Genomic DNA, 57,671 nt, shown 5'->3' with positions numbered 1-57,671 from the left:
CCGCCACGTCGCCGTAGTTGGCATCGCCGGTGTCGACGAGCCGGTCGATCTCCTTGGCGACGAAGGAGGCTTCGTCGTGCTCGTTGTCGGCGACGTAGCCGGTGATCAGTTCACCCTCGCCGGAATCGGTCCACAGTTTCTTCTCGCGCCTGCCCTCGTTGCGCGCGATCACCGCGTTGGCGGCGGACAGAATGTGCTGGGTGGAACGGTAGTTCTGTTCCAGCAGAATGGTTTCCGCATCCGGGAAGTCGCGTTCGAATTCCTCGATATTGCGGATCGTGGCGCCACGGAACGCATAGATCGACTGGTCGGCGTCGCCGACCACGCACAACTCGCTCGGCTCGACCGCCTGCTCGTCCGCCTCGCTGTGATGCCCGACCAGCTCACGCACCAGCACGTACTGGGCGTGGTTGGTGTCCTGGTACTCGTCGACCAGCACGTGCCGGAACCGGCGCCGGTAGTACTCGGCGACCTGCGGATGGTTCTGCAGCAGTGCCACCGTCTCGCCGATCAGATCGTCGAAGTCCATCGCGTTGGCCGAGCGCAACCGCCGTTGGTACTCGGCGTAGACCCTGGCGACCAGGGCGGGCAGTTCGGTGTCGTCGGCTTCCGCGTCGGCGGCGGCCTTTTCCGGACCGATCAGTTCGTTCTTCAGATTCGAAATGGCGGTCGACAGCAAACGCGCGGAATACTTCTTCGTGTCGATCTCGAAATCGCGGCTGATCATCGTGAGCAAACGCCGCGAATCATCGGCGTCGTAGATCGAGAAATTCGAATTCAAGCCGGGCAGCAGTGCCGCCTGCATCCGCAGTATGCGCACACAGCTGGAATGGAACGTCGATACCCACATGCTGGCCGCGCGCGGGCCGACCAGCCCGGCGACCCGTTCGCGCATCTCGGCGGCGGCCTTGTTGGTGAAGGTGATGGCCAAGATCTCACCGGTGCGCACGCCACGCGCCGCGAGCAGGTAGGCGATCCGGCGGGTGAGCACCGCGGTCTTGCCCGAGCCCGCGCCCGCCACGATCAGCAGCGGGGACCCCGCGTGCATCACCGCGGCACGCTGGGGTGGGTTGAGCCCGTCGAGCAGTCGCTCGATCTCCTCGGCGCGCTGTTGTTCGCGCTCCTGGCGCCGCTGCGACTGTTCGGCGCTGTTCCTGGCCGCCGCCTGAGCCAGCGCGGACGCGCCGGTGCCACCGCCGTCCCGAGGCGGTAGCGCGGCACCGCTGGGCGCGGGCGCTGGTTCGCTGGGATCGGTGGCTGAGGCGTGGGGAGCGACCGTGATATCCATCGTCTGTCCACGCTACCGGCGGGCACCGACAAGCCGCGAACCGCCGCCGCAGCGATGACCGGCCGACGACGTCCCGGCAAACCACCGGTGAACGCGGCCAGGTCGGCACGGGCCGCACCTGGTGAACGTTCTCAGCGAATTCCTAAACAGAACTGTTTTGCCTACCTAGCAGCCCGTGGCAGACTGGGCCTCATGTTCAGCGCTTCTCCGCATGCCCGGATCGGCTGCCGATCCGATATCGTGACGGTGCGTACGATTTATTGCGCGCTCCCGGGGGGATCAGGTACCGCCCATCGGGAAAGTTTCAGGGTGACGGAACAGATCGGGTAACAGGCCGTTCGGTTTGACCGATCCAAGTTCTGACACGAGGAGATGAATGATGAGCACCCCCGCTACGACCACGGGCTCCGATTCGGCCTTGCCGCAATCCGAAGCCGAGATCGACAAGCTCCGCCTCGAGATCGACCAGCTCGACGCCACGATCCTTGCCGCGATCAAACGCCGCAGCGAAATTTCCCGGATCATCGGCCGTACCCGCATGGCTTCCGGCGGTACGCGCTTGGTCCACAGCCGCGAGATGAAGGTGCTCGAGCGCTTCAGCGAGCTCGGCCAGGAGGGTCACACCCTCGCCATGCTCCTGCTCCGCCTCGGCCGCGGCCGCCTCGGCCGCTAGACAACCCCATAGACCACGCGGCGGACCAGCCAGTTCGCCGCTTCCAAAAAGCCGCCCCGGGTGCAACACCATCCCCGGGGCGGTTATTTTTGGCCCGGCTCAGGTCAGAGCGATGTATTTGGTGTTCAGATATTCCTCGATGCCCTCGGTGCCGCCCTCGCGACCGAAGCCTGATTCCTTGACACCACCGAACGGGGCCGCGGGATCGGAGATGACGCCACGGTTGACGCCGACCATGCCGCTCTCCAGTGACTCCGAGATGCGAAGCGCCCGATCGAGATCTCGGGTGAAGACGTAGCTGACCAGCCCGTATTCGGTGTCGTTGGCGGCGGCGACGCCCTCGTCCTCGGTATCGAAGGCGACGATCGGGGCCACCGGGCCGAACACCTCCTCGCGCAGGATCCGGGCGGTCGGCGGCACATCGGCCAGGATCGTGGCCGGGTAGTACCAGCCCGGACCGCCGGGGGCCTTGCCGCCGATCAGTACTCGCGCGCCGACGGAAACGGCATCGTCGACCAGGTCGCTCACGATCTCGCGCTGGTCCTCGCTCACCAGCGGGCCGAGGGTGGTCGCGGAGTCGGTGCCCGGGCCCATCACGACGGTGTCGGCCATCGCGGCGACGAACTTCTCGGTGAACTCGGCGACCACGCCGCGCTGCACGTAGAACCGGTTGGCCGCGGTGCACGCTTCGCCGCCGTTGCGCAACTTCGCCTGCATCGCACCGGCCACGGCGGCGTCGATATCGGCATCGTCGAACACCACGAACGGCGCGTTGCCGCCCAATTCCATGGACGTGCGCAGCAACCGGTTCGCGGACGCCGCAACGAGTTTCTTGCCGACTTCGGTGGAGCCGGTGAAGGTGAGCTTGCGCAGCCGCGGATCGTCGATCAGCGGACCCGTGACAGCCCCGGAACGCTGCGTGGTGACCACCGACAGCACCCCGTCGGGCAGGCCCGCTTCGCTACAGAGCTTGGCCAGCGCCAGCATGGTCAGCGGCGTCGCCGAGGCGGGTTTGACGATCATCGTGCAGCCTGCCGCCAGCGCGGGCCCGATCTTGCGGGTGCCCATGGCCAGCGGGAAATTCCACGGCGTGATCGCCAGGCACGGCCCCACCGGCTGCTTGGCGACCATGATCCGCCCCGCACCCGACGGCGCGTTCAGGTATCGCCCGTGAATCCGCACCGCCTCCTCACTGTTCCAGCGGAAGAACTCGGCGCCATAACGCACCTCGTTGCGGCTCTCGGACAGTGCCTTGCCCATTTCGAGCGTCATCAACAGCGCGAATTCCTCCGCCCGCGCGGTCAATTGCTCGAACACCGTTCGCAGGATTTCACCCCGCTCCCGTGACGGTGTCGCCGCCCACGCCTCCCCCGCCGCGACGGCCGTGTCCAAGGCCAGCATCGCGTCCTCGGGAGTAGCGTCCGCCACCTGCGCGATCACCGCCCCGTCGGCGGGATTGCGCACGTCGAAAGTCCCACCCCCGGTGGCCTCGACGGGTCCGGAGCCGATCCACAAACCCTTGGGTACGAATTCGAGTACGTCGCGTTCAGACACCATGCGCCCAGCCTAAGCCCGCCACCCCGGCCACCGCCTCGATCCCGCGAACACATGCGGCGCCCCTCGATGATCAACGCGGTACCCTCGGGTCGTGAGCAGCGACATCACCGAGTCTTCGGCCTGGCAGGCACTGCGCAGCAATCACGGCACTGTTGCACCGATGCATCTACGACAGCTGTTCGCCGATGACCCGGCACGCGGCCGCGAGCTGACGCTGCAGGTGGCCGACCTGCACATCGATTACAGCAAACATCGCGTGACCCGCGAAACCCTGCGCCTGCTCGCCGATCTCGCGCACACCGCGGGTGTGCCGCAACGCCGTGACGCGATGTATTCGGGTCAGCACATCAACACTTCCGAGGACCGCGCGGTCGGCCATATCGCGCTGCGCCTGCCGGTCGGCGACCAGCTCTGTATCGACGGCACCGACGCCGACGCCGAGGTGCACGACGTCCTGCGCCGGATGGGCGAGTTCGCCGATTCCGTGCGCTCGGGTAAGTGGCGCGGCGCGACCGGCGAACACATCGAGACCATCGTCAATATCGGCATCGGCGGCTCGGATCTGGGCCCCGACATGGTGTATCGCGCACTGCGCCACTATGTCGACGCGGGCATAGACGCCCGGTTCGTCTCGAATGCCGATCCCGCCGATCTGGTCGCCAAGCTCACCGGACTCGACCCGGCGACCACGCTGTTCATCGTCGCGTCCAAGACGTTCTCGACGCTGGAAACCCTTACCAACGCGACCGCCGCGCGCCGCTGGCTGGTCGACGCGCTGGGCGAGGACGCGGTCGCCAAGCATTTCGTCGCGGTGTCGACGAACGCGGAGCGGGTGGCCGACTTCGGCATCGACACCGCGAATATGTTCGGTTTCTGGGATTGGGTCGGCGGCCGCTACTCGGTGGATTCGGCGATCGGTCTTTCGGTGATGGTGACCATCGGCAAAGAACGGTTCGCGGAGTTTCTCAGCGGAATGCACGCCATGGACAAGCATTTCGCGACCGCGCCGCTGGAAGAGAACGCGCCGGTGCTGCTGGCGATGCTCGGCATCTGGTACTCGAATTTCTTCGGCGCGGAATCCCGTGCGGTACTGCCTTATTCGAACGATATGGCCCGATTCCCCGCCTATCTGCAGCAATTGACGATGGAGTCCAACGGCAAGTCGGTGCGCGCCGACGGCACCCCGGTGACCTCGTCGACCGGCGAGATCTTCTGGGGCGAGCCGGGTACCAACGGGCAGCACGCCTTCTACCAGCTCCTGCATCAGGGCACCCGCCTCGTCCCCGCCGACTTCATCGGCTTCGCCAGGTCCACCGACGACCTGCCGACCCTCGACGGCACCGGCAGCATGCACGACATCCTGATGAGCAACCTGTTCGCGCAGTCCAAGGTGCTGGCATTCGGCAAGACCGCGCAGGAGATCCGCGCCGAGGGAACCGACCCGGAACTGGTGCCGCACAAGGTGATGCCGGGCAATCGGCCGAGCACCACGATCCTGGCGGCGGAACTCACGCCGTCGGCGCTGGGTCAGCTGATCGCGCTCTACGAGCACCAGGTGTTCGTCGAGGGCATCATCTGGGGTGTCGACAGTTTCGATCAGTGGGGTGTCGAGCTGGGCAAACAGCAGGCGCTGGCTCTGATGCCGTTGCTGAGCGGGCCGGAAAAGCCGGTGTCAGTGGGTGATTCGTCGACCGACGAGCTCATCGATTGGTATCGGGCGCACCGCCGCTGACCTCCTTCGCGGCCCTGGTCGCGGCCTGGATCCGGCCGGTCACACTGGTGGTGACGATCGTGAGCAGGGTGCCGAGCACCACCAGGTCGAACAGGATCTGCACCATCGTCGCGATGCGCGCGACCTGGCCGACAGCGTGCACATCGCCGAAGCCGACGGTGCCGAGAGTGACCAGCGTGTAGTACAGCGCGTCGGTGCGGGTTTCGAGCCCGACGAATTGCTCCGGATGAAGTTGCTGCAAGCGGTAATAGAACAGCGCGAACACCACGCCGACGATGCATACGAGCAGCAGCAACCCGTCGACCTGCCCGCCCGGGGCGGTCGGATCCCGCAGGTAGTTCTCGATCCGCCGCCAGACCAGCCAGCCGAGTCCTGCAACGCCCGCGAAGAAGATGAACACCCCCGCCAGCCGCCCCGGCCACGCGGCGAGCTCGAACATCCACCCCACCGGCACGCTGTAGTACAGCAGCACCGCGAACAACGCCGCCGCACCGTTGCGCACCGCATGCTTGGGGAACCGCCGACCTCGCGTCATCACTCCATGATTGCCCCGGAGGCGCCGATTTCCGTGCCACACGCGCCGGGCAGGTCTGGGTCGTGAATACCCCGTGCGGACGAATCAGGTCACGCGGTAGCTGTGCCCCTCGGCGGTCAACACGTGGTCCGCGCGGTTCCGGCTCGCGGCGATGAGGTCGGCGTTGCGCAGGTCGCTGCCCGTTACCTTCGCACTCGCCTGAGCCGGTGTCCGCCCGCCGGCGGTGTGCCGGTCGAGCAGTCGCTCGGTGAGGATCGATCGCGGCGCGTCCAGGTACCAGCACGCGTCGAGTAGCCCGCGCACCTCAGCCCAGCCGGGCGCCTCGGCATCGGTCAGCAGCAGGTAATTCCCTTCGACGATGACCACGCGTTCGTCGCACACGACCACACCGGCGTCGGTCGGCTCGTCGATGGCCCGATCGAACAGGGGCCACGGCACCGGGGCGCCGACCGGGGTTTCCCGGAGCAACCGCAGATCAGCGACGAACCCGGCCGCGTCGAAGGTGTCCGGTTCGCCTTTGCGTGCCAGCGCGTTCCGCGCCCGGAGCACGTGATTGCGTAGGTGGTAGCCGTCCATCGGTGCGACGACCGCGGGCCGCCCGGACGTGCTCAGCTCGGTGCGAAGACGCTGCGCCAGTGTCGATTTTCCGGCACCTGGCGGACCGGCGATCCCGAGCAGGAACCGCGCACGGCGCACCGGTATCCCTCGGGCCAGCTCGCCCACCGACAGCACCCCGCTCGCCCAGGTCACCGCCATACCCTACCGACGAGCTCACCGGGTATCGGGTGAGCTCGTCGAGGAGTACATCGGGCTCAGCGCACGTCGACGAATCCGCGCTCGAGGATCGCGCCGGTGTCCACGCCCGCGGGCAGGGTGCCGAAGGCGATGCCCCAGTCGCCACCGAGGCGCGTCGCGCAGAAGGCGTCCGCGACAGCGGGGTGACCGTGGCGCACCAGCTGGGCGCCTTGCAGGACCAGCGCCATCAGTTCGACGACGCGGCGGGCGCGGTATTCGAAGTCGGACAGGTCGGTGAGTTCCTTGCCGACGCGGTCGATCGCGTCGTCGAGGCGCGAATCGGCACCGCGGGCCAGACCGACCTCGGCGAAGTACGCCTCGACCGTCTCGGGCTGACGTCCCATGGCGCGCAACGCATCCAGCGCCGCCACATTGCCCGATCCCTCCCAGATCGACATGAGCGGCGCCTCACGGTACAGCCGCGGCATGCCCGATTCCTCGGCATATCCGTTGCCGCCCAGGCATTCCAGCGCTTCGGCGGCGTGTGCGGGAGCACGCTTGCAGACCCAGTATTTGGTGATGGCGAGGGCGATCCGGCGCAGCGCCGCTTCGGCCGGGTCGCTGCCCGCGCGATCGGTGGCACCGGCCAGTCGCATCATCACCGTGGTCGCCGCGTCCGATTCGATGACGAGGTCGGCGAGCACATTGCGCATGGCGGGCTGGTCGATCAGCTTGGCGCCGAAGGCTTCTCGATGCCGGGCGTGATGGATCGCGCTGACCGCGCCGAGCCGCATGCCGGTGGCCGAGCCGATCACACAGTCGAGGCGGGTCATGTTGACCATCTCGATGATCGTCTTCACGCCCGCGCCCTCGGCGCCGACGAGCCAGCCGGTGACGTTCTCGTATTCGATCTCCGAGGACGCGTTGGACTTGTTGCCCAGCTTGTCTTTCAGCCGCTGGATGCGGATGGGGTTGCGGGTGCCGTCGGGCAGCACGCGCGGCAGCAGGAAACATGACAGGCCACCGGGGGCCTGCGCGAGGGTGAGGAACATGTCCGACATGGGCGCCGAGGTGAACCACTTGTGCCCGACGACGCGGTACGAGCCATCGGGTTGCGGTGCGGCGGTGGTGGTGTTGGCCCGGACGTCGGAGCCGCCCTGCTTCTCCGTCATCGACATGCCCGCGATGAGCCCGGCCTTGGTCGACGGTTCGCGCAAGCCGAAATCGTAGGTGCGCGAGCCGAGCAGCGGCTCGAAGCGCGCCGCCAGTTCGGGATTGTGGCGCAACGCGGGCACCACCGCGTACGTCATCGAGATCGGGCACATGTGTCCGGCATCGGCGACGCCCCAGGTGAAGAACTTGGCGGCGCGAGCGGTGTGCGCGCCGGGCCGCTCGTCCAGCCACGGCGAACCGTGCAGACCGTGCGCCACCGCGACATTCATCAGGTCGTGCCAGTGCGGGTGGAATTCCACCTCGTCGACACGATTACCCCAGCGGTCGTGGGTGTGCAGCACGGGCGGGTACTCGTTGGCGAGCCTGCCCCACTCCTGGGCTTCGAAACCGCCTGCCAGCGCACCGAGTTCGCGCACCTCGGCTTCGGCCCAGCCCGCTCCTTCGCGGTGCAGGCCTTCCAGCAGCGCGGGGTTGCGCGCGGCATCGAAGGGGATCAGCGGTGGCGCCTGGTTGAACACTTCGTGGGTCGGCATGTCGTGGCAACTCCTTCGACTACAGCGTTTCCGGGCGCGCACCGAGTGCGCGCACGGCGAATGCAACCAATTCGGGGATGACGGTCTCGGCGTGCGGAGCGGCGGCCAACGGGCCGACGAGCACCTCGCCGATCGCGCCGACAAGGGCCGCGGCGGTCAGGCTCGAGTCCTGCGCGGGCAAGTGGCCTTCGGCGACACCGTGTGCGATGGCGGTCTCGAACGACGCGGCGAACGCGCGCCGGAATTCCAGCCGTTGCGTGTCGACGGCGGCGTCGACGGGCTCGGCCAGCAGCACGTAGGCCAGTTTCGGGTTCTTCAGCGCACGGCCCGCGAAGGTCTCCACCGCGGCGGTGACCCGCCCGACCACGTCACCGTCGGCCACCGCGGCGCGTACCGCGTCGACCTCGCGGGCGACCACCGTCTCGAACACCGCCGCGACCAGTTCGGCCTTGTTCTCGAACTGCTTGTACACGGTGCCGGTCGCGATGCCCGCCTCGGCGGCGACCGCGGCCATCGACAGCCCGGCGAACCCGTCACGCGAGAGCACGCCGGTGGCACCCTGCACGATCAGCGCCCGTTGCGCGTCGAGCCGGGCCTGCACGGCCGGGGTCCTGCGGTACACCATGTGAAGAAGTGAACCATTAATTCACCTCTTCACACAAGGGCACCGGGTCCGTATGGTCGAGGAATGGAACAAACAACCGGGCAGCCCGCTTCAGTGCGCGTCGAGCACGCAGGCCCGGTCACGACGGTGATCCTGAATCGCCCGCAGGCCCGCAACGCGGTGGACGGCCCGACCGCCCAGGCGCTGGTGGAGGCCTTCCGCGCCTTCGACGCCGACCCCACCTCCTCGGTGGCCGTGCTGTGGGGCGAACACGGCACGTTCTGCTCCGGTGCCGACCTCAAAGCCCTCGGCACCGAGAACAGCAATCACGCCACCGAAGACGGTGACGGTCCGATGGGCCCGACCCGGCTGCGCCTGTCCAAGCCGGTGATCGCGGCGGTCTCCGGGTACGCCGTGGCGGGCGGGCTCGAATTGGCCCTGTGGTGTGACCTGCGAATTGCCGAGCAGGACGCCACTTTCGGTGTCTTCTGCCGCCGCTGGGGCGTCCCGCTGATCGACGGCGGCACCGTGCGCCTGCCGCGCATCGTCGGCGAGGGTCGCGCACTCGACATGATCCTCACCGGCCGCCCGGTGAGCGCGCCCGAAGCGCTGCAGATGGGCCTGGTCACCCGGGTCGTCCCCGCCGGCGATGCCCGCCGCGTCGCCGAGGATCTGGCCGCCCAGCTCGCCGCACTTCCCCAAACATGTCTGCGCACCGACCGCGCCGCCCTGTACGACCAGTACGGCCACCCCGAGGAAGAGGCGCTGCGCGTCGAATTCCGGCACGGCATGACCGCCCTGTCCGGCGGCGCGCTCGACGGCGCCGCCCGCTTCGCCGCGGGCGCGGGCAGGCACGGTAGCACCGACCACCGCTGATGGACCGCCTCACCGTCGTCGACGAGATCTTCCTGCGCACCCATCGCGGCATGGGCACCCCCATCGCCCTGCAGGGGCTGTGGCGCACCACCGATGCGATGCAACCGGCTCTCCTACAAGCGATTCATGATCGCCTTCGCCTCGGTCACCTCGGACGCAGAGTGGTCGACCCCCGAGTCCCAGGCGCCCGCCGCAGCTGGCGCCCCAACACCAGAGCCCACCCCCTGGACATCACCGTCGGCCCACTTCCCGAGAGCGAAATCCTGCCGTGGGCCGACACTCTCGGTGCCGATCTCGACCCGGAATTCGCCCCCGGCTGGCGCCTGTCCGCCGCCCGTGTCCATGACGGCGGAACTGTTGTCGCCCTGACCTGTTCGCACGCACTGGCAGACGCCCGTGGCTTGATCCACGCCGTCACCGCCGCCCTTCGATCGCTCGAATCCACCGCCCCCGATGCCTCGCCTGGGCAGGAAAGCTCGGGACTCGGACGTAACGGCGAACTGCGTAGTCGCACAACTACTTCGGAATGGGCAGACGCGGCCTCCCAATGGGCCACCATCTTCGGCGGCACCGCACGCGCGCTGCACCACAAGCTCTCCCTGGCACGCCCGGCACCGGATGCTTCCCCTGTTCGTACCGCACGCAAAGCCGACACCACCGACCGGTACCTGCGGCCGCTCCTACTCACCTTTGATACCGCCCACTGGGACGCCACCGCGACCACCCTCGGCGGAACTCCGAACAGCCTGTTCATCCACTTGATGGCAAACATCCTGTGGCAGAACGGCTTCCCGAACCCGACGATCGTGGCAAGCCTTCCGGTGGATACCCGCGACGAACCCCGGGTCGACAACGACCTCGCGATGACAGAGATCGCGATCCAGCGCACCGACACTCCCGCGACAATTCGCGATCAGGCCAAAGCCGCCTATCAGCGCCGAATGTCGAGCCCCGCAGGACTTCCCGAGGAGATCCTCCAGGTACTCCCCGACCGCTGGGCCTACGCCCTCACCAAGGGCGCGGGTGAACGAGACATCCTGTGCTCCAATATCGGCCCCCTACCCGACGCCGTGCGAAAAGTCGGACCGCACAACTGCACCCGGGTCGCCGCCCGCGCCATCCACCCCGACATCACTGCCTTCCCCCGCACCCGACTCGCGGGCTACCTCTCCCAGCTCGACGACACCTACACACTCGCCCTGGTCGGTCTCGCCGCCGACAACGAATTCCTGCCCGATGCCATCGACAAAGCCTGCGCGACAACCGGATTACACCCGCACCCTTGGTAGTCAGTCGGCAGCTATCCCAGTGAGCAACGCACGCAAGCCCCACACGAACTGATCCTGCGAATTCCATGCCGCCATCGCGTCCACCTGTGCGGCAGTGCGCGGCCAGCGATCGGCATCGAGCAGCGCGAGCCCCTCTCTGCGTAGCGCGGTCCGCTCGGATTCCGGTGCGAGCGGCGGCTTTCCGTCGGTCTCGGCCACATTGAGCGCGATCCCACCCAGCACCTGCACGATCACCGCGTACACACCGTGTGCCTGCCGCGCCTCGGACAACCCGCCCCGGGCCAGGCACCCGAACAACGCCTCGCCGACATCGCCGGCCGCGGGCCCGTCCATCGGCCCCGACATCATCAATATCGCGACCGCGGGATGCGCGAGCAACTCCGCGCGCAGGCCGAGCGCGAACTGGATCACCGCGCCGGTCCACTCCACGCCGAGATCGCGCAGCGGTGCGAGTGGCACCGCCGAGAGCACGCGTTCGATCACGGCGCGCTCCAGATCGGCCCGGCTCGCCACGTAGGTGTACACCGCGTTCGGGTTCACCCCGAGCTTGCCCGCGACCGCCCGGATCGACAGCGCCCCGCTGCCCCCCTCGTCGAGCAGCTGCAGCGCGATGTCGACCACCTGCTCCTCGGTGAACGAGCGCCGAGCCGGCCGCGACGCGCCGACACCTGTTGACTTCGCCTTCGACATGCGGTGGACTGTACCCCGTACAGTTACCTGTACTCCGTACAGCCAGAATGGATTCTCATGCGGAACAAGATTCTCATGCGGAACAATCCGTACCCCACCATCGCGCTGCTGATCGGCGCCCCGATTCTGATGAACCTCGCATTCGTCGGCCTGGGGATCGTGTTCGACTACCCGGACGTCCTGCAACTGCCCGCCACCGAAATCCTCACCCGATTCCGGGCCGAGCAGCCCGCGATCGTCACGCTGTTCAGCCTCCTCGCGGCCGCTGCCTGCGCTTTCATCCCGCTGTCGATCCTGATCGGCCGCCTCGACGACTCACCAACGATGCGCTGGGCGGTGCGGGCAGGCGTCGCCGCCGCCGTCGTGCAGGCGATCGGCCTACTGCGCTGGCCCCTGCTCGTCCCGTCCCTGACCGACCCGGACACCTTCGAACGACACCACACCCTGCTGGGCACCCTCCTCGGCGAAACCGCCGGCTACACCCTCACCGCGATCTGGACAGCCCTGGTCATCGCCGCACTGCGCACCCCGCGCTGGTTCGCCGTACTCGGCTACACCAGCGCCGCCGCCATCGCCACCGGCGTCGTCATCCCATTCGGCATCGAGCCCGCCGCCGTCGCCAACTTCCTCGGCTACCTGTTGTGGAGCGTGTGGCTGCTGGCCTTCGCCGTGCTACTGGGCAGGGGTTTGTTTCCGCGTCAGGTCGCCGTCATCCCGATGAGCAGCACGCGCAACCCCCAGACGAACTGATCGATGGAGGTCCAGGCGGCCATCTCCTCCAGGTGCGCGGCGGTGCGTGGCCACTGGACCGGATCCAGGTCGTGCAAGGCCGTGCGGCGGGCCGCGATCCGCGCGGATTCCCCAGGCAGCGGCGACTTTCCATCGGTTTCGGCCACGTCGAGGGCGATCGAACCGAGTATGTGCACGAACACCGCGTAGACCCCGTGCGCACGGATCGGCGCCTGCAGTCCACCGCGGGCGAGGCAGACGAACAGCGACTCGGTGATATCGCGCGCCACCGGGTCGTCCGCCGACGGACTGTTCATGGGCCCCGACATGATCAACGCCGTGATCGCGGGGTGGTCGAACAGCTGAGCGCGCACACCGAGCGCGAACTGGATCACCGCCGCGGTCCACTCCACGCCGTCGTCGGTGAGCGGCCCGAGCGCGACCGACGACAGCACCCGTTCGATCACGGCGCGTTCGAGGTCTGCCGAGCTGCCGACGCGGGCACGCACCGCATCGGCGTCCGCCTCGAGCCGCTGCGCCACCGCCCCGATGGACAAGGCCCCCGCGCCGCCCTCGTCGAGGATGGCGAGCGCCGCGTCGAGAACCTGCGCCTCGGTGAGCGATCCCGCCGCACCACCGACGTCCGTACCTGGGGTTTTCGCCTCGGGCATGCGTCGAACTGTACTCCGCGGACACCCGCGGAATCCGTCACCGATCAGGGTGTCAGACCGAGCCGGGTGGCCAGCCACGGCAGCTGATCGCGTAGCCCGTGCGCCCACAGCGCGAAGTTGTGTCCGCCCGGCAGAATCCGCAACCGCACGTCCATTCCCGCGTCTTTCGCCGCCTGATACATCCGCTCCACCTGCGGGCGGTACATCTGGTCGTCGGCGCCGACGACGAACGCGCCCGCGGAATCCGGATACGTCCGCGACCGCAGCAGATCCAGCGGATTGACCCGCAGCAGCGCCTGGAGATCCCCGCCGAACGCGGCGTCCACGGTGCGCTGCCGGTCGCCCAGGGTGGGCTCGTCCTGACCGGACATGTCGAGGAAGGTGGGATAGACCTCGGGATAATTGGTGGCCAGTTGAAGTGCGCAGGTGCCGCCGTACGAGAGCCCACCCACCGCCCAGGAGCGCGGATCCGGATCGATCTGCAGATTCGCCCGTGTCCAGGCAGGCACGTCGACGGCCAAGTAGGTGGCGACCTTGCCGAGCTCGGAGTCAAGGCACAGCGGGTTCGCCAGCTGGGAGCCGGTCCCGTCGGCCACCACAACCACCGGCGCGAGCCCGTTGTGCGCGCGGGCGAAGGAATCCATGGTCTCGGCCAACTGCCCGCCGACGAACCAGTCCTGCGGTGCGCCCGGCTCACCGGCGAGCAGCACCAGCACCGGCAGCAGCGGCCGCGGATTCGCGAAATAGGCGGGTGGCAAATAGATCTGGGCATCGCGAGCGGCGAATCCGGACGCGGTCGGTGGCACCGTCGCGGTCAGCACGCGCCCGTCGTCGGGTAATCCGCCGGGCGCGTGCCATGCGGGCTCGAGTGGACGCGCGCTGATCACCTGCTCGCTCCCGGTCAGCTCACCGGCCTCGACCCGATCGACCTCTTCGACCCCGAGCGCCGCGCCCACCGTCGGGTACGACGCGTACTCCAGGTTGATCCGCACACCCACCGCGACCAGCACGACACCGGCCGCGAGCACGGTGACCATCCCGGTCAACACGCTCGGGCGCACCAGAATCCGCGGCACCACCAAAAACACCGCGGCCACCGCGATCCCGATCAGCACGTACACCGACACCGCGATCGGATCGGGAAACGGCCGCCACAACTCCTCGACGAACAGGTACAGCGCCACGGTCGCCACCACGGCAGCCAGCACCACGATCGGCATGATCGTGGTGACGTATCGCCGTACGCGAGGTAACAGCAACCACACCGCACCCACCGCGCCCACCGCCGTCAACGCCACCGGAAGCCACCCGGAAAGCAACGAAAGATCGGTGATTCGCGTCATCGCTGACCTCCACAGATGCCACCTCGACCGCCCTGGCGCGCGCATCGCGGTCCCGGTACGGCCGCGATGACATACGGTACACAGAAGACCTCACCGCGCCGGTGCGGCGCACTCGCAGCAAAGGGTGGTTCTATGAACGACAACGCGGCTGCCACCGAACCGGCTCCTTCGCGCGGCGTCGCCTTGGCGCACACCGTGATCCGCCGGGTGCCGTTCACCCTCGGCTTCCTCGTCGTGGTCGCGATTGCCGGCCTCGCCACCGGTGGCCTCTGGCGCAGGCTCGACGAGCGTTCCTGGTTTCCCGATATCGCCTACGGCTGGCCCCCGCTGACCGAGGGCAAGTTTTGGACGCCGCTGTCCGGCTGGTTCTTCGGGCTCACTCCCTTCCAATACTTCTGCATGGTGGTCGTTTTCGCGGGCGCGGTCGGCTGGACGGAGTGGCGTCTCGGCACCGTGCGTACTGCCCTGGTCTGTCTGTCGGGTCAGCTGATCGGTGTCCTCGGCGCGTCGGTGACGGTCGGGCTGCTCGCGCACACCCATCTCGGTTGGGCCGACCGGCTTTCCGAGGTGCGCGATGTCGGGTTCACCACCGCGGCCATCTCGGCGTTGGCCGCGGTCTCGGCGTCCCTGCGTTCGCCATGGCGCCTGCGGGTGCGCGCCGTGGTGATGGCACACGTGTCGATCACCTTCCTGTTCGAATCGACCTTCGCCGATCTCATGCATCTCATCGCGGTCGCCGTGTGGCTGCCCGCGGGCGAAAAGCTCTTCAGCCGAACCGAACACGGCTTCTGGCCACGCACTCGACGTGAGGTGCGCATGCTGTCCTTCGCCGGACTGATGGTGATCGCCACGGCCTCGGTGGCGGTGTATTTCTTCCCCGCCGACAGCCTGCTCGGCCCCACCGAGAACGAACGCGGCTCACTCTGGAGCACGATCCTCACGGTGGTGGTGATCGCGGTGGTCGCCGATCAGCTGCGCAAGGGCAGGCGCTGGGCGTGGTGGGGCACCCTCGTCTACGGCCTGCTGCACGTGGTGCTCACGCTGGTGCTGCTCGGCGTGGCCATGGGCACCGACTACGAGACCACCGGCGCGCTGACCGTCGGCACCGCCTTGCTGTGGGCGGGCGAGGTGGCACTGCTCTACGGCGGCCGCGGCGCGTTCCGGGTGCCGGTCCGGCGCAAGATCTCCGGTGGTGCGCTCACCGGCACCGAACCCGGCGACGCGGTGCGCGCCTTGCTCGCCCGCTACGGCGGCAGCACCATGTCGTGGATGATCACCTGGCCGGAGAACAAATACTGGTTCGCCGCCGACGGCGAACGGTGTATCGCCTACCAGCGCCACGCGGGTATCGTCATCGCGCTCACCGACCCGATCGGTCCCGAGGAACTTCTGCCCGACACCATCGCCACCTTCACCGACCGCTGCGAGACCGACGGCCTGGTCCCGTGCCTGTTCTCCACCACCCGGGCCGTCGCGGACAGCGCGGGCGAACTCGGGTGGCGCAGTGTGCAGATCGCCGAGGACACCATCGTCGACCTGCCGAAGCTCGAGTTCAAAGGCAAAGCCTGGCAGGACATCCGGTCCGCGATCAACCGGGCGAACAAGGAGGGCATCGAGTTCCACCTCGCCGAGCTGGCCGACCAGCCGTTCGCGGTGATCGAGCAGGTGCGCGCGATCTCCGAGGAGTGGGTGGGCGAGAAGGGTCTGCCGGAAATGGGATTCACGCTCGGCGGGGTGGAGGAAGCCCTCGATCCGGCCGTGCGGGTCGGGCTGGCGATCGATGCCGAGGGCAGTGTGCACGGCGTCACCTCCTGGCTGCCCGTCTACGGCCCCGGCGACGAGATCCGCGGCTGGACGCTGGACGTGATGCGCAGGCGCCCCGACGGCTTCCGTCCCGTCGTGGAATTTCTCATCGCCTCGGCCTGCCGCGAGTTCAAAGAGGAAGGCGCCGAGATCGTTTCGCTCTCGGGGGCACCGCTGGCGCGCAGTGCGAGCACCGACGGCGCCGAACCGATCGATCGTCTGCTCGAAGGGCTCGGCGCCGCGATCGAACCGTATTACGGCTTCCGGTCATTGCATTCGTTCAAAGCCAAGTTCCAGCCGCGCCACGAGCCGGTGTACCTGTGCTATCGCGACGAGACTGACCTGCCCCGCATCGGCGTCGCCCTGACGAAGGCCTACCTACCCGAGGTCTCGGCCAAGGACCTGATGGCGCTCAGCGCGGCCGGGCATTAGGGGACCGGCACTTCGATCGGTGTCACCCGTCCCGCGACATCGGCGGGCACTTCGATGCCCGGCTCCAGATTGCCTGCCGGGATCGGCTCGCCCCAGACCTGTCGCAGCGGCAGCACACCGGCCCATACCCCGCCGGTCGCGATGTCGCCCTCGTCATCGTTCGGTCCGCCCGAACGCACCTTCACCGATGCCTCGGTGAGGTCGAGCGCGAGCACCATCGTCGCCGCCATCTCCTTGCGGTTGGGCGGCCGCACCCGATCCCAGGCACCGGGCGCGGCGTGCTCGACGATCACCCGAAGGGCGTTGTCGCGCTCGGCTTCGTCGGTGACCAGCACCGCCCTGCCCCGAATCACCGCGCAGCGGTAGTTCATCGAGAAGTGCATGGCCGAGCGGGCGTACACCAGCCCGTCCACGTGGGTCACGGTGAGGGAGATATCGGTGTCGATCGCGGCGCGCAGATTGCCTGCTCCGGTGGATCCGTGCAGGTAGAGGGTGTCGCCGACGCGCCCGTAGATGGTGGGCAGCACGACCGGCGACCCGCCGAGCAGCACGCCGAGGTGGCAGACCAGACCCGCGTCGAGCACCGCGTCGAGTGCGGCGCGGTCGGTGGCGCCGCGTTCCTTGGCGCGGGTCAGCGTGGTGCGTGGGGTCGGCGACAGGGGGTTGTGGTTGACGTCGTGCGTGCTCATAAGATGAGCTTCGCCGAAGAAGTGGACCGTGTGTAGGTCCAATTCAACCGAAGTTCAACAGGCCAATTCGAGGTGGACGATGCTCGACGACCTTCCGATTCCACTCGACCGGACCGCCCCCGAACCACTGCCGGTGCAGGTGGCCGATGCCCTGCGCGCCGCCGCGACCGACCGGGTGCTGCGCGTCGGCGACCGGTTGCCGTCCTCGCGCGCCCTCGCACAGCGACTCGGGGTGAGCCGGGCCGTGGTGGCAGGCGCCTACGACCAGCTGCACGCGGAAGGCTGGCTGACCGGCCGCCACGGCTCCGGCACCTACCTGAGCACCGCCCCGGCCACCGCACCGCCGAGCACCGGCGCGGGCCACGGCACCGATCCCGACGCGGGCCTGCTCGATCTCGGCCCCGGCGCGCCGTGCGCCGAAGCGGTCGACTCCGCCGCGTGGCGCCGTGCCTGGCGCGCGGCAGGCGACCAGGCACCAGAGGCCCGCAAGAACCGTGCGGGCGAGCCGGACTTCCGGGCGGCGGTCGCCGATCACCTGCTGCGCCATCGCGGACTGGCCGCCGGGGCCGGATCGGTGGTCATGGCCACCGCCGGTACCAGCGCGGCGGTGGGTGAGCTCGCCACCGCGCTGCTCCGTCCCGGCGATACCGTCGCCATCGAGGATCCCGGCTACCTGCGAGCCGTCGGCGCGTTCCGAGCCGCGGGCATCGAGGTTCTCCCGGTGCCCGTCGACGGCGGCGGTTTGTGTGTCGACCGGATTCCGCCGGGTGTCCGCGCGGTGTATTGCACACCGGCACACCAGTTTCCGCTCGGCGCGATGATGCCCGCGTCCCGCCGGGTCGAGCTCATCGAATTCGCCAGAAGAACCGCGACTTTCATCATCGAAGACGACTACGACGGCGAATTGCGTTACGATACAGCTCCGCTGCCGCTGCTGGCTGCGATGGCACCCGACGTCGTCGTTCATCTCGGCACCACCAGCAAGATCATCGCCACCACCCTCGGCGTCGGCTGGCTCGTCGCCCGCCCCGATATCACCGACGCCGTGCTCGCCCATCGCGCCGAGATCGGCAGTTCCCCGAGCCCCGCCGGGCAACGGATCCTCAGCGAATTCGCCCGCCACGGCGACCTGTCCCGGCACCTGCGCCGGCTGCGCCGGGTCGTGCCGCCCCGACGCGCTCTGGTCGTGGACGAACTCGCCCGCCGCGGCCTGCCCGTCATCGGTGACGACGCGGGCTCGCACGTAGTCGTCGAACTGCCCGGCCCCACCGCCGAACGCCACGCCGTCGACACCGCCCGCGCACGCGGTGTCCTCCTCGACGGCCTGGCCCGCCACCACCTCGCCGAACCACACCACTTCGGCGTCGCCATCGGCTACACCGCCCTGAACAGCGCCGACCTCGCCCGAGCCATGCCCATCGCCGCCGACTGCCTGGCTGACGCAGCTCGCGAGTAGCCGACCCGTCGCGGTCGTAGCATGGACCAGGACCCGGCATTACCCCTGGCGACTATCGACGAGGTGAGCAAATGACCGATCAGGACATTCTGGCGCGGATCAAAGAGCTGGTCGACGACGAGCACGCCCTGCGAGCCAAGGCCACCGCGGGCGAGATCGACCCGGTAGCCGAACGCAAGCAGCTGGCCGAGCTGGAAGTGATGCTCGATCAGGCATGGGATCTGTTGCGGCAGCGGCGCGCTCGCACCGGCTCCGGTGAATCTCCCGATGACACCGGGGTGCGCTCCCCCCGTGAGGTCGAGGGCTATCTGCAGTGACCGAGGTCGAGTACGACGTCATCGTCATCGGCGCGGGCCCGGCGGGTGAGAACGCCGCCGCCTACGCCATCGCGGGCAGCGACCGCACCGCCGCCCTCGTCGAGCGGGAACTGTTCGGCGGCGAGTGCAGCTACTGGGCGTGTATCCCCAGCAAGGCACTGCTGCGTCCCGGCGCCGTGCTCGGCCTCGGCGAGTCCATGCCGGGGGTGAGCGCGAGCGGCCCGCAGGTGGCCGACATCCTCGCCCGCCGCGACACCTTCGTGCACAACCACGACGACAGTTCCCAGGTCGAATGGGCGAAATCGGCGGCCATCGATCCCGTGCGCGGCGCGGGTCGCCTGATCGGCGAACGACTCGTCGAGGTCGATACCGAGGACGGCGTCAAGGTCCTGCGCGCCCGGCACGCGGTGGTACTGGCGACCGGCACCACCGCCACCATCCCCGACATTCCGGGCGTGCGCGAGGCCCTGCCGTGGACCTCCCGTGACGCCACCAACCTGACCGTCGTCCCGCGCCGGGTCGCCATCATCGGTGGCGGTGTCGTCGCCTGCGAGACCGCGACCTGGCTGGCCGAACTCGGCGCCGAGGAGGTGACCCTGCTGGTCCGGGGCGACCGCGTGCTTCCACGCAGCGAGCCGTTCGCTTCGGAGCTGGTCCTGCGGGGCTTGCGCGACACCGGAAGAGTCACGGTGCGGTTCCATACCGAACCCCTGCTGGTCTCGCGCCGCGATCCCGAAGACACCGGTGTCGGCCACCTCCACGGCGGTCCGGTCACCCTGGTGCTCGACGACGGCGAACTCGAGGTCGACGAACTCGTCGTCGCCACCGGCCGTGCCCCCGCCACCTCGAGTCTCGGCCTCGACACCGTGGGACTGGCCCCGGGTTACATCGAGGTCGACGACCAGCTGACCGCGCGCGAGGTGCCCGGCGACTGGCTCTACGCCGTCGGCGACGTGAATCACCGGGTGGCACTGACACATATGGGCAAGTACCAGGCCAGGGTGTGCGGTGACGTGATCGCCGCCCGCGCCGAGGGCAAACCGCTCGACGGCATGCGGTTCACCGCGAGCGCCGACCACCAGCAGGTACCCCAAGTCGTCTACACCGCACCGGAACTCGCGGCCGTCGGCCTCACCGAACACGAGGCGCGCACCGCCGGATACGCGGTGGACACGGTCGAGCTCGATATCGCCGTCGCGGGTTCCGCGCTCTCGCGCGACGACTTCCACGGCCGTGCGAAGCTGGTGATCGACACCGCCGCCGACCGCATTCTCGGTGCCACCTTCGTCGGCCCCGACATGGGTGAACAGCTCCATGCGGCCACTATCGCGGTGGTCGGGCAGGTGCCGCTGGACGCGCTGTGGAACGCGGTGCCCGCCTTCCCCACCGTCAGCGAATTCTGGCTCCGGCTGCTGGAAGCCTGGCGCGAGAAGACTATTTGAGCAGCCGCGACATCCGCCGGTCGGCGAGCACCTTGCCGCCGGTCTGGCAGGTGGCGCAGTACTGGAACGACCGCTCCGCGTAGGACACCTCGCGCACGGCGTCCCCACATACCGGGCACGGCTGCCCGGTTCTGGCGTGCACCCGCATGCCCGAACGCTTTTCGCCCTTCAACCTGGCCGCGTCCTGGCCGACCGAACGATCGACCGCGTCGAGCAGCACCGTGCGCATCGCGATGTACAACTGCGAAACCTTCTCCGCCGACATCGATTTGGTGTTCGCGAACGGGGAGATCTTCGCGGTGTGCAGGATCTCGTCGGAGTAGGCGTTGCCGATTCCGGCGAGCAGGGTCTGGTCCACGATCGCGGTCTTGATCCGCTGCGAGGTGCTTTTCAGCAGCGCGGCGAATTCGTCCTCGGTCACGCCGAGCGCGTCCGGTCCGAGCCGCGCGATGCCCGGCACCAGCTCCGGATCCTCGACGACATAGACCGCCAGCCGTTTCTTGGTGCCCGCCTCGGTCAGGTCGATCGAGGGGGTCGCGCCCTCGGGGGTGAAGAAATGCACGCGCAATGCCAGCGGGCTCTTTCCACCCGGCTTCGGCGGCAACGGATTCGGCTCATCCACCCAGCGCAACCACCCACCGCGCGACAGATGGGTGATCAACCACAGTCCGCCACAATCCATTCCGAGGAATTTCCCCCACCGCCCCGCACCGGTGACATCCCGGCCGGACAACGCGGTAACCGGCGGATCGAAGGTCTTCACCGCGCTCAAGGCCGCCACGTCGACGCGGCCGACCACAGCGCCGACCGCATGATCCCGAAGGAACTGCGCCAACGCCTCTATTTCCGGCAGTTCGGGCACGATCGCCAGTTTAGCGATCTATCGCCTGTCGGCGCGGGATCCATCAGCCCGCGCGGAGTAGATAAACGTCCATGATCCAGCCCTTTTCCGCGCGTAGTTCCGCGCGGCGGGTCACGATGTCGCGCTCTACCTCGCGCAATTTTCCTTCGATCAGGGTTTCGTCGGGCATGCCGAGATAGGCACCCCACCAAATATGGATATCGTCGCCGCGGACCTCGGTGAACGAGCATTCACCGTCGAGCATCACCACCGTCGACCCCGGACCGAGCCCTTCTTCGCGCAGTCTGCGCCCGGTCGTGACGTGGACGGGTTCGCCGATCCGGTGCAGCACCATCCGGTGCCGGGCGGCCAGCGCGGCGATGCTGGTGACGCCGGGGATCACCTCGTAGTCGAAGTCGGCGCGACCCCGCGCCAGCACGTGCTCGACCATTCGCAGGGTGCTGTCGTAGAGCGCCGGATCGCCCCACACGAGGATCGCGCCGATGCCGTCCACCTGGTCGAAGGCGGCTTCGAGGAGTTCGGAGCGCCGTTCGTGCCAGTCCACGACGACACCGGCGTAGTCCGCGGGGGTGCGCTCGCGCGGCGGATCGGTGATCTCGATGATCCGGTGCGGCGTGTCCACGTGCTCGGCCAGGATCGTGGTGCGCACGTCGACCAGTTCCTGCTTCTCGGAGCCCTTGCCGATCACGAAGAAGGCCTCGGCCTTTCGCATGGCCTTGACCGCCTGCATCGTCACCTGGTCGGGGTCTCCCGCACCGATGCCGATCACGTAGAGCTTGCGCATAGCCGAAGAGCTTGCCAGGTGCCGATCCGCCGAGCCGACCCCCGTAGAATCGCAAGGCGTGGCCACCCCTGATACGCAGTACGAGGATCTGCTCCGGCACGTTCTGGAGCAAGGCACGCCCAAGGCCGATCGCACCGGAACCGGAACCCGCAGCATCTTCGGTCACCAACTGCGCTACGACCTGGCCGAGTCCTTCCCGCTGATCACCACCAAGCGGGTCCACATGAAATCCATCGCCTACGAACTGCTGTGGTTCCTGCGCGGCGACTCCAATGTCACCTGGCTGCGCGAACACGGCGTGACGATCTGGGACGAATGGGCCGACGCCAAAGGTGAACTCGGCCCCGTCTACGGCGTGCAGTGGCGCTCGTGGCCGACCCCCGACGGCACCCACATCGACCAGATCGCCCAGGTGCTGCACACCCTGCGAACAGACCCCGATTCGCGCCGGATGATCGTCTCGGCCTGGAATGTCGCCGATCTGGACAAAATGGCGCTGGCCCCTTGCCACGCCTTCTTCCAGTTCTATGTCGCCGACGGCAAACTGTCCTGCCAGCTGTACCAGCGCAGCGCCGACCTGTTCCTCGGGGTGCCGTTCAATATCGCCAGCTACGCCCTGCTCACCCTGATGGTCGCCCAGCAGACCGAGCTGGAGCCGGGCGAGTTCATCTGGACCGGCGGCGACGTGCACATCTACGACAATCACCTCGACCAGGTCCGCGAGCAGCTCACCCGCGAGCCCTACCCGTTCCCGACGCTGCACCTGCGCCCGGCGACGAGCCTGTTCGACTACACCTACGAGGACATCGAGCTGTCGGGCTATCAGCACCACCCGGGCATCAAGGCGCCGGTGGCGGTGTGAAGCAGATCGGCCTGATCTGGGCGCAGGCGAACGACCGGGTGATCGGCGTCGACAACACCATTCCGTGGCGCGTGCCCGAGGATATGGCCAATTTCCGCGACACCACCATGGGTCACCCGGTGATCATGGGCAGACGGACGTGGGATTCGCTCCCGGCTAGTTTCCGGCCGCTGTCCGGGCGCCGCAACATCGTGGTCACTCGCCAGACTGATTGGTCCGGCGATGGTGCCGAACGCGCCGTGTCGGTGCCCGACGCGCTGACCATGACCGGCGAGTCGGACACCTGGGTGGCGGGTGGCGGCGAGATCTACCGCGCCGCGCTGCCGATGGCGACGACCCTGCTGGTCACCGAGGTCGACACCACCGTCTCGGGCGACGCGTTCGCCCCGGTCATCGGCCCGGAATGGCATGCGGACGACACCCCGTGGCTGACCTCGAAAACCGGTCTGCGCTACCGCATTCGCCACTACACCCGCGGCTGAGGAACACCTGGCCGACGGTCGCGGCAAATGGCTAACGGTCACGGCAAAACGCCCGAACGCGTGGGCACCGTCGGGCATACTCCTTCGCAAGACCTGCCCGCGAGAAGCCTGCGAAAGGCCCGATCCATGGACAAGAAATCGCTGACCGCGGTGGCCCGCCAGCAGTTGAAGCTGGCGGCTACTTCGACGAGTGGCCGGAGCTCGCAAACCCTCATCGGCGGCCACACCCACGCGCTGCGCCAGACCGTCGTCGCACTCGCCGAGGGGCAGAGCCTGGCCGAACACGACAACGCAGGCGATGCCACCATCCAGGTGCTGTCGGGAACGCTGGTGCTGATCGCGGGTACCGACGAGTGGAAGGGCTCGGCGGGCGACCTGATCGTCGTGCCGCGCGCCCGCCACAGCGTCAAAGCCGTCGACGACGTCACATTTTTGCTGACCGTCGCGAAGTAGCAGGTCGTTCGCCTGAATTGCGCTGACACCTCGAGGTGTTGATCGGACCTGTCGGTGCGGAGCCGTACTGTAGACGCCATGGGTGAGCCACAGCCGATCCTCGATCCACTCACGCCGTCCGCGATTTTCCTGGTCGCCACCATCGACTCCGGTGGCGAATCCGCGGTCCGCGACCTCTTGGCAGACATCTCCGGATTGCGCCGTTCGGTCGGGTTCCGGGTTCCCGGTGAGGGTTTGACCTGCGTCACCGCGATCGGCTCCACGGCCTGGGACCGGCTGTTCGCCGGCCCGAAACCGGCTGAGCTGCACGAGTTTCCCGGTTACAACGGCCCGATCCACAGCGCACCGACCACCGCGGGCGACCTGTTCTTCCACATCAAGGGCGAAACCCAGGGCCCGTGCTTCGAACTCGCCATGGCGATCGGCGCCCGCCTCGCAGGCGCGGCGACCATCGTCGACGAGACGGTCGGCTTCCGCTATTTCGAACAGCGCGACCTGCTCGGCTTCGTCGACGGCACCGAGAACCCCGAGGGCCCCGGCGCGGCCTCGGCGGCGCTGATCGGCGCCGAGGACCCCGGGTTCACCGGCGGTAGCTACGTGATCGTGCAGAAGTACACCCACCCGCTCGACCAGTGGAACGCGCTGTCGATCGAGGAACAGGAGCGGGTGATCGGGCGGACCAAGCTCGCCGACTACGAACTGCCCGACGATGTGAAACCCGCCGACTCACATGTCGCGGTGAACACCCTCGTCGACCCCGACGGCACCGAGCGCCAGATCGTGCGCGCCAACATGCCGTTCGGCACCATCGGCACCGGCGAGTTCGGCACCTACTACGTGGCCTACGCCGCCACCCCGAGCGTCACCGAGCGCATGCTCGAGCGGATGTTCCTCGGCACCGAAGAGGCCGCCTACGACCGGATCCTCGACTTCTCCTTCGCGGTCACCGGCACGCTCTTCTTCGTTCCCACCGTGGATTTCCTCGACGACCTGCCAGATGCACCCGATACAGCGGGCGCCGCGATCGAGCCGGCGACCCTGCCGGAAATCACCCCTGTCGAACGCGCGAACGCGGCGGCGGGTCGCTCGGACGGCTCCCTCGCCATCGGCACGATGAAAAGGAGTAACTGAATGAACAACCTGCATCGCGAACTCGCGCCGATCACCGGCGAAGCCTGGTCGCAGATCGAGGAGGAGGCCACCCGCACGTTCAAGCGCAATATCGCGGGCCGCCGGGTGGTCGACGTGTCGGGACCGCACGGTTTCGACTTCTCGGCCCGCAACCTCGGCCGGGTCACCTCGATCGCCTCACCCGACAACGGCGTGCAGGCCCGTCAGCGCGTGATCCAGCCGGTGATCGAGTTGCGGGTGCCGTTCACCCTGCAGCGCGACGAGCTAGACGACATCGAGCGCGGAGCGGGCGACGCCGACCTCGACAACCTCAAGGACGCCGCGCAGAAAATCGCCTTCGCCGAGGACCGCGCGATCTTCGAGAGCTACGCCGCCGCGGGCATCACCGGTATCCGCGATGCCGCCTCGAACTCCCCCGTCGCCCTCCCGAGCAATGTCGTCGACATCCCCGATGCCATCTCGCACGCTCTCACCGGCCTGCGCCTGGCCGGCGTGCAGGGCCCGTACTCGGTGGTGCTCAGCGCCGAGCTGTACACCCAGGTCAGCGAGACCTCCGACCACGGTCACCCGATCCGGACCCACATCGAGCGGCTGATCGACGGCGAGATCATCTGGGCACCGGCGATTTCCGGCGGTTTCGCGCTCACCACCCGCGGCGGCGACTTCGAGCTGGCACTCGGTCAGGATCTGTCGATCGGCTATCTCAGCCACGATGCCGAGACCGTGCAGCTGTACTTCCAGGAGACCTTCACCTTCCTCGTCGAGACCTCCGAAGCAGCGGTGTCGCTCGGCTCGTGAGCGGGGCCGCTATGGTTGGCCTCGTATCACGGAGAGGGAGGTCCGCATGTCGGTCGTGCGTGCCGGTGTGGTGTCCACCAGGCGGAGCCTGTTCTATTGCTTGATCGGAGTCCTGGTCACCACGGGCGTCGTCGGGTTGTTCCTGGCGATGTTCGGGGTGAACCGGGTGATCACCGGGTTGCTGGTCGGTGCGGTCGGCGGGTTCGCGGTAGGTGTGGCGCTGTTCGTCCGTGATGTGATCGAACTGCACGAGCACGCGATCTACGCGCGGACCCCGTTCCGCTCGTCGACCGTGCCGTGGGACCGCGTCGTCGCGGGCCGCTTCACCCTCGACGAGCACGCGCGCTGGGCACTGGCGCTCGACCTCAACGGCGAGTCGGCCGACGAGCTCGTGCTGCTGTCGATCCCGCCGGTGATCCGGCCCGTCACCGGCGCCTACGACATGCGCAAGCGCGAGCAGGTGAGCGAGATCCGGGAGATCTTGCGCGCCAAGCGAATCCCGATCACCGTGCTGCCCGAGATCGCGGGCGCGCTCAACCAGCACTGGCAGATCGCCCCGCCGACCGCCCGCTGATCACGCGGGCGGGCTGCCGCCGATCTCGCCGAGCCGGACGAGTAGCGCGTCGGCCGCGGCCCGCACCGCACCGATGTCGCCGCGATGTCCGACGATCCGTACGACCCCGTCGGGGATCGCGCGCTCGGTGTCGATGCCCGCGGCATCCTCGTCGTACCTGATCGCGATCACCGTCTCCACCAGCCGGAACGGCAGGATCCGCGAGTCATCGGGTTCCCCCGCGGCAGCCGATGACGCGGCGGCCAGGCGCTCGTAGTGCCCGCGCAGTTCGTCACGACGTCGCCGGAAAGCGACGAAACGCTCGGTGCGCAACTCCGGCAGCAGGTACAGCGCCCCCAGATTCCAGCGCGCCGTGCGCAATTGGCGCACATCGAACAGTGCCAGCGCGTACAGCTGGGTCACGGCGTCGTCCGGTTCGATCATCATCCGCTGCGCGAATTCGACCGGCCCCGCCACTGTTTCGGCCAGCAGCGCGTCGAGGATGTCGTCCTTGGCGGCGAAGTGGTGATAGAGCGAAGCCTGGCGGATGCCGACCGCGTCGGCCACCGCCCGCGTCGAGGTGTTGGCATATCCCTTGGTGGTGAAAAGCTCCGCCGCCGCGTCGAGGATCTCCGCGCGCGGCGTAGTTCCCTGCCTGCGCCGCTGTTCCAGCCGGGGACGCCCGGGACCCAGATTTGCCACACCCTGATTCTGTCATCGGGCAACTACCTGCACCGCAGCGGGCAGCTCACCAGCGAAGATGCCGGACGGTCGAATTTCTGTCACTTGATAGAAACTCAGGCAACGCAGAAGTTACCGCGGGCCGCGCAGTCGATACACGCACGACACCGTTCGAGCGATCAGGCGCGCAAAACTATCGACTGATAGATATTGGCCGAACCGCTGAAGGACTCCGACATGGCCACGACACTCGAATCCCCCGCCGCCCCAACCGAACTCGGCCGCGACAGCGCCGATCTGGCAGCCTTCGGATATCAACCGGTCCTGCATCGCAAACTGGGGCGTTACGCGTCCTTCGCGGCAGGTTTCTCGTTCGTCTCCATCCTCACCACGATCTTCCAGTTCTTCGGCTTCGGCTATTCGTTCGGCGGCGCCGCCTTCTTCTGGACGTGGCCGCTCGTGTTCGCCGGCCAGTTCCTGGTCGCGCTGAACTTCGCCGAGCTGGCCGCCCGGTACCCGATCTCCGGCTGTATCTATCAGTGGTCACGTCGCCTGGCGGGCGGGCTGATCGGCTGGTTCGCCGGCTGGATGATGGTGATCGCCCAGGTCGTCACCGCCGCCGCGGCCGCCATCGCACTCCAGGTGGTGCTGCCGTCGATCTGGAGCGGATTCCAGCTCATCGGCACCGACACCGCGCTCACCTCCCGCGACGGAGCGATGAACGCCGTACTGCTGGGCAGCGCGTTGCTCGTCGTGACCACCACGATCAATGTGATCGGCATCGATCTGATGTCGAAGATCAATTCGATCGGCGTCACCGTCGAGATCGTCGGTGTGCTGGCGATCATCGCGCTGTTCTTCGCCAATACCGAGCGCGGGCCCGATGTGGTGTTCCAGACCGACCAGGCCACCCCCGGCCCGTACTGGGCGGCGTTCCTGGTCTCGGGTCTGATGGCCGCGTACGTGATGGTCGGATTCGATTCCGCCGGTGAGCTTTCCGAGGAAACCAAGAATCCGCGCAAGGTCGCTCCCCGCACCATCCTGCTCGCGCTCGCGGTATCGGCGCTGGGTGGCGGGCTCATGCTGCTCGGCGCGCTGATGGCGGCACCGAGCCTGTCCGACGGCGAATTGTCCGCCGGTGGACTGGCTTACGTGATCACGTCGAAGCTGAACAGCCCCGCAGGCTCGGTGCTGCTCAGCTGCGTCGCGGTCGCGGTGATCGTGTGCACCCTCGCGATCCAGACCGCGGGCTCGCGCCTGATGTTCTCGATGGCCCGCGACGGCAAACTCCCCTTCGCGAAGGCCCTGTCCACCGTGCACCCCCGCTTCGGCACCCCGGTGTGGCCCGCCGTCGCGATCGGCGCCCTCGGCATCGGTCTCCTGGTCCTGAACCTGGGCAACCCCGCGATCTTCGCCACCCTGGCCAGCGTCTGCATCGTCAGCTTGTATCTCGCCTACCTGCTGGTCACGATCCCCTTGCTGGTCCGCCGTATCGAAGGCATGCCCGCCCTCGACGATAAATCCCTGTTCCACCTCGGCCGCTGGGGCATCCCGATCAACACCCTCGCCGTGGTCTGGGGCATCGCGATGGTCATCAATCTGGCGTGGCCACGGCCCGAGGTCTACACCCCGACAGGTGGCAGCTGGTGGCAGCTCTGGGCAGGCCCGCTGTCGGTAGCCGTAATCCTCACCGCGGGCGCGATCGTCTACCGCGTCGTCGTCGCGGGCAAGGAATCCGCGCCCATCGCTGAAACCGCGCCGGTACCAGCCTGATTCGACTCCGTGGCGGAGGCAGCCCGAACCTGCGTCCGCCACGGAACCCGCCAGCACTCACCCCGTCACCCATCGCTCGCCGAGGAGATAACGATGACGAGTACCCAGTCCACCGAGGGCGCCCGCGCCCACGCGCGCGCCCAAGCGGCGGCCGCCACGATGGCCCGCCCCGAGACGCCGAACGGTGTCGATCCCGCCGCGGTCGCCGTCGCACAGCGCATTCCCCCTGGCGGCTACGCGAATGTCGTGCTCGGCCGCGGCACTCGGGCCCGGTTCGCCGACCCGTCCGGGACCACCTGCGCTCACCTGTTCCTGCTGCGCGCCGAATCGCCGTGGGAACGGCTGAACGTCGCCGATACGGTGAAGGTGCCGTGGCAGGCGTATCTGAGCGCGGGCCACCCGCTGCTCTCCGACCAGGGCAGAGTGCTGGCGACCGTGCTCGCCGACACCTCCGGTCACCACGACACCCTGTGCGGCCCCACCACCGACGGCCGCCACCAGCTCCACCTCGCCGGCGCCAAACAGGGCCTCGAACCCCGCGACATCGGCCCCTCCATCGCCCTGTTCCGCGGCGCCCGTGTCGCCCCGAACGGAGCGATCGAGTCGACCGGCAACGGCCACGCGGGCGCCACCATCGACCTGATCATTCACCTGCCGGTGACGCTGCTGGTCGCCAACGCCCCCCACCCCCTCGACGACCGCCCCACCGGCGACCTCGATCTCATCGCCTGGTCCGCCCCCACCGATCGCGCCACCAACGACGACCCCGAATACCGACGAGCCGTGGACAACACCGAATCCGCTTGGACGGCCGCACTGAACACGGAGGTTCCGGCATGACCACCACCCGCACCGTCGTCCTCGACGAAACCGTTCCCGCCAAGGCACCGTGGTCGGCGATCATCCGCGCAGGCGACCACCTCGACATCATCGACCTGCACGGCAACCAGGCCGTCGACTGCCTGCTCTACTCCGCCGCCGACCGCACCGACCGCTACAGCGCCCAGGCCACCATCGCCGCCCAGCGCAATATCTTCCTCACCACCGGCAGTGTCCTGCGCACCGAAGCCGGCACTCCCTTGATGACGGTCGTCGCCGACGAGGTCGGGAATCACGACACCATCGCGGGCGCCTGCTCCCAGGAATCCAACACTCTGCGCTACGGCCGGCACACCCGCCACCAGCACGCCTGCGTGGAGAACTTCCTCACCGCCGCGCTCGAATGGGGTCTGGGCAAACGCGACCTGGTCTCCAATATCAACTGGTTCATGAACGTCCCCGTCGAATCCGACGGCACCCTCGGCATCGTCGACGGCCTCTCCGCCCCCGGCAAGAAGCTCACTCTCCGTGCCGAGATCGACACCCTCGTCCTCGTCTCCAACTGCCCCCAGATCAACAACCCCTGCAACGGTTTCGACCCCACCCCGGTCCGCATGGTGGTGACCCGATGAGCCTCACCGACACCCGCGTCGACCAGCCCGCGACGGTGGAGTCCACGCCGCTGGTTGCCACCCTCGCTCCCGTCGCGACGCCCCCGGCTCAGCCGCGCATCGATGTCGTGCGTCCCGGAATGCAGACCACTGTGCAGGATTGGCCGGGACGAATCGGCTACTGGCACATCGGAGTTCCCCCGTCCGGGCCGATGGACGACCTGTCGTTCCGCCTCGGCAACCGGATACTCGGCAACCCCGAAGGCGCGGCGGGGCTGGAGTGCACACTGGGCGGGCCCGCGTTGCGCTTCTCCGCCGCGACCTGGGTGTGTGTGACCGGGGCTGTCGCCGATATCCGTGTGGACGGCCGCCCGATCGAGCAGTGGCGAACCGTCGAGGTGCCCGCCGGCGGCGTACTCGATGTCGGCGCGATCCGCGGACCTGGCATGCGAACCTACATCCTGATCTCCGGCGGCATCGACGTCGATGAATTCCTCGGCAGTGCGGCCACATTCACCCTCGGCAAGTTCGGCGGCGGAACCGGTGCCGCACTACGCGCCGCCGAATCGCTCACTCTGGGCGCACCGTCGACCCGCCTCGCCCCCGCCGTCCCGATGGCCGACCAACCCGCCTTCGCCCACCGCTGGGAACTCGCCGTCACCGAAGGCCCCCACGGCGCACCGGAGTTCTTCACCCGCAACGACTTCGACACCATCGTCGGCACCGACTACGAGGTCCACTTCAATTCCGATCGCACCGGTGTGCGCCTCATCGGCCCCAAACCCGAGTGGGCTCGTACCGACGGCGGTGAAGCGGGCCTGCACCCGTCGAATATCCACGACAACGCCTACACCGTCGGGGCCCTCGACTTCACCGGCGACACCCCGATCCTGCTCGGCCCGGACGGCCCGAGTCTCGGTGGATTCGTCTGCCCGGTCACCGTAGTCGCCGCCGACCGTTGGAAACTCGGTCAGCTCACCCCCGGCGACAAGGTTCGCTTCGTCCCCATCCGCTCCGAGCATGCCGCTCCCGCAGCAGCACTCGGCGCCCAACGACGCGCATCACTGGGCACCGTCCTCTCGGCAGGCCGCGACGGCGACGACGGCATCCTCCGGCGCACCGCGGTCGACGATGAAACCGGCGTGACCTACCGACGACAAGGCGACGACGGCGTCCTCGTCGAATACGGCACGCTCACCCTGGATCTGGGTCTGCGCGCCCGCGTCCACGCGCTGCACCAGCACCTCATCGCGATCGGCCTGCGTGGAGTCATCGAACTCACGCCTGGCATCCGATCCCTGCAGATCCGCGTCGATCCGGCAGTTCTGCCGATCGGCAAACTCCTCGACATGCTGGCCGAAGCCGAAGCGCAACTGCCGAATTCCGACCAGCTGGTCGTCCCGAGCCGCACCGTCCATCTCCCCCTCTCCTGGGACGACCCCGCCACCAGGGAAGCGATCACCCGCTACATGCACGGCGTCCGCGCCGACGCCCCCTGGTGCCCGTGGAACATCGAATTCATCCGCCGCATGAACGGCCTGCCCTCCGTCGATGATGTCTACAAGACCGTCTTCGACGCCGAATACCTGGTCCTTGGCCTGGGTGACGTCTACCTGGGCGCCCCCGTGGCCACCCCCACCGATCCCCGCCACCGCCTCGTCACCACCAAATACAACCCGGCCCGCACTTGGACCCCCGAGAACGCGGTCGGCATCGGCGGCGCCTACCTGTGCATCTACGGCATGGAAGGCCCCGGCGGATACCAGTTCGTCGGCCGCACCACCCAGGTGTGGAACCACCGCGCCCGGCCTGCGGGAACCTCAGGACCCGGTGTCGACCGGTTCGCTACCGATGCGGAAACCCCTTGGCTACTGCGCTATTTCGACCGGATCAGATGGCACCCGGTCGAGCCCGACGAACTCCTCTATCTCCGTGCGGATTTCGCCGCAGGCAAGGTGGACGTCACTGCCACCGACGGCGAGTTCCGGCTCGCGGACTACCGCGGATTCCTCACCGACAACGCGAGCTCCATCGAGGAATTCCGCGCTGTCCAAGCCGAAGCGTTTGCCGCCGAGCGTCAATCCTGGCGCTCGGCGGGCGAACTCGCGGACTGATCAGCGCAACGTGCGGAAGAACTCGCGCACATCGGTGGTGAGCAGTTCCGGTTCCTCCAGCGCTGCGAAGTGCCCGCCCTGGTCCACATCGTTCCAGCGCACGATCGTGTTCTCCGCCTCGTCGAAGCGCCGAATCGCCACATCGTGGGCGAGGACGAGCACGCCGGTCGGAACACCCGAATTCGCCGGCACCGCACCCCATTCCACCGGCTGCGCGTAGCCGACGTAGGCCGCCGAGCCCGCGGTTCCGGTGAGCCAGTAGATCATTGCGTTGGTCAGCAGCCGATCACGATCGATGATCTTGTCGGGCAGCGTCTCGCGTGGGTGCGTCCACTCCCGGAACTTGTCCAAGATCCACGCCAGCTGCCCGATCGGGGAGTCGACCAGCCCATAGGCCAGGGTCTGCGGACGGGTGGACTGCACGGCGATGTAGCCGAACTCCTCGTTCATGAACGCCTCGATCCGCACGATGCGGTCGCGCTCGAGTTCGGTCAGGCTCGCCATGTCCTCATCGGACAACGGCAGTTGCGGGAACGAGCCCGCACCACCGTTGACATGCACGCCGACCACCCGATCCGGCGCCACTCGCCCGACCTCCGGGCTCACCGCCGCACCGATATCACCACCCTGCACCCCGAACCGCTGGTACCCGAGCCTGGTCATCAACTCGACCCAGGCCTCGGCGATCCGGCGAACCGACCACCCCTCGGTGACCGGTCCGGAGAACCCGAAACCGGGCAGCGACGGGATCACCACATGGAAGGCATCGGCCGAGTCGCCGCCGTGCGCGCGCGGGTCGGTCAGCGGGCCGATCAGGTCGAGGAATTCCGCTATCGAGCCCGGCCAGCCGTGCGTCAGTAGCAGCGGCACCGCATCGGGTTCCGCCGAGCGGACGTGCAGAAAGTGGATGTTCTGCCCGTCGATCACGGTCGTGAACTGCTCGTGCGCATTGAGTTTCGCCTCCTCTGCCCGCCAGTCGTAGCCGGTGCGCCAGTGGTCGACGAGCTCGCGCAGGTAGCCGGTCGGCACGCCGGTGTCCCAGTCATCGCCCGGCAGTGCGGCGGGCCAGCGCGCATTGTCGAGCCGATTACGCAGGTCATCGAGCTGCTGCTGCGAGATGTCGATGCGGTAGGACTGGATCTCGTTGCTCATGAGATCTACATTACGAGCCACCTAGGACAGCTTCCGCCCTAGGCGTGCGCCCGTCTGCTCCGCCTACTCGTTGACCCGTTGAATCTGACCGGACCGGCATCCTCCGTCGGCTCATGCGGTGAGGACGGTCTTTCCCGACGCGTGCCCTTGCTCGAACACCGCGACGGCAAGCGCCGTGTCGGACAAGGAGAACCGTCGCTCGATCACCGGTCGCAGCTTTCCGTCGACCACCAATCCGGCCAGGTATTCCAGGTCGGTGGCAGCGGGTCGCATGAGCAGAGCTTTCAGGGTCTGCCGGGCGAACAGGTCGGTGAGCGCCACCTGAGCCAGCCATCGGATCGGGCCGAACCAGTTGTCGCCGGGCGCGGCGGCGGAGGAGATGAAGACGCCGTCCCCCGCCAGCGCTCGGCGGATCTCCCGTAGTGTGCGATTGCCTGCCAGGTCGAAGATCACGTCGTAGGGCACCTCCGTGCGAGTGAAATCGTCGGTGGTGTAGTCGATTACGACGTCCGCGCCGATTTCGCGCACCATCTCGAGATGCCGGGTGCCGCACACCGCCGTCACGTGCGCGCCGAGCACCTTCGCGATCTGCACCGCGAAGCTACCGACCCCGCCGGACGCGCCATTGATCAGCACCCGCTGCCCCGGCCCGACCTTGCCGATGTCGCGCAGACCCTGCAAGGCCGTCATACCCGAATCCGGGGTCGCCGCGGCATCTTCCATGCTGATCGCAGCCGGAACAACGGCGAACGAACCCGCATCCGCGCACACGTACTCCGCGAAGGCGCCGCTGGAGACCTCGCCGAAAACCCGGTCGCCGAGTTGGAATTCGGTGACCAGCGCACCGACCGCGACTACCTCGCCCGCCAGGTTCTGCCCGATCATCCGATGCTTGGGCCTGCGCAATCCGAACCCGAGCCGCAGCAGGTACGGCGTCCCATTGAGCAGATGCAGATCCCCACTGCACAGTGATGCCGCCCGTACCCGGACCACCACATCCCGCTCCCCAGGTGTCGGCCGCGGCACAACCTCGGTCCGCAGCACCTCACCCCCGCCGTACCGAGGCGCAACCCAGGCGGTCATCGAAGCCGTATCCACATCGGTCATGAGAATCGTCCCTCATCTCGCACTTACAGCGTAAGTTTCTACTGCGAGACGCTACGCTTACGCCGTAAGTAGGTCAAGGAAACTGTCAGGAGCCCCATGTCGCCGCGCACCCCACTCACCAGAGAACGAGTCCTGCGCGCGGCCATCGAGCTCGCCGACCAGCAGGGCCTGGCCGCCCTGTCGATGCGCAACCTCGCCAAGACCGTCGGCGTGGAAGCGATGTCGCTGTACAACCACGTCGCCAACAAGGACGACCTCTACGACGGCATCATCGACCTGGTGGTCGCGGAGATCTACGTCCCCCGCGCGGGCGACGACTGGCGAGCCGAACTCCGCCACCGTGCCACCTCGGCCCACGAGGTCCTCCTGAACCACCGCTGGGCCACCGGCCTACTCGGCTCCCGCGTCAATGTCGGCCCCGCCATGCTCCGCTACGTCGACGCCACCCTCGGCTGCCTGATCACCGCGGGTTTCACCTACGAACAGGCCGACCGAGCCTGGAACGCCTTGGACAGCCACATCTACGGCTTCACCCTCCAGGCGATCAACTTCCCCCTCGACCCGTCCGAATACGCCTCGGCCGCACAACAATTCCTCCCGCTCATTCCCACCGAAACCCACCCACACATGCACACAATCGCCTCCCTGGTCATCGCCGGAACCCACTCCGGCGCAGCCGATTTCACCTTCGGCCTCGATCTGCTCCTGGAAGGGTTGGCGGGGCTGCTCACCCGCTGAGCGCGGCGCCGTGTCCACCGATCGGTGGACACCAAGTTCGACCGGTCGATGCTGGCGGCCACGCCGGCCACCCGAGCAGCATTGATGACATGCGAAATCGCTCGGTATCGATCGCCGTTGCCAGTGCCCGCCATCCGTGGCGGGCCATTGCCGGTTGGTTCGTCTTCGTCGCGTTGTGCGTCGGAATCGGCGCCGGAATCGGCGGGAAACCCGCTGCCACCGAGGACTTCTGGATCGGCGAGGCGGGCCGCGGCGAAGCGATCGCAACCTCGGGTGGGCTACAGCAGCTGCCGATGGAACGGGTGCTGGTCACCGGTGGAGGAGCCGCCGCGGACCGGGCCGCGCAGGAGGTCGCGGACCGAATGTCGACATTGCCCGAGGTCAAATCCGTTGCTGTGCCGGTGTATTCACCAGACCGAACAGTGCTGCGGGTCGACGTGACCATGGCGGGCGCGGAACTCGATGCCAAGAAGCACGTGGCCGCGCTGCGCGAGCAGACCGATCAGGTGCAGCGGGCATATCCGGACTTGCGGGTAGAGGAGACCGGTGGCCCCTCGATCAGCAGCGGTGTCGAAGCCTTGCGCGGGCGCGACCTGGCGAGAACCGAGTTGATCGCACTGCCGATCACCCTGATCACCCTGCTCGTCGTGTTCCGCTCGGCGGCAATGGCTCTGGTGCCGCTGCTGCTGGCCATCTCGTCCATCGTCGCGGCGATCGGGCTGTCGATGCCCGCCTCACATCTGTTCCCCGACAACGGCGTCGGCACCAACATCATCCTGCTGATCGGGATGGCGGTCGGCGTCGACTACACCCTGTTCTATCTGAAACGTGCGCGCGAGGAGCGGGCCCGCGCGCGTGGTTCGATCGGTTCGCAGGCACTGGTGGAACTCGCCGCGGCGACGTCCGGACGCGCGGTGGTGGTCTCCGGTATCGCCGTCGCCGTCTCCAGCGCGACGATGTATCTCGCCGACGACGTGGTCTTCTCCTCGATCGCGACCGGCGCGATTCTCGTCACCCTGGTCGCGGTGGCCAGTTCGCTCACCGCCCTGCCCGCCCTGCTGACTGTTCTGTCCGAACGCGCCGAGCGGCGTGCGGCACGCAAGACCTCGCAACCCGCGCGAGAGAGCACCGGTCGCCTCACCGGTTCCATGCTCCGGCTGACCGCCGCACGCCCGGTAGCCGCACTGACCATCTCGGTACTCGCCATGCTCACACTCACCGCGCCGCTGCTGGGCCTCGACCTCACCGACATGGGCCGCGAAACCCACCCGCGTTCCATTCCCGCCATGCAATCGTTCGATCGACTCAATACCGCTTTCCCCGAACTGAAGTCGATGCACCAGGTAGTGGTGGCGGCCGAACCTGCGCGGGCGGGCGAAGTGACAGACGTGCTGCGCGCACTGGCCCAACGAGCCGAGTCCGATCCCGCCCTCGCCGGGAGCACTGAACTGCGCACCTCCCCGGACAGCCGAATCAGCCTGCTGGAACTACGGGTCGAGCATCACGTCGGCGACGACGCCGCCCAGCAGTCACTCGAACGCCTCCGCACCGACTACCTACCGGCAACCGTCGGCACCCTCTCCGGCGTGGACTACGCGGTGACCGGTGATGTCGCCCACTACGCCGACTACCCGCGCCACCAGGAACAGAAGCTGCCCATGATCATCGGGACACTGCTCCTGGTGACCTTCGTCCTGACCGTCGTGACATTCCGGTCCGTGGTCCTCGGCGTGCTCGGTGTCGTGCTGAATCTGCTCTCGGCGGGCGCATCGCTGGGCCTTTTGACCGCGGTCTTCCAGAACACCTGGGCCGAAGGCCTGCTCGATTTCCATTCGACCGGCTCGATCGGCTCCCGAGTTCCCCTGCTGCTGTTGGTGATCCTGTTCGGACTGTCGACGGACTATCAGATCTTCGTGCTCAGCCGCATCAGCGAGCTCGCACTCGGCGGCATGCCGACCCGCCAAGCCGTTCTCGACGGTGTCGGCGGTTCAGCGAGCGCGGTGACCAGCGCCGCGTTCGTCATGGTCACGGTGTTCGCGAGCTTCGTTCCACTGCACATCATGGAGATGAAGCAGATGGGCTTCGCCCTCGCGGCGGCGGTCCTGCTCGACGCGTTCGTGATCCGGATCGTGGTCCTGCCCGCGGTATTGCTACTGCTGGGTGATCGCACCTGGTGGCCCGCCCGGCCCGCCGTCACCGCAGCATCGGTGAAAGTAGGCTGAGCGGAATGGAAGAGCGGCCGAACCGGATGCGGATTCTGCACCGGTGGTACGCCGGATGTTGGGTGATGTTCGGCCTCGGCCCGCCGGTGATCGCGGTGCACGATCGCACCGATGTGACGAAGTACGTGACGTGGGCGCTGGTCGCGGCGCTGGCCGCGAGCTATATGGCGCTGACGACCTTTCCGCGCCACCGTGTAGTCGGGGCCACCGGCTTCCTCTGCCTGCTGGTCGCCGTCCTCGGCGTGACAGCGATCTTGCTCGAAGGCGGCGCGGCCTTCTTCATCGTCTCGATTCCGCTGTTCTGGATCTACACGCGGACGCCGCGCCGCGCGGTCGGCTACCTCAGCGCGGCGGCGGTAGCCACCCTCATCGGGAACCTCACCGGGCCGATCTTCTCCCCTGGCAATGCCACCTTCACCCTGCTCGGATACGCGGGCGGCGTCCTGCTCGGGCTGTGGATGGACCAGGTGATCAGGCAGGGCGCCGAACGCACCCGCGTACTCGGCGCCGAGCTGGAACGCACCCAATCGGATCTCGCCGAGGCCCATCAGCGCCAAGGCGCGGCCGAGGAGCGCGAACGGATCGCCCGCGAAATCCACGACACCCTGGCCCAGGGTTTCGCCTCCATCATCGTGCTGACCGAGGCGGCCCGCGACGGCATCGGCACCGATCCCGCGACTACCGCCAAGCAGCTCTTGTCGATCGAGCGGACCGCGCGTGAGAACCTCACCGAGGCGAGGGTTCTCGTCGGCGGCAGCCCGGCGGACAGTAGTGGGGTGGCCCAGACGCTGCGCCGGGTCCTCGATCGTTTCGCCGAAGACACCGGGCTGACCGTGCACGCCGAACTGGCCGACATCGTGTGCGACCAACCCGCCCGGATCGGCCTGGTGCGCTGCACTCAGGAATCGCTGGCCAATGTGAGCAAGCACGCGAAGGCGAGCACCGTCGGTGTCGTCCTCTCCCACACCGACGCAGGTCTGGAGCTCGAGATCACCGATGACGGAATCGGATTCACACCGCATGAGGCCAGCGGATTCGGCCTGAACGGGATGCGCAACCGGCTCGCCGAACTCGGTGGCGAATTCGCCGTCACCAGCTCACCCGGCGAGGGCACCAGGATATTCGCCCTCCTCCCATCGACCGAGCGGAGCTGACGTGACCGAGCCCCTTCGCCTGATCCTGGCCGACGATCACGTCGTGATGCGTGCGGGCCTCGTCGCGCTGCTACAGGCCGAACCGTCCATCCAGATCGTCGGCGAGGCGGCCGACGGCGCTGAAGCCATCGAACTCGCCGAACGCCTGGCCCCGGACGTAGCGTTGCTGGATCTGCGAATGCCGGTCATGGACGGCGTGGCCGCTACCCGAGAGATAGTGCGCCGCACCCGAACCCGTGTCCTGATCCTCACCACCTACGACACCGATGTCGACATCGAACGTGCCATCGAAGCGGGTGCCATCGGCTACCTGCTCAAGGACACCACCCGCGATCAACTCGTCGACGCCATCCACTCCGCCGCCCGCGGCCAGACTGTCCTCGCTCCCCGCGTCGCCGAACGCCTGGTCGCGCGCATTCGCCGCCCCGACCCGATCACGCTGACCCCCCGCGAAATCGACGTCCTGCGCGCGGTCGCCGACGGCCTCTCCAACCCCGAGATCGGCAGACGCCTCGTCATCGCCGAAGCCACCGTCAAAACCCATCTACTCCGCATCTTCGCCAAACTCGACGTCAACGACCGCACCCACGCCGTCATCGTCGCCATGAACCGAGGCCTGTTCACCACCGCCGAATGATCCACCCGGCGCCGATCGAGATATTCGCGAGCGCAGCCACTTTCGGTCAGCCGGGCACCAGGTCCGCGCTCCTGCGCACCGCACCCGGGAATTGACCATCCACCTGCGGCGCGACCTCCATGACCGCTTCCGCTACGGCCAGGCAGGCACCGAGCCGTGGCGGATTCCGCAATCCCGAATCCCCTTGCAGCAGTAGTCGAACCGCGGCCCATGGCAGATTCACATCGGCGAAGGACGTGTGGAACAAACCCGCCGAGGGTCGTGGATTCGCTTCGAGCAGCACCGGTTGGCCACCGCGATAACGCAATTGAACATTCGTCAGGTAGGCCAGTTCGAAATGCCGCACGAGCCGGCGGGCGATGTCTACCAGGTCGGGATTATCGAGCAGGATGCGGAAGCGTCCCTGCTTGGCCCGTGGAATTCCCATCAGCAGTTCACCACCCGGAGCGGAAAGGCAGTCGATGCTGATCTCCGGACCTTCGAGGAACGGCATCACGAGCAGCGGCGGCACCGCCTCCCCTTCTGCCGCTGCCCGGCACATCGCCCCCGCGATCGCCTCGACCGAGGCCACCGGCCGGGGTGCGACGCGAAGGTTCGCCATGGTCAGCGGGCGGTCGTCCAGGATGCGGAACCCGAACGCCGAGAACTCACCGCTCGGTTTGATACACAGCGTCTCCCCGCCCATCGACAACTCGTCGACCGCCGCGCGGAACTCCTGCGCGTCTCGCGCCTCCCGCCACGGTGGCACAGGAACGCCTGCCGCACCAGCGATCTCATAGGTGCGGACCTTGTCGGTCAGCGCCTTCACCGCCGACAGCGGCGAACACATGAGGCTGGTGCCGACCGCCGCGAAGTCCGCCACCCGGCCCGCGAGCGCGTCGAGACGGCGCGGCGGGATGAGAACGTCGATGCGGTACGTGCGACAGAAGTCGAGCGCGAACCGCGCATACTCCTCGTTGCTGACATACCTGGGTTCGATCGCCGACACATCACACACCGAGAGGGCGGCCGCACTCGGATCCACATTGCTGGCGTAAATAGTGACGTCGACCCCGTCGGGATTCTCCCGCAATAACCGCATGACCTGAACGGTTGCCGCACCAGCACTGCTCAGCCAAACCCGAAGCGTAATACCGACCGCTCCCTTCCTGTTCCCGAAGCGAACCCGGACCCTATCCCGGTTCAGCGTCGAGCACATTTCGAGAACAAAGACCCCACATCACATCCACCCACCAGCGTCCGAGTAGCGGCACGACGGCGACCCCGGGGCGGGGGGCGTACTCGAGGTGACCTAGCGCGGGAGCAGCGCACCCGGGTCGAACGTGACCTCGAACGGTGCTCGCAACGTCACCGGGTCACCGGCCGACGCACGGTGCGTGTGCTCGTATTCTCCGTCCGGTCCGAGCGCATAGGCGAACAGCACCGGCAGCTGCTCATCGACCAGACGGCCCTTGAACGAGTTGATCTCGAAACGCCAGTACGTCGGGATGCCCGCCTCTGCGTACAGCACAGGCTTTACCATCCGGTCCTGCAACGTTGTCGACTTCGACACGACTTCGACGGCTAGTTCGACCTGACCGACCGGCACCCCGCGCCCGTGCCAATCGATCGGCCCCGCGACCACCATCAGGTCGGGAATGGGCTCGTCATCGCCGATGAGCACGCCGACACCGTCCATCACGAATCGGTCGGCAGGCACAACCGCATCGAGGACCTGTGTGAGCCGCTTTATCAACCACTGATGCATCGGTTTCGGCGCTGCGTGCACGACGAGCTGGCCATTCAGCACCTCATATCGCAGACCGTCATCGGGCATCTGATCGAGATCCGCGGCAGTCCAATGATCGGAGCGCGGCAATGGCATCGCCATTCATCCACCTCCGACCTCGTCGAATGCACCGCGCGCCGCCCGCGTCGGTCGATTCGAGTCTAGCGGCTGCGAGAGGCATCCGGCAGGCTCGCGGCTGCTCGCCCAGCAGAGATGACCTGGTGGGCGAGCAGCTTCGGGCCTACTCCGCGACGATCACTCCGACTTCACCGCCGGCCGCGTCGGTCGGATCCGCCGCTGTGACGAACCAGTGGGTGACCTCCCCGTCGGCCAGGTCGTCTTCGACCGAGCCGTTGGGCAGGACCGACAGCGCTCCTGCGCTGGACGAGGTCAGGAATTCCTGGATGGCGGCCGGGCCGGAGGCGTGGGTGGTGTAGGTGGTGCATTCGTAGTCGATGCCGTGTTCGTCACGGAGACGTTCGGCCAGCGCTACCGCTTCGGACTGGTCGAGGACCGTGGTGTTCTCGCCGGAGACCAGCACGAAGGCCGGGTGGGTTTCGGCGAGGGGGCGGACCCGGTCGGCGTAGGAGACGGGGTGGGCCGCGGCCTCGGCGATGTCGGCTTCGATGTCGGGCAGGAGCAACCACTGGCCTGCCACGCCCGCGACCGGGGCCGCGCTGATGCCGAATGTCGCTCCGGTAGCGGCGATCTCGACGCCGGAGAGTTCACCGGCGAACAGCACCGCGGCACCCGCCTTGTGGACCGCCCAGGCGGCGAGGACCGAATCCACGCTGCGCGGCAGCGAGATCGCGACCACGTCGCCGGGACCCGCCCCGCGAGCGATGAGCACGCGGGCCAGCTGTGAGGACTTGCGATCCAGTGCGCTGTAGGCGATTTCGCTGTCGCCACGCAGCAGGGCCGGGGCCTGCGGGTCGGCTTCGACGACCTCGGCGAGCACCTTCGCCACCGTCTGCGCGCCGACACCCGACGCGACCGGGGCCGAAACAGCGGCTGTCACACCGGAATCGGCGAGCAGCTGGGCCCGTTCGTTCGCGTCGAGGATGTCGATGTCGCCGACCAGGCCGGTCGGGTTGTCGAGCAGCTCGTCGAGCACGCGCAGCAGGCGCTGCGACAGCGTGCGAACCTCGTCGGCGGTGAAGGTGCTGGTCAGGTACTTCATCGTGATCTCGATGGTCGACTCCGCCATCACCACCAGCGTGAGCGGATAGTGGGTGGCGTCGTCGAGGCCGACACCGGTGACCTGCATGCCGTCGATCGAGCTCGCCGCGGTGACGGCGTCCTTGTCCATCGGGTAGGACTCGAACACCACCAGCGTGTCGAACTGCGAGCCCATACCGGCCACCCGCTGGATATCGGACAGGCCGACGAAGTGGTGGCTGAGCAGTTCTGCCTGCTCGGACTGCACCCGCTGGGTCAGCTTCTCCGCCGTCATCCTGTCGTCGATCTGGATGCGCACGGGCAGGGTGTTGATGAACAGGCCGACCATCGACTCGACGCCGGGCAGGTCCGCCGGGCGACCGGAGACGGTCGCGCCGAACACCACGTCGTCACGGCCGGTGAGGCGCCCGACGACGATGCCCCACGCGGTCTGCAGCAGCGTGTTCACGGTGACACCCAGTTCGCCGGCGAACTTGCCGAGCGCCCTGGTGCGGTCGTTGTCGATCTCGACGATGACCTTGCCGAGTTCGTAGCGTTCCTCGGAACGCGGCGCGGGCGCGAGCTGGGTGGGGCCTTCGACCCCGGCCAGCGCTTCGGCCCACACCTGCAGCGACACTTCACGATCCCAGCCCGAGAGCCAGGACAGGAAGTTGCGGTAGGACGCCACGCGCGGGAGCGCGGTGAGGTCACCGTGCACCGCGTAGAGAACCAGCAGATCACGCATGAGCAGCGGCATCGACCAGCCGTCGACCAGGATGTGGTGGACGGTGATCGCCAGGTGCGCCTGACCCTCGCCGACCGTGTACAGACCGAAGCGGATCAGCGGCGCGGTGGCCATGTCGAACTGGTTCGCCTGGTCGGCGAGCAGCAGTTGCCGCATGCGCGGCATCCGCTCGTCCTCGGGCAGGTCGGTGAGGTCGACCTCGCGCCACGGCACCTCGAGCTCGGACAGCACCACCTGCACCGGCTGACCGGCCGAATCGGTGACGAACGCGGTCCGCAGGTTCGGGTACCGGTCGAGCACGGCCTGGGCCGCGCCGCGCAGGCGCTGCTTGTCGAGTGTGCCGGTCAGGTCGAGCACGGCCTGCACGGTGTAGACGTCGACGGTCGCCGAGCTGAGCATGGCGTGGAACATGAGGCCTGCCTGCAGCGGCGAGAGCGGCCACACTTCCGACAGCGCGGGGTAATCGCGCTCCCAGAGCTCGAGATCGGGCTGGCCCACCCGCACGAGCGGCATGTCGGACGGGGTGAAGCCACCCGCGTCGGCACGCTGGGCGTGCGTGGCGAGCGCGGTCAGCGCGGCCACGAACAGATCGGCGAACTCCTGAGCCTGTTCGACGGTGAGCAGCCCCTTCGGGAACGCGATATTCGCGCCGAGCTGCGGGCCCTCGTCACCGTCGTTGACGATGGCGTTGATATCCAGCGTCGCGTTGGCGGGCATGTCGAGGTCCATCTCGGCGTCGAGCTGACCCAGATCCGCCACCGGCACCCAGCCGAGTTCGGCGAGTTCGGCGGGGATCTCACCCGCGGTCGCGCGACCGAGGTAGTTGAAGCTGATCTGGCCGACGCTCGGCAGATCCGCGCCCTCGGTGGTGAGGTACTTCAGCATGCCGTAACCGATGCCCTTGTCGGGCACGGCCAGCATCTGCTCCTTGACCGACTTGATCACGTCGGCGAGCACGGCGCCACCGGCGAACGCGTCGTCGAGGTCGGCACCCGCGAGATCGAGGCGGACCGGGAAGGCGGTGGTGAACCAGCCGACGGTGCGCGACAGGTCGGCACCGGCGACGATCTCTTCCTGGCGGCCGTGGCCTTCCAGCTTGATCAGCGCCGCGGTGCCGGATTCGTCACCGCGCCACCGGGATACGGCCAGCGCGAGTGCGCTGAGCAGGCCGTCGTTGACGCCGCCGTGGTAGAGGCCGGGGATCGCGGTGAGGATCGCGTCGGTGACCTCGGGCGAGAGGGTGACCTGCACCCGGTCGACGGTGGCGAAGGTGTCGACCTGCGGGTCGAAGGCCCGAGCACCCAGCTGCGGATCGGCGGTGGCCGAAACCTCGCGCCAGAACGGCAGTTCCGCGCGACGGTCGGTCGACTGCTCCACCAGGCTGTGCGCCCAGCGCCGCATCGAGGTGCCGTTGACCGGCAGCGTGACCGGCTGACCCGCCGCGATCTGGCCCCAGGCCATACCGAGGTCCGGGATCAGGATGCGCCAGGAGACGCCGTCGATCACGAAGTGGTGGCCGACGATGAGCAGCACGTCGCGGCGGCGCGGACCCTCGGCGGGCTCACCGAAGGTGAACCAGACGAACTGCACCATGGCGGCGTTGGCGGGGTCGAGACGACCCATGGCCTGGTCGTATTCGACGCTGGCCAGCTTGGAGAGCTGATCGTCGGCGATGTCACCGGCTACCTCGACCCGGCGCACGAGTGCGGTCACGTCGACCTCGCCCGGCGCCAAAGCCTCGAAGACCCAGCCGTTCTCGCTGCCCGACTGATCCGCGCTCACGGGCGCCTCGGTACGAGCGACGCGCGAACGCAGCACGTCGTGGTGGTCGAAGACCGCACCGATCGTGGCGTGCAGAACCTCGGCGGTGATGTTCTCGGGCAGGCGAAGCACCATCGACTGGGAGAACCGGTCGTAGGTGGAGCCACCGGCGAGGATCTGGCGCATGATCGGCAGCATCGGGATGTCGCCGACACCACCGCCCGGCAGTTCCTCGAGGACGATCTGTTCGGCATCGCCCGCGAGCACGGCGATCTCGGCAAGCCCTGCCACGCTGCGCTTTTCGAACACATCACGCGGCTTGAAGAGCACGCCGCGATCCTTGGCGCGCGAGACCAGCTGGATGGACAGAATCGAGTCGCCGCCGAGGGCGAAGAACGAATCGTCCAGGCCGACGGCGTCGACACCGAGCACCTCGGCGTAGACGGTGGCGATGATCGCCTCGACTTCGCTTGTCGGCGTCCGGAACTCGCGCGGGGCGAGCACGGGCTCGGGCAGTGCGCGACGGTCCAGCTTGCCCGCGGGGGTCAGCGGGATCTCGTCGAGGACCATCACGGCGGCGGGCACCATGTGCGCGGGCAGGTGCTGGGCCGCGTACTCGACCAGGGCTGCCGGGTCGGCGGTGGCGCGCACGTAGGACACCAGGATGGTGGCGCCCGCGTCGGTCTTGCGGCCGATGGTGGCGGCGAACTCGACGTCGTCGTGCGCGGTGAGGACCGCGTCGATCTCGCCCAGCTCGATCCGGAAACCGCGGATCTTCACCTGGAAGTCGTTGCGGCCCACGTATTCCACGACAGGCTTGCCGTGCACCGTGCGCCAGGCGACGACGTCACCGGTGCGGTACAGGCGCTCGCCGTCGGCGTACGGGCTGGCCACGAAACGCTCGGCGGTGAGGCCGTGGCGCGCGTGATAGCCACGAGCCAGCGGGACACCACCGAGGTACAGCTCACCGGCCACACCTTCGGGCACCGGACGCAGGCGACTGTCGAGCACCAGCACGGTCGCACCCGCGATCGGGCCACCGATGTTCATGGTGTCGCCCGGCAGCAGCGGATCGGACAGGTTGGTGGCGATGGTCGCCTCGGTCGGACCGTAGGCGTTGTAGAACCGGTGGTACGCCGGGTCGGTGCCCGCGCTGTGCCAGTTCGCGACCAGGTCGACGGGGGCCTTGTCGCCACCGACGATCAGCGCTTCCAGTCCGGCCAGCGCCGCGGGTTCCATCGACGCCGCGACCAGCGGGGTGAGGAACACGTGGGTGAGCTGCTGGCTCGCGATGATGTCGGCCAGCTCCTCGCCGCCGACCACACCGACCGGCGTGATGACGAGCGTGCCCGCCGAACCGACCGCGAGGAGGAACTCGAGAATCGAGGCGTCGAACGACGGTGACGCGAAGGCCAGGGTCCGCGCGTTCTTGTCGAGACCGAACTGCGCGACCTGGGCGGCCGCGAAGTTGGGCACACCGGCGTGGGTGACGACGACGCCCTTGGGCAGGCCCGTCGAACCCGAGGTGTAGATCATGTAGGCCGTGTTGCCGGGGCGGACCGCGCCACGACGGTCGGCCTCGGTGATCGGGGCGTCGGACTGTGCGGCGATCGCGGCCTCGGTGGCCGTGTCGTCGAGAGTCAGCCAGTCGTCGAGCGCGGGGGCGGGCAGGTGCCCGACCTCGGCCGATACCGTAATGCCCAGTGCCGCACCGGAGTCCGACATCATGTGCGCGATGCGCTCGGCCGGGTACTTCGGGTCGACCGGCAGGAACGCCGCACCGGTCTTGATGACGGCCCAGATCGCCAGGGTGGTGTCGAGCGAACGCTGCATGGCGATGGCGACGACCGTCTCCGGTGCGGCACCGCGCTCGATGAGTACCCGCGCCAGACGGGAGGACGCCGCGTCGAGCTCGGCATAGGTCAGCGAGGCCGACTCACCGGGCGCGACGATGGCCTGACCGGTCGGGTTGGACGCCACCGCCTGCGCGAGGAGCTCCGGCAATGTGCTCACCGAAGCGGCGGGACCGCCTGTGCGAGTGAGCAGTTCGGTGCGCTCGGTGGTGTCGAGGAGTTCGAGATCGCCGACCGGGGTGGTGGTATCGGCGACGACCTCGGCGAGCAGACGCTGGAAGCGCTGCGCGAACTTCTCCACCGTCGACTGGTCGAACAGCGCACTGGCGTAGGAGAACTCGGCGTAGGCGCCGGCTTCGTCCCCGGCAGCCGCTTCACGCACGGTGAGCAGCAGGTCGAACTTGGCGGTGTCGACATCGAAGTCGACGGCCGAGACCGACAGACCCGGCAGCTCGAAGCTGGCGTCGGGCAGGTTCTCGAACGACAGCGCCACCTGGAACAGCGGGTGCCGCGCGGTGGAGCGCTCGGGGTTGAGCAGTTCCACCAGGCGCTCGAACGGGATGTCGGCGTGGGCGAAGGCGGCCAGGTCGGCTTCCTTGGCCTGGGTCAGCAGCTCCGCGAAGCTCAGCTGCCCGCCCACCTGCGTGCGCAGGGCGAGGGTGTTGACGAACATGCCGATCACGTCGTCGAGTTCGGCCTCACCACGGCCCGCGATCGGCGTACCGATGACGATGTCCTCGGTGCCCGACATGCGCGCCAGGAACACCGCCAGGGCGGTGTGCACGACCATGAACAGCGTCGCGTTCTGCTCGCGAGCGATGGCGGACAGCCCGGCGTGGATGTCGCCGCCGATCGGGAACAGCACCCGGCCACCGGCGAAGGACTGCGTGCTCGGACGCGGTCGATCCAGCGGCAGGTTCAGCTCGTCGGGGACACCGGCGAGTGCGCGCTTCCAGTAGTCGGCCTGCTGGGCGACGAGGCTGGTCTCGTCGGTCTCGGCGCCGAGGACCTCACGCTGCCAGACGCTGAAGTCGGCGTACTGCACCGGCATCGGCGCCCAGCCCGGCGCTTCACCGGCGGCACGGGCGGCGTAGGCGATCATCACGTCGCGGGTCAGCGGGCCCATGGACCAGCCGTCGGCACTGATGTGGTGGGCGACGAAGACGAGGATGAACTCCTCGTCGGCGACCCGCATGAGACGAGCACGCAACGGCACTTCGTCGATCACATCGAAGCCGGTGGAGATCAGCTCGGCAATCTTGTCTCGAACCTGTTCGGGGGCAACGGTTTCCGGCGTCAGATCCGGCACATTGCCCTCGACCGGCAGGATCACCTGGTGCGGTGTGCCGTCGGTCGACGGGTACACCGTGCGCAGGGTCTCGTGCCTCGCGAGCACATCGGCGACGGCCAGCTGCAGTGCCCCGACATCCAGCGCGCCCGACAGGCGGACGGCGACGGGGATGTTGTTCACCGAGGACGCGGTGTCGAACTGGTTCAGGAACCACATGCGCTGCTGCGCGAGCGAGAGCGGCACCTGATCCGGACGCGGTCCGGCGACCAGCGCGCGACGCCCACCGGCGCCCGCACCCTGCTCGACCCGCACGGCGAGACCGGCCACCGTCGACGCCTCGAACAGCAGGCGCACGGGCACCCGGCTGTCCAGTGCGGCACCGAGGCGGGCCGCGACCTGAGTGGCCAGCAGCGAGTTACCGCCGAGGGCGAAGAAGTCGTCGTCGGCGCCGACGCGCTCGGCGCCGAGCACATCGGCGAACACGCCTGCCACGATCTCCTCGATCGGGGTCGACGGCGCGCGGAAGGCCTGCGCCTCGAACTCCGGCTCCGGCAGCGCCTTGCGGTCGAGCTTGCCGTTCACGTTGAGCGGCAGCGCGTCCAGCACGACGAACGCGGCGGGCACCATGTACGACGGCAGTCCGGCCGACAGCGCCGACTTGACCTGTGCCACCTCGATATCGGCACCGACCAGGTAGGCGACCAGGCGGTCACCGGTGCGCGGATCGGACTTGGCGATGACGGCGGCCTGCGCGATCTCGGGCAGCGCGAGCAGCGCGGCCTCGATCTCGCCGAGCTCGATGCGGAAGCCGCGGATCTTCACCTGGAAGTCGGTGCGGCCGCGGTAGTCGAGTTCGCGGTTGTTCCAGGCCACCAGGTCACCGGTGCGGTACATGCGGGTACCGGGGGTGAACGGGTTGGCGACGAAACGATCGGCGGTCAGGTCGGCGCGACCGAAGTAGCCGCGAGCCAGCTGCGCGCCGGCCAGGTACAGCTCACCGGCGACACCGTCGGGCACCGGGCGCAGGCGCTCGTCGAGCACGTAGACCTGGCTGTTCCACTCGGGCGAACCGATGGAGACCGACACCTGGTCGGCGGCGTTGACGCGGTGCGAGGTGATCGAGACCGCGGCCTCGGTCGGGCCGTACAGGTTGAACAGCTCGGTGCGGCTGAACTCGGCGCGGAAACGCTGGGCCAGCGAGCCCGGCAGCGCCTCACCGATGGCCAGGACCCGCCACAGCGAATCGGGGATCCCCGCGGCGAGCAGCGCGTCGAGCATCGACGGCACCACGTGCAGGGTGGTGACCCATTCGCGGGCCATCAGCTCGTTGAGGTAGGCCGGTTCGCGATGGCCGTCGGCCGAGGCGATCACCAGGCGACCACCGCACACCGCTGCCGACCAGAACTCCCAGACCGAGAGGTCGAAGGTGGCGGCGGTCTTGAGCAGCACCGCGTCGGCCGCGTCCATGCCGAACTCGATCAGCTTCCACTGCAACTGGTTGGCGATCGCGCCGTGCGCAACGGCGACACCCTTCGGCCGACCGGTGGAGCCGGAGGTGAAGATCACGTACGCGGTGTTCTCCGGACGCAGCGGTTCGGTGCGCTCGGCATCGGAAATCGGTGCGGCGCCGATCGATTCCAGGTCGAGCTCGTCGACGCGGACCACGGGCGCGACATCGGTGGCGAACTCGGCGTTGGTCAGCACGCAGACCGGTGCCGCCGTCTCGAGGATGTAGTCGGTGCGCTCGGCCGCCTGATCGGGGTCGACCGGCACATACGCGCCACCGGACTTGGCCACCGCGTACATCGCGACAACCAGGTCCACCGAGCGGCGCATGGCCAGCGCGACACGGGATTCCGGGCCGACACCCAGCGAGATCAGGTGCCGCGCGAGGCGGTTCACCTTCGCGTCGAGTTCGGCGTAGGTGAGCTGGGCGCCGTCGTCGGTGACCAGGGCGGTCGACTTCGGGTCGGCGGCCACCGACGCGTCGAGCAGCGAGACCAGGGTGGCCTCGGTGTCGAACGCGTAGGCGGTGGCGTTGCGGGCCTCGAGCACCTGGGTGCGTTCGGCGGGTGCCAGCAGTTCGATATCGCCGACCGCGGTGCGCGGGGTGGCGACGATCGCGCCGAGCAGGCGGACGAATCGTTCGACGAAACCTTCGACCGTGGCGTGGTCGAACAGGTCGGTCGCGTAGGTGAACAGACCCGAGATGCCTTCGGGCTCACCGGCATCGCCGTAGCGGTCGGTGGCGATCAGGTGCAGGTCGAACTGCGACAGCTCGGTGGCGATATCGAGTCCGGAGACCGTCAGGCCCGGCAGTTCCAGGGTGGCGCGGCTGAGGTTCTGGAACGACAGACCGACCTGGAACAGCGGGTGCCGCGCGGTGGAGCGCACCGGGTTGAGCACCTCGACCAGGCGCTCGAACGGCACGTCGGCGTTGGCGAACGCCGCGATGTCGTCCTCGCGCTGGCGGGCCAGCAGCTCGGTGAAGGCTTCGCCGCCGTCGACCTTGGTGCGGAACACCAGGGTGTTGACGAACATGCCGATCATGTCGTCGAGCGCGGCTTCGCCACGACCGGCCATCGGGGTGCCGATGGCGATGTCGTCGGTGCCCGACAGGCGGGCGAGCAGCACCGCGAGGGCGGTGTGCACGACCATGAACAGGGTCGCGCCCTCGGCGCGGGCCAGTTCGACCAGCGCGCGGTGGGTGTCGGCGTCGATCTGGACGTCGACCTTGCTACCGGCGAAGGTCTGCACCGCCGGGCGCGGACGGTCGGCGGGCAGGTCGAGCTGATCGGGCAGATCGGCGAGGGCCTGCTTCCAGTGCGCGACCTGCTTGGACGCCATCGACTCCGCGTCGTCCTCGCTGCCGAGGAGGTCGCGCTGCCAGATGCTGTAGTCCGCGTACTGCACGGCCAGCGGCGACCAGCCGGGCTCGGAGCCCGTCGAGCGGGCCGCGTAGGCGGTCATCAGATCGCGGGTCAGCGGGGCGACCGAGGAACCGTCACCGGAGATGTGGTGCACGACCAGGGCCAGCACGAACTCATCGGTGTCCTCGACCTGGAACAGCGCGAGCTTCAGCGGCACCTCGACGGTGACATCGAAGCTGGTCGACATCAGTTCCGCGACCGCCGATTCCACCTCGTCGGCGGCGACGGTGCGTTCGATCAGCTCCGGCGCGGCCTGCGCGGGCGACAGGATCACCTGTGCCGCGCCCGCTTCGGTCTGCGGGTAGACGGTGCGCAGGATCTCGTGGCGCGAGACCAGGTCGGTGACCGCGGCACGCAACGCGGCCACGTCGAGGTCACCGGTGAGCCGCACCGCGACCGGGACGTTGTAGGCCGCCGACTGGGTGTCGAAGCGGTTGAGGAACCACATCCGCTGCTGCGCGAGCGAGAGCGGGATGCGCTCGGGACGCGGACCGGCCGTGAGCGCCTTGCGATCTCCGGTCTCGGCGTGCTGCTCGACCCGATGAGCCAGGGCAGCCACCGTGGACGCCTCGAACAGCAGGCGCACGGGAATGCGGGTGTCGAGCGCCTCGCCCAGACGGGCGGCGACCTGCGTGGCGAGCAGCGAGTTACCGCCCCAGGCGAAGAAGTCGTCGTCGAGGCCGAAACGCTTGTCCGCGTCGAGGCGGAGGACCTCGGCGAAGGTGGCGGCCACGAGCTGTTCGCTCGGGCTCACCGGCGCGCGGAACACAGCCTTCTCGACCTCGGGTTCCGGCAGAGCCTTGCGGTCGAGCTTGCCGTTGGCGTTGAGCGGCAGCGCGTCGAGCTGCAGGAACACGGTCGGAACCATGTAGGACGGCAGCTCGGCGGCCAGTGCGGCACGCAGAACCAGCTTGTCCACCACCGTGTCGGCCACGACATAGGCGACCAGGCGGTCGCCGACGACGGGGTCGGTGTGGGCAAGGACAGCGGCGGAGGTGATGTCCGGCTGACGCAGCAGCGCGGCCTCGATCTCGCCGAGCTCGATCCGGAAGCCGCGGATCTTCACCTGGAAGTCGGTGCGGCCCCGGTAGTCCAGTTCGCCGTCGGCGTTCCAGGCGACGAGGTCACCGGTGCGGTACATGCGCTCGCCGGTCGCCGAGAACGGGTCGGCGACGAAACGGTCGGCGGTGAGATCGGCGCGACCGAAGTAGCCGCGGGCCAGCTGGGCGCCGGCCAGATACAGCTCACCGGACACACCGACCGGAACCGGGCGCAGACGCGAATCCAGCACGTAGACACGGCTGTTCCACTCCGGCGCACCGATCGAGACCGACACCTTGTCGGCGTCGGTGACCGCGTGGCTGGTGATCGAGACCGCGGCCTCGGTCGGGCCGTACAGGTTGAACAGCGCGGCGGTGTTGGCCGTGCGGAAACGCTGCGCGGTCGCGGCGGGCAACGCCTCACCGATGGCGAGGACACGGCGCAACGTACGCGGCAGTGCCGCACCGGATTCGGTCAGCAGCCCGTCGAGCATCGACGGCACCACATGCAGCGTGGTGACGGCGGTGGCCCGCATCAGGTCGTTGAGGTAGGCCGGGTCGCGGTGGCCGTCGGCGGTGGCGACCACCAGGCGGGCACCCGCCACGGCGGCGGTCCAGAACTCCCAGACCGAGAGGTCGAAGGTGGCGGCGGTCTTGAGCAAGACCGCGTCGTCGGCACCGATACCGAATTCGGCCGTCTCCCACAGCAACTGGTTGACGATCGCGCCGTGCGAGACCGCGACACCCTTGGGCTTGCCGGTCGAGCCGGACGTGAAGATCACGTACGCGGTGTTCGCGGGCAGCAGGGTGCGCCCGGTGATCGCGGCATCGCTCACATCGGTCAGGTCGAGCTGGTCGAGGACGACCACTTCGGCTGCCGCCGTGCTGAATTCGGCATTCGCCGTGGTGAGCACGACAGCGGGCGCGGCCGTTTCCAGGATGTAGTCGGTGCGCTCGGCAGGCTGATCCGGGTCGATCGGCACGTACGCCGCACCAGTGCGAGCCACCGCGTACATCGCGATGATCAGCTCGGCGGAGCGACGGATGGCCAGCGCGACCCTGTCCTCGGTGCCGATTCCGAGCGAGATCAGGTGCCGTGCGAGGCGGTTGACCTCGGCATCGAGCTCGGCATAGGTCAGCTCGCGACGGCCGTCGGCTTCATCGACAACCAGTGCGACAGCATCCGGGGTCGCGGCCACGGTGGCGTCGAGCAGCGATACCAGGGTGGCGTCGGTGTCGACATCGTGCGCGGTGTCGTTCCACGCCGTGACGATCCGCGCGGATTCCGGCGTGGTGAGCAGGTCGATATCGCCGACCGCGATGGTGGCGTCGGCGGCGACCGCGTCGAGCACCAGCAGGAAGCGGTCGGCGAAGCTCTGGACCGTCGACTCGTCGAACAGGTCGATGGCGTAACCGAATTCGGTGACCAGCTGGGCCGGTGCGCCGTCGTCGGTGTAGCGGTCGTAGAGGGTGACGTGCAGGTCGGTCTTGGCCAGCTGGGAGTCGTAGTCGACGGCGCTGACGGTCAGGCCGGGCAGTTCGAAGGTGGTGTCGGCCAGGTTCTGGAACGACAGGCCCACCTGGAACAGCGGGTTGCGCGCGGTGGAGCGGACCGGGTTGAGCACCTCGACGAGACGCTCGAACGGCACGTCGGCGTTGGCGAAGGCTTCCAGGTCGCGGTTGCGCACGTCGGCGAGCAGTTCGGCGAAGGAGACGCCGGGGTCGACGGCGGTGCGGAACACCAGGGTGTTGACGAACATGCCGATCAGGTCGTCGAGCTCACGCTCACCACGGCCCGCGATCGGGGTGCCGACGGCGATGTCGTCGGTGCCGGACAGGCGAGCGAGCAGCACCGCGAGCGCGGCGTGCACGACCATGAACAGCGAGGCGTTGTTCGCCCTGGCCAGCTCGTGCAGGGCCGCGTGGCGGGTCGGGTCGATCTCGAAGCGGATGGCCTGACCCTGGAACGACTGCGCGGGCGGGCGCGGCCGGTCGGCGGGCAGTTCGAGCTGGTCGGGCAGCCCGGCCAGCGCTTCGGCCCAGTACGCGACCTGCTTGGCGGCCAGCGATTCGGGATCGGTCTCGTCGCCGAGGACCTCGCGCTGCCAGAGCGCGTAGTCGGCGTACTGCACGGGCAACGGCGCCCACTGCGGCGCCTCACCCTGCACGCGGGCCACGTAGGCGGCCATGATGTCGCGGGCCAGCGGGCCCATCGAGGAACCGTCGGCGGACACGTGGTGCACGGTGAACGCGAGCACGTGATCGGTGTCGTTCAGCTCGAACAGCGCGACCTTGAGCGGCACCTCTTCGGTGACGTCGAAGGTGGTCATCGCGAATTCGATGACGGTGCCGAGCAGGTCCGCCTCGGTGACCTCGATGTGGTGCACCACGGCGCGGCTCTGCGAGACGGGCAGGATCACCTGGTGCGGGCCGTCGGCCGAGCGCGGGTAGGTGGTGCGCAGCATCTCGTGGCGGGCGAACACATCGCCGATGGCCTGTTCGAGCGCGGCCACCTCGAGTTCGCCGGTGAGACGCACCGCGAGGGGGATGTTGTCGACCGCGGAGGTGGACGTGTCGAACTGGTTGAGGAACCAGTACCGCTGCTGGGCGGGCGAGAGCGGGATGACGGCGGGCCGCTCCCCCGCGGTCAGGCGCGGACGGGTCCGGCCGGAACCGGCGTTGTGCTCGGCGCGGGTGGCGAGCGCGGACACGGTCGAGGCTTCGAACAGGTCGCGGACCGAGAGCTGGATGTCGAGGGCAGCGCCGATGCGGGCGGTGACCTGGGTGGCCAGCAGCGAGTTGCCGCCGAGTTCGAAGAAGTCGTCGTCGGCGCCGACCCGGGTCACGCCGAGGACGTCGCCGAAGGTGCCCGCCACGATCTCTTCGATCGGGGTGGACGCCGCGCGGAACACCTTGGCCTCGAACACCGGCGCGGGCAGCGCCTTGCGATCGAGCTTGCCGGAAGCGTTGAGCGGGAAGGCATCCAGGATCACGAACGCGGTGGGCACCATGTAGGTCGGCAGCGCACCACCGAGTTCGGTGCGCACGGCATCGAGGTCGATGCTCGCGCCGGCCTCCGGGATCAGATAGCCGACGAGCTGGTCGCCGAGGCGCTCGTCGGAGCGGACCACGACCACGGACTGAGCGATCGAGGGCAGCGCGGTGAGCGCGGACTCGATCTCGCCGAGCTCGATGCGCAGACCACGCAGCTTCACCTGGAAGTCGGTGCGGCCCAGGTACTCCAGCTCGCCCTGTTCGGTCCAGGCGACGAGGTCACCGGTGCGGTACATGCGCTCGCCGTCGTCACCGAACGGGTCGGCGACGAAACGGTCAGCGGTGAGGTCCGGGCGGTTGACGTAGCCGCGCGCCAGCTGGACACCGGCCAGGTAGAGCTCGCCGGGGACGCCGACGGGCACCGGGTGCAGACGCGAATCCAGCACGTACACCTGGGTGTTGAACACCGGGGCGCCGATCGGCACCGAGGTGGTGTCGGCATCGGTGACCTCGTGGAAGGTGACGTCGACCGCGGCTTCGGTGGGGCCGTACAGGTTGTGCAGGGCCGCGCCGGTGAGGGCGCGCATCCGCTGGGCGGTCGGCGCGGGCAGTGCCTCACCCGAGGCGAACACCAGTCGCAGGCTGTTCGACACCGGCTGGCCGTCGGCGAGGGCCACGGCCGCGGATTCGGCCAGTTCGGCGACGAACACCGACATCATCGACGGCACGAAGTGCGCGGTGGTGACGCCCTCGGTGGCGATGATCTCGGCGAGGTAGGCCGGATCGCGGTGACCGTCGGGCTTGGCGACGACCAGCCGCGCGCCGATCTGCAAGGGCCAGAAGAACTCCCACACCGACACGTCGAACGTGGCGGGCGTCTTCTGCAAGACCACATCGGCCTCGGTCAGACCGTACGCGGCCTGCATCCACACGAGACGGTTGACGATCGCGCCATGGCTGACCGCCACACCCTTCGGACGACCCGTCGAACCCGACGTGAAGATCACATACGCCGTGTTCTCCGGACGCAACGGAGCGATCCGCTCGGCATCGGTGACCGGCGCATCCGAGTAATCCGAAAGATCCAGGCGTTCGATGTTCAGCGCGGTGGTCGAGCCCGCGTCGAAGTCGTCACGGGCAGTGGTCAATACGCACACCGGCGCCGCGGTCTCGAGCACATAGTGCGTGCGCTCGGCCGGGTGGTCGGGGTCGAGCGGCACGTACGCGCCACCGGCCACGCTCACCGCGTACATGCCGATCACCAGGTCGAGCGAGCGGCGCATGCCGAGCGCGACCATGGTGTCCGGGCCCACGCCCTTGGCGATGAGGTGGCGGGCGAGGCGGTTCACATGTGCGGTGAACTCGCGGTAGGACAGACTCGTCCCCTCGAAGGTAACGGCGGTCGCGTTCGGGCTGGTCGCGGCCTGTTCGGAGAACATCGACACCAGCGTGGCGGCACGGTCGACCGGGTGCTCGGTGGCGTTCCAGTCGGTGACCACCTGGCGGTACTCGGCCGGGGACAGCAGGTCGACCTCGCCGATCGCGCGGGCGGGCTTGGCCACGACCGCGGTCAGCATCCGCACCAGGCGCTGCGCGAGGGCGGCGACCGTGCCTGCGTCGAACATATCGGTGGCGTAGGCGAATTCGGCCGTCATGCCGTCGGCGGAACCGTCGGCACGGTGGCGGTCGGCCAGGTTCAGGTGCAGATCGAACTTGGCGGTGACCACGTCGAGCGGCACGCCCGCGACCTCGAGGCCTGGCAGTTCGAAGGACGCCTCACCGGTGTTCTGGAAGGACAGCATCACCTGGAAAAGCGGGTGGCGTGCCTGCGAACGGGCCGGGTTGAGGATCTCGACGAGGCGTTCGAACGGGAGGTCGGCGTGACCGAAGGCGGCGAGGTCGTTCTCCCTGGTCCGGTCGAGCAGCTCGGTGAACGGCTGGGCCGGGTCGACGGCGCTGCGCAGGACCAGGGTGTTGACGAACATGCCGATGGCGTCGTCGAGCACCGCTTCACCACGACCGGCGACGGCGGTACCGATGGCGATGTCGTCGCTGCCCGACAGGCGGGCCAGCAGCGCGGCGAACGCGGCGTGCACGACCATGAACAGGCTGGCGCCGTGTTCGCGGGCCAGCGCGTTGAGTCCGGCCGACAGGGCGGGGTCGATCGAGAACTCGTGCACGCCACCGCGATTGGACGCCACGGCGGGACGGGCCCGGTCGGCGGGCAGGTCGAGCTGGTCGGGCAGCCCGGCCAGGTGCTGCGACCAGTAGGCCACCTGCTGGGCGATCATCGACGCCGAATCAGCTTCGGCACCGAGCGTTTCGCGCTGCCACAGGGCGAAGTCGGCGTACTGCACGGGCAGCGGCGCCCAGCCGGGTGCTTCGCCGCGCGAGCGGGCGGCGTAGGCGATCATCACGTCGCGGGCCAGCGGGCGAACAGACCAGCCGTCGCCGGAGATGTGGTGCACGACGAAGACCAGAACGTGGGTGTCGGGGTGCGAGCCGTCCATGGAGCCCGCGATGCGCAACAGTTCGGCGCGCACCGGGACCTCGGCGGTGACGTCGAACCCGGCGAGCACGAGTTCGCTGATGCGATCGCGGATCTCGTCCTCGCCGACGGTGATCGGGTTC

Annotated in this window: 41 protein-coding genes (2 of these 41 cut by a window edge); 23 read left to right on the top strand and 18 right to left on the bottom strand. The window is 68.3% G+C overall.

What is annotated here, in order from left to right; all coding sequences use genetic code 11:
- Positions 1-1,288: the start of a UvrD-helicase domain-containing protein gene (locus tag ACFWPK_RS05640; RefSeq protein ID WP_378913375.1), read on the bottom strand. It extends 1,295 nt beyond the left edge of the window; 1,288 of the gene's 2,583 nt are visible here — the first part of the coding sequence; its start codon is at positions 1,286-1,288; its stop codon lies off the left edge, out of view.
- 379 nt (positions 1,289-1,667) lie between these two features.
- On the opposite strand from ACFWPK_RS05640, the gene ACFWPK_RS05635 reads away from it, so the two are divergent.
- Positions 1,668-1,961 (top strand): chorismate mutase, encoded by a 294-nt coding sequence (locus tag ACFWPK_RS05635; protein WP_056816138.1) that lies wholly within the window; start codon positions 1,668-1,670, stop codon positions 1,959-1,961.
- A gap of 99 nt (positions 1,962-2,060) precedes the next feature.
- Here the strand turns inward: ACFWPK_RS05635 and ACFWPK_RS05630 are convergent, their stop codons facing one another.
- Positions 2,061-3,518: an NAD-dependent succinate-semialdehyde dehydrogenase gene (locus ACFWPK_RS05630; RefSeq protein WP_378913374.1), complete on the bottom strand. Its 1,458-nt coding sequence runs from the start codon at positions 3,516-3,518 to the stop codon at positions 2,061-2,063.
- 91 nt (positions 3,519-3,609) lie between these two features.
- Between ACFWPK_RS05630 and pgi the strand changes: the two genes are divergently transcribed.
- Positions 3,610-5,250 (top strand): glucose-6-phosphate isomerase, encoded by a 1,641-nt coding sequence (gene pgi, locus ACFWPK_RS05625; RefSeq protein WP_378913373.1) that lies wholly within the window; start codon positions 3,610-3,612, stop codon positions 5,248-5,250.
- On the opposite strand, the gene ACFWPK_RS05620 is transcribed toward pgi, so the two are convergent.
- The 4 genes from ACFWPK_RS05620 to ACFWPK_RS05605 all read right to left on the bottom strand — a co-directional run bounded on the left by ACFWPK_RS05620 (position 5,219) and on the right by ACFWPK_RS05605 (position 8,851).
- Positions 5,219-5,785 (bottom strand): potassium channel family protein, encoded by a 567-nt coding sequence (locus ACFWPK_RS05620; RefSeq protein WP_378913372.1) that lies wholly within the window; start codon positions 5,783-5,785, stop codon positions 5,219-5,221. The genes pgi and ACFWPK_RS05620 overlap by 32 nt on opposite strands.
- Positions 5,786-5,869: 84 nt before the next feature.
- Positions 5,870-6,541, bottom strand: a complete 672-nt coding sequence (locus ACFWPK_RS05615) for a nucleoside/nucleotide kinase family protein (protein WP_378913371.1) — start codon at positions 6,539-6,541, stop codon at positions 5,870-5,872.
- A 56-nt stretch (positions 6,542-6,597) separates the two neighbouring features.
- Positions 6,598-8,226: an acyl-CoA dehydrogenase family protein gene (locus ACFWPK_RS05610; RefSeq protein WP_378913370.1), complete on the bottom strand. Its 1,629-nt coding sequence runs from the start codon at positions 8,224-8,226 to the stop codon at positions 6,598-6,600.
- Positions 8,227-8,245: 19 nt separating this feature from the next.
- The gene (locus tag ACFWPK_RS05605; RefSeq protein WP_378913369.1) at positions 8,246-8,851 is read right to left on the bottom strand and encodes a TetR/AcrR family transcriptional regulator; all 606 of its coding nucleotides are present in this window, start codon (positions 8,849-8,851) and stop codon (positions 8,246-8,248) included.
- A 63-nt stretch (positions 8,852-8,914) separates the two neighbouring features.
- Here ACFWPK_RS05605 and ACFWPK_RS05600 point away from each other — a divergent pair, with 63 nt between their 5' ends.
- Positions 8,915-9,706 carry a crotonase/enoyl-CoA hydratase family protein gene (locus tag ACFWPK_RS05600; RefSeq protein ID WP_378913368.1) on the top strand — a complete coding sequence of 264 codons (792 nt, stop codon included), beginning with the start codon at positions 8,915-8,917 and terminating at the stop codon, positions 9,704-9,706.
- Positions 9,706-10,995 carry a hypothetical protein gene (locus ACFWPK_RS05595; protein WP_378913367.1) on the top strand — a complete coding sequence of 430 codons (1,290 nt, stop codon included), beginning with the start codon at positions 9,706-9,708 and terminating at the stop codon, positions 10,993-10,995. Before ACFWPK_RS05600 ends, ACFWPK_RS05595 begins: the two co-directional genes overlap by 1 nt.
- On the opposite strand, the gene ACFWPK_RS05590 is transcribed toward ACFWPK_RS05595, so the two are convergent.
- Complete coding sequence (locus tag ACFWPK_RS05590; RefSeq protein ID WP_378913366.1) at positions 10,996-11,685, bottom strand: TetR/AcrR family transcriptional regulator; 690 nt, start codon at positions 11,683-11,685, stop codon at positions 10,996-10,998. It lies immediately after the preceding gene.
- A gap of 57 nt (positions 11,686-11,742) precedes the next feature.
- On the opposite strand from ACFWPK_RS05590, the gene ACFWPK_RS05585 reads away from it, so the two are divergent.
- A complete protein-coding gene (locus ACFWPK_RS05585) occupies positions 11,743-12,435 on the top strand; it encodes a DUF4386 family protein (RefSeq protein ID WP_378913365.1) in 693 nt (230 codons plus the stop codon).
- On the opposite strand, the gene ACFWPK_RS05580 is transcribed toward ACFWPK_RS05585, so the two are convergent.
- Both ACFWPK_RS05580 and ACFWPK_RS05575 read right to left on the bottom strand, forming a co-directional pair.
- Positions 12,384-13,085: a TetR/AcrR family transcriptional regulator gene (locus ACFWPK_RS05580; protein ID WP_378913364.1), complete on the bottom strand. Its 702-nt coding sequence runs from the start codon at positions 13,083-13,085 to the stop codon at positions 12,384-12,386. The genes ACFWPK_RS05585 and ACFWPK_RS05580 overlap by 52 nt on opposite strands.
- A gap of 44 nt (positions 13,086-13,129) precedes the next feature.
- Complete coding sequence (locus ACFWPK_RS05575; RefSeq protein WP_378913363.1) at positions 13,130-14,428, bottom strand: alpha/beta hydrolase; 1,299 nt, start codon at positions 14,426-14,428, stop codon at positions 13,130-13,132.
- Positions 14,429-14,560: 132 nt separating this feature from the next.
- On the opposite strand from ACFWPK_RS05575, the gene ACFWPK_RS05570 reads away from it, so the two are divergent.
- Complete coding sequence (locus tag ACFWPK_RS05570; RefSeq protein WP_378913362.1) at positions 14,561-16,663, top strand: bifunctional lysylphosphatidylglycerol flippase/synthetase MprF; 2,103 nt, start codon at positions 14,561-14,563, stop codon at positions 16,661-16,663.
- On the opposite strand, the gene ACFWPK_RS05565 is transcribed toward ACFWPK_RS05570, so the two are convergent.
- Positions 16,660-17,352 (bottom strand): pyridoxamine 5'-phosphate oxidase family protein, encoded by a 693-nt coding sequence (locus ACFWPK_RS05565; protein ID WP_378913361.1) that lies wholly within the window; start codon positions 17,350-17,352, stop codon positions 16,660-16,662. The two genes, ACFWPK_RS05570 and ACFWPK_RS05565, sit on opposite strands and share 4 nt — an antisense overlap.
- 79 nt (positions 17,353-17,431) lie before the next feature.
- On the opposite strand from ACFWPK_RS05565, the gene ACFWPK_RS05560 reads away from it, so the two are divergent.
- The 3 genes from ACFWPK_RS05560 to ACFWPK_RS05550 all read left to right on the top strand — a co-directional run bounded on the left by ACFWPK_RS05560 (position 17,432) and on the right by ACFWPK_RS05550 (position 20,567).
- On the top strand, positions 17,432-18,808 hold the full coding sequence (locus tag ACFWPK_RS05560) for a PLP-dependent aminotransferase family protein (RefSeq protein WP_378913359.1): 1,377 nt from the start codon (positions 17,432-17,434) through the stop codon (positions 18,806-18,808).
- A 71-nt stretch (positions 18,809-18,879) separates the two neighbouring features.
- The gene (locus tag ACFWPK_RS05555; protein ID WP_378913358.1) at positions 18,880-19,125 is read left to right on the top strand and encodes a DUF2630 family protein; all 246 of its coding nucleotides are present in this window, start codon (positions 18,880-18,882) and stop codon (positions 19,123-19,125) included.
- Positions 19,122-20,567 carry a dihydrolipoyl dehydrogenase family protein gene (locus ACFWPK_RS05550; protein ID WP_378913357.1) on the top strand — a complete coding sequence of 482 codons (1,446 nt, stop codon included), beginning with the start codon at positions 19,122-19,124 and terminating at the stop codon, positions 20,565-20,567. The genes ACFWPK_RS05555 and ACFWPK_RS05550 overlap by 4 nt, the downstream gene beginning before the upstream one ends.
- Here the strand turns inward: ACFWPK_RS05550 and ACFWPK_RS05545 are convergent.
- Entirely contained in the window at positions 20,560-21,429 is an 870-nt protein-coding gene (locus tag ACFWPK_RS05545; protein WP_378913356.1) for an Fpg/Nei family DNA glycosylase, read from the bottom strand. The genes ACFWPK_RS05550 and ACFWPK_RS05545 overlap by 8 nt on opposite strands.
- A gap of 43 nt (positions 21,430-21,472) precedes the next feature.
- A complete protein-coding gene (gene cobF, locus ACFWPK_RS05540; RefSeq protein WP_378913355.1) occupies positions 21,473-22,213 on the bottom strand; it encodes a precorrin-6A synthase (deacetylating) in 741 nt (246 codons plus the stop codon).
- A gap of 58 nt (positions 22,214-22,271) precedes the next feature.
- On the opposite strand from cobF, the gene ACFWPK_RS05535 reads away from it, so the two are divergent.
- From ACFWPK_RS05535 to ACFWPK_RS05510, 6 genes are all read left to right on the top strand, one after another.
- Positions 22,272-23,075 (top strand): thymidylate synthase, encoded by an 804-nt coding sequence (locus ACFWPK_RS05535; RefSeq protein WP_378913353.1) that lies wholly within the window; start codon positions 22,272-22,274, stop codon positions 23,073-23,075.
- Positions 23,072-23,557 carry a dihydrofolate reductase gene (locus ACFWPK_RS05530; RefSeq protein WP_378913352.1) on the top strand — a complete coding sequence of 162 codons (486 nt, stop codon included), beginning with the start codon at positions 23,072-23,074 and terminating at the stop codon, positions 23,555-23,557. The genes ACFWPK_RS05535 and ACFWPK_RS05530 overlap by 4 nt, the downstream gene beginning before the upstream one ends.
- A 126-nt stretch (positions 23,558-23,683) precedes the next feature.
- Positions 23,684-24,010 carry a cupin domain-containing protein gene (locus ACFWPK_RS05525; RefSeq protein ID WP_101465662.1) on the top strand — a complete coding sequence of 109 codons (327 nt, stop codon included), beginning with the start codon at positions 23,684-23,686 and terminating at the stop codon, positions 24,008-24,010.
- A 78-nt stretch (positions 24,011-24,088) separates the two neighbouring features.
- The gene (locus tag ACFWPK_RS05520) at positions 24,089-25,141 is read left to right on the top strand and encodes a Dyp-type peroxidase (protein WP_378913351.1); all 1,053 of its coding nucleotides are present in this window, start codon (positions 24,089-24,091) and stop codon (positions 25,139-25,141) included.
- Positions 25,142-25,939, top strand: a complete 798-nt coding sequence (locus ACFWPK_RS05515; RefSeq protein WP_378913350.1) for a family 1 encapsulin nanocompartment shell protein — start codon at positions 25,142-25,144, stop codon at positions 25,937-25,939. It abuts the gene before it with no gap.
- A 46-nt stretch (positions 25,940-25,985) separates the two neighbouring features.
- On the top strand, positions 25,986-26,513 hold the full coding sequence (locus ACFWPK_RS05510) for a hypothetical protein (RefSeq protein ID WP_378913349.1): 528 nt from the start codon (positions 25,986-25,988) through the stop codon (positions 26,511-26,513).
- Here ACFWPK_RS05510 and ACFWPK_RS05505 read toward each other — a convergent pair whose 3' ends face one another.
- A complete protein-coding gene (locus ACFWPK_RS05505; RefSeq protein WP_378913348.1) occupies positions 26,514-27,194 on the bottom strand; it encodes a TetR/AcrR family transcriptional regulator in 681 nt (226 codons plus the stop codon).
- A 216-nt stretch (positions 27,195-27,410) separates the two neighbouring features.
- On the opposite strand from ACFWPK_RS05505, the gene ACFWPK_RS05500 reads away from it, so the two are divergent.
- The 4 genes from ACFWPK_RS05500 to ACFWPK_RS05485 all read left to right on the top strand — a co-directional run bounded on the left by ACFWPK_RS05500 (position 27,411) and on the right by ACFWPK_RS05485 (position 32,490).
- Positions 27,411-28,946, top strand: coding sequence for an amino acid permease (locus ACFWPK_RS05500; RefSeq protein ID WP_378913347.1), 1,536 nt, complete (start codon positions 27,411-27,413; stop codon positions 28,944-28,946).
- Positions 28,947-29,039: 93 nt separating this feature from the next.
- Entirely contained in the window at positions 29,040-29,786 is a 747-nt protein-coding gene (locus ACFWPK_RS05495) for a DUF1989 domain-containing protein (RefSeq protein ID WP_378913346.1), read from the top strand.
- Complete coding sequence (locus ACFWPK_RS05490; RefSeq protein WP_378913345.1) at positions 29,783-30,397, top strand: urea amidolyase associated protein UAAP2; 615 nt, start codon at positions 29,783-29,785, stop codon at positions 30,395-30,397. Before ACFWPK_RS05495 ends, ACFWPK_RS05490 begins: the two co-directional genes overlap by 4 nt.
- Before the next feature lie 119 nt (positions 30,398-30,516).
- A complete protein-coding gene (locus ACFWPK_RS05485) occupies positions 30,517-32,490 on the top strand; it encodes a 5-oxoprolinase/urea amidolyase family protein (protein ID WP_378913474.1) in 1,974 nt (657 codons plus the stop codon).
- Here the strand turns inward: ACFWPK_RS05485 and ACFWPK_RS05480 are convergent, their stop codons facing one another.
- Both ACFWPK_RS05480 and ACFWPK_RS05475 read right to left on the bottom strand, forming a co-directional pair.
- Positions 32,491-33,642 (bottom strand): epoxide hydrolase family protein, encoded by a 1,152-nt coding sequence (locus ACFWPK_RS05480; RefSeq protein WP_378913344.1) that lies wholly within the window; start codon positions 33,640-33,642, stop codon positions 32,491-32,493.
- A 111-nt stretch (positions 33,643-33,753) separates the two neighbouring features.
- The gene (locus ACFWPK_RS05475) at positions 33,754-34,749 is read right to left on the bottom strand and encodes an NAD(P)-dependent alcohol dehydrogenase (protein ID WP_378913343.1); all 996 of its coding nucleotides are present in this window, start codon (positions 34,747-34,749) and stop codon (positions 33,754-33,756) included.
- 96 nt (positions 34,750-34,845) lie between these two features.
- Here ACFWPK_RS05475 and ACFWPK_RS05470 point away from each other — a divergent pair, with 96 nt between their 5' ends.
- The 4 genes from ACFWPK_RS05470 to ACFWPK_RS05455 all read left to right on the top strand — a co-directional run bounded on the left by ACFWPK_RS05470 (position 34,846) and on the right by ACFWPK_RS05455 (position 39,500).
- On the top strand, positions 34,846-35,487 hold the full coding sequence (locus tag ACFWPK_RS05470) for a TetR/AcrR family transcriptional regulator C-terminal domain-containing protein (RefSeq protein ID WP_378913342.1): 642 nt from the start codon (positions 34,846-34,848) through the stop codon (positions 35,485-35,487).
- An 89-nt stretch (positions 35,488-35,576) separates the two neighbouring features.
- Positions 35,577-37,709: an MMPL family transporter gene (locus ACFWPK_RS05465; RefSeq protein WP_378913341.1), complete on the top strand. Its 2,133-nt coding sequence runs from the start codon at positions 35,577-35,579 to the stop codon at positions 37,707-37,709.
- 5 nt (positions 37,710-37,714) lie between these two features.
- A complete protein-coding gene (locus ACFWPK_RS05460) occupies positions 37,715-38,863 on the top strand; it encodes a sensor histidine kinase (RefSeq protein ID WP_378913340.1) in 1,149 nt (382 codons plus the stop codon).
- 1 nt (position 38,864) lies between these two features.
- Positions 38,865-39,500, top strand: coding sequence for a response regulator (locus ACFWPK_RS05455; RefSeq protein WP_378913339.1), 636 nt, complete (start codon positions 38,865-38,867; stop codon positions 39,498-39,500).
- A 46-nt stretch (positions 39,501-39,546) separates the two neighbouring features.
- Here the strand turns inward: ACFWPK_RS05455 and ACFWPK_RS05450 are convergent, their stop codons facing one another.
- The 3 genes from ACFWPK_RS05450 to ACFWPK_RS05440 form a co-directional block, all read right to left on the bottom strand.
- Positions 39,547-40,698, bottom strand: coding sequence for an ATP-grasp domain-containing protein (locus ACFWPK_RS05450; RefSeq protein WP_378913338.1), 1,152 nt, complete (start codon positions 40,696-40,698; stop codon positions 39,547-39,549).
- A 93-nt stretch (positions 40,699-40,791) separates the two neighbouring features.
- Positions 40,792-41,370: a Uma2 family endonuclease gene (locus tag ACFWPK_RS05445; RefSeq protein ID WP_378913337.1), complete on the bottom strand. Its 579-nt coding sequence runs from the start codon at positions 41,368-41,370 to the stop codon at positions 40,792-40,794.
- Between the two features lie 139 nt (positions 41,371-41,509).
- Positions 41,510-57,671, bottom strand: the end of a protein-coding gene (locus ACFWPK_RS05440) for a non-ribosomal peptide synthase/polyketide synthase (RefSeq protein ID WP_378913336.1). Its footprint extends 27,575 nt past the window's final position; 16,162 of the gene's 43,737 nt are visible here — the last part of the coding sequence; the start codon falls outside the window, past its right edge — the gene reads right to left on this strand; its stop codon occupies positions 41,510-41,512.

The sequence above is a fragment of the Nocardia sp. NPDC058519 genome (genome assembly GCF_042719755.1).
Lineage (GTDB): Bacteria > Actinomycetota > Actinomycetes > Mycobacteriales > Mycobacteriaceae > Nocardia.
Note: the sequence above shows the minus strand (reverse complement) of the source record. Positions and strands in the feature narration are given on the sequence as shown.

What these genes read in the sequence shown, in the direction of transcription:
- ACFWPK_RS05495 (WP_378913346.1), top strand. Translation starts at nt 29,040, where the DNA reads ATGACGAGTACCCAGTCCACCGAGGGCGCCCGCGCCCACGCGCGCGCC.
- ACFWPK_RS05490 (WP_378913345.1), top strand. Translation starts at nt 29,783, where the DNA reads ATGACCACCACCCGCACCGTCGTCCTCGACGAAACCGTTCCCGCCAAG.
- ACFWPK_RS05480 (WP_378913344.1), bottom strand. Translation starts at nt 33,642, where the DNA reads ATGAGCAACGAGATCCAGTCCTACCGCATCGACATCTCGCAGCAGCAG.
- ACFWPK_RS05470 (WP_378913342.1), top strand. Translation starts at nt 34,846, where the DNA reads ATGTCGCCGCGCACCCCACTCACCAGAGAACGAGTCCTGCGCGCGGCC.
- ACFWPK_RS05460 (WP_378913340.1), top strand. Translation starts at nt 37,715, where the DNA reads ATGGAAGAGCGGCCGAACCGGATGCGGATTCTGCACCGGTGGTACGCC.
- ACFWPK_RS05600 (WP_378913368.1), top strand. Translation starts at nt 8,915, where the DNA reads ATGGAACAAACAACCGGGCAGCCCGCTTCAGTGCGCGTCGAGCACGCA.
- ACFWPK_RS05555 (WP_378913358.1), top strand. Translation starts at nt 18,880, where the DNA reads ATGACCGATCAGGACATTCTGGCGCGGATCAAAGAGCTGGTCGACGAC.
- ACFWPK_RS05615 (WP_378913371.1), bottom strand. Translation starts at nt 6,541, where the DNA reads ATGGCGGTGACCTGGGCGAGCGGGGTGCTGTCGGTGGGCGAGCTGGCC.
- ACFWPK_RS05450 (WP_378913338.1), bottom strand. Translation starts at nt 40,698, where the DNA reads ATGTGCTCGACGCTGAACCGGGATAGGGTCCGGGTTCGCTTCGGGAAC.
- ACFWPK_RS05565 (WP_378913361.1), bottom strand. Translation starts at nt 17,352, where the DNA reads ATGAGCACGCACGACGTCAACCACAACCCCCTGTCGCCGACCCCACGC.
- ACFWPK_RS05585 (WP_378913365.1), top strand. Translation starts at nt 11,743, where the DNA reads ATGCGGAACAAGATTCTCATGCGGAACAATCCGTACCCCACCATCGCG.
- ACFWPK_RS05515 (WP_378913350.1), top strand. Translation starts at nt 25,142, where the DNA reads ATGAACAACCTGCATCGCGAACTCGCGCCGATCACCGGCGAAGCCTGG.
- ACFWPK_RS05620 (WP_378913372.1), bottom strand. Translation starts at nt 5,785, where the DNA reads ATGACGCGAGGTCGGCGGTTCCCCAAGCATGCGGTGCGCAACGGTGCG.
- ACFWPK_RS05520 (WP_378913351.1), top strand. Translation starts at nt 24,089, where the DNA reads ATGGGTGAGCCACAGCCGATCCTCGATCCACTCACGCCGTCCGCGATT.
- ACFWPK_RS05525 (WP_101465662.1), top strand. Translation starts at nt 23,684, where the DNA reads ATGGACAAGAAATCGCTGACCGCGGTGGCCCGCCAGCAGTTGAAGCTG.
- ACFWPK_RS05590 (WP_378913366.1), bottom strand. Translation starts at nt 11,685, where the DNA reads ATGTCGAAGGCGAAGTCAACAGGTGTCGGCGCGTCGCGGCCGGCTCGG.
- ACFWPK_RS05465 (WP_378913341.1), top strand. Translation starts at nt 35,577, where the DNA reads ATGCGAAATCGCTCGGTATCGATCGCCGTTGCCAGTGCCCGCCATCCG.
- ACFWPK_RS05595 (WP_378913367.1), top strand. Translation starts at nt 9,706, where the DNA reads ATGGACCGCCTCACCGTCGTCGACGAGATCTTCCTGCGCACCCATCGC.
- ACFWPK_RS05575 (WP_378913363.1), bottom strand. Translation starts at nt 14,428, where the DNA reads ATGACGCGAATCACCGATCTTTCGTTGCTTTCCGGGTGGCTTCCGGTG.
- ACFWPK_RS05485 (WP_378913474.1), top strand. Translation starts at nt 30,517, where the DNA reads ATGCAGACCACTGTGCAGGATTGGCCGGGACGAATCGGCTACTGGCAC.
- ACFWPK_RS05580 (WP_378913364.1), bottom strand. Translation starts at nt 13,085, where the DNA reads ATGCCCGAGGCGAAAACCCCAGGTACGGACGTCGGTGGTGCGGCGGGA.
- ACFWPK_RS05570 (WP_378913362.1), top strand. Translation starts at nt 14,561, where the DNA reads ATGAACGACAACGCGGCTGCCACCGAACCGGCTCCTTCGCGCGGCGTC.
- ACFWPK_RS05510 (WP_378913349.1), top strand. Translation starts at nt 25,986, where the DNA reads ATGTCGGTCGTGCGTGCCGGTGTGGTGTCCACCAGGCGGAGCCTGTTC.
- ACFWPK_RS05605 (WP_378913369.1), bottom strand. Translation starts at nt 8,851, where the DNA reads ATGGTGTACCGCAGGACCCCGGCCGTGCAGGCCCGGCTCGACGCGCAA.
- ACFWPK_RS05635 (WP_056816138.1), top strand. Translation starts at nt 1,668, where the DNA reads ATGAGCACCCCCGCTACGACCACGGGCTCCGATTCGGCCTTGCCGCAA.
- ACFWPK_RS05560 (WP_378913359.1), top strand. Translation starts at nt 17,432, where the DNA reads ATGCTCGACGACCTTCCGATTCCACTCGACCGGACCGCCCCCGAACCA.
- ACFWPK_RS05610 (WP_378913370.1), bottom strand. Translation starts at nt 8,226, where the DNA reads ATGCCGACCCACGAAGTGTTCAACCAGGCGCCACCGCTGATCCCCTTC.
- ACFWPK_RS05630 (WP_378913374.1), bottom strand. Translation starts at nt 3,518, where the DNA reads ATGGTGTCTGAACGCGACGTACTCGAATTCGTACCCAAGGGTTTGTGG.
- ACFWPK_RS05475 (WP_378913343.1), bottom strand. Translation starts at nt 34,749, where the DNA reads ATGACCGATGTGGATACGGCTTCGATGACCGCCTGGGTTGCGCCTCGG.
- ACFWPK_RS05500 (WP_378913347.1), top strand. Translation starts at nt 27,411, where the DNA reads ATGGCCACGACACTCGAATCCCCCGCCGCCCCAACCGAACTCGGCCGC.
- cobF (WP_378913355.1), bottom strand. Translation starts at nt 22,213, where the DNA reads ATGCGCAAGCTCTACGTGATCGGCATCGGTGCGGGAGACCCCGACCAG.
- ACFWPK_RS05445 (WP_378913337.1), bottom strand. Translation starts at nt 41,370, where the DNA reads ATGGCGATGCCATTGCCGCGCTCCGATCATTGGACTGCCGCGGATCTC.